At 57.5% G+C, this 56,241-nt stretch carries 54 protein-coding genes, 1 tRNA gene and 1 pseudogene (1 of these 56 only partly in view); 27 read left to right on the forward strand and 29 right to left on the reverse strand.

Annotated features, from left to right (window positions below; genetic code table 11):
- The 3 genes from NLX68_RS04055 to NLX68_RS04065 all read right to left on the reverse strand — a co-directional run.
- Nucleotides 1–87: the beginning of a copper chaperone PCu(A)C gene (locus tag NLX68_RS04055; RefSeq protein ID WP_010222377.1), read on the reverse strand. It extends 387 nt beyond the left edge of the window; the window shows 87 of its 474 coding nt (coding positions 1–87); the start codon lies at nt 85–87; its stop codon lies off the left edge, out of view.
- Nucleotides 87–698 carry an SCO family protein gene (locus NLX68_RS04060; protein ID WP_036996237.1) on the reverse strand — a complete coding sequence of 204 codons (612 nt, stop codon included), beginning with the start codon at nt 696–698 and terminating at the stop codon, nt 87–89. The genes NLX68_RS04055 and NLX68_RS04060 overlap by 1 nt, the downstream gene beginning before the upstream one ends.
- A 199-nt stretch (nt 699–897) precedes the next feature.
- Nucleotides 898–1,353, reverse strand: a complete 456-nt coding sequence (locus NLX68_RS04065) for a GNAT family N-acetyltransferase (protein ID WP_254282795.1) — start codon at nt 1,351–1,353, stop codon at nt 898–900.
- A 105-nt stretch (nt 1,354–1,458) separates the two neighbouring features.
- On the opposite strand from NLX68_RS04065, the gene NLX68_RS04070 reads away from it, so the two are divergent.
- From NLX68_RS04070 to NLX68_RS04085, 4 genes are all read left to right on the forward strand, one after another.
- Nucleotides 1,459–3,402: an autotransporter domain-containing protein gene (locus NLX68_RS04070; protein ID WP_254282797.1), complete on the forward strand. Its 1,944-nt coding sequence runs from the start codon at nt 1,459–1,461 to the stop codon at nt 3,400–3,402.
- A 195-nt stretch (nt 3,403–3,597) separates the two neighbouring features.
- Nucleotides 3,598–4,578 carry an aliphatic sulfonate ABC transporter substrate-binding protein gene (locus NLX68_RS04075; RefSeq protein WP_254282799.1) on the forward strand — a complete coding sequence of 327 codons (981 nt, stop codon included), beginning with the start codon at nt 3,598–3,600 and terminating at the stop codon, nt 4,576–4,578.
- 9 nt (nt 4,579–4,587) lie between these two features.
- Nucleotides 4,588–5,949, forward strand: coding sequence for an LLM class flavin-dependent oxidoreductase (locus NLX68_RS04080; protein WP_254282801.1), 1,362 nt, complete (start codon nt 4,588–4,590; stop codon nt 5,947–5,949).
- 48 nt (nt 5,950–5,997) lie between these two features.
- Nucleotides 5,998–6,612, forward strand: coding sequence for an START domain-containing protein (locus tag NLX68_RS04085; protein WP_010222383.1), 615 nt, complete (start codon nt 5,998–6,000; stop codon nt 6,610–6,612).
- A gap of 137 nt (nt 6,613–6,749) precedes the next feature.
- Here NLX68_RS04085 and NLX68_RS04090 read toward each other — a convergent pair whose 3' ends face one another.
- The gene (locus NLX68_RS04090; protein ID WP_026001269.1) at nt 6,750–8,168 is read right to left on the reverse strand and encodes an amino acid permease; all 1,419 of its coding nucleotides are present in this window, start codon (nt 8,166–8,168) and stop codon (nt 6,750–6,752) included.
- Between the two features lie 446 nt (nt 8,169–8,614).
- Here NLX68_RS04090 and NLX68_RS04095 point away from each other — a divergent pair, with 446 nt between their 5' ends.
- Nucleotides 8,615–10,036: a PLP-dependent aminotransferase family protein gene (locus NLX68_RS04095; protein ID WP_254282803.1), complete on the forward strand. Its 1,422-nt coding sequence runs from the start codon at nt 8,615–8,617 to the stop codon at nt 10,034–10,036.
- Between the two features lie 233 nt (nt 10,037–10,269).
- Here the strand turns inward: NLX68_RS04095 and NLX68_RS04100 are convergent, their stop codons facing one another.
- Nucleotides 10,270–10,602 carry a hypothetical protein gene (locus tag NLX68_RS04100; protein WP_254282805.1) on the reverse strand — a complete coding sequence of 111 codons (333 nt, stop codon included), beginning with the start codon at nt 10,600–10,602 and terminating at the stop codon, nt 10,270–10,272.
- A gap of 490 nt (nt 10,603–11,092) precedes the next feature.
- Between NLX68_RS04100 and NLX68_RS04105 the strand changes: the two genes are divergently transcribed.
- The 3 genes from NLX68_RS04105 to NLX68_RS04115 all read left to right on the forward strand — a co-directional run bounded on the left by NLX68_RS04105 (nt 11,093) and on the right by NLX68_RS04115 (nt 14,010).
- Entirely contained in the window at nt 11,093–11,782 is a 690-nt protein-coding gene (locus tag NLX68_RS04105) for a class I SAM-dependent methyltransferase (RefSeq protein ID WP_254282807.1), read from the forward strand.
- The gene (locus NLX68_RS04110; RefSeq protein WP_254282809.1) at nt 11,734–12,399 is read left to right on the forward strand and encodes a LysE family translocator; all 666 of its coding nucleotides are present in this window, start codon (nt 11,734–11,736) and stop codon (nt 12,397–12,399) included. The genes NLX68_RS04105 and NLX68_RS04110 overlap by 49 nt, the downstream gene beginning before the upstream one ends.
- A gap of 273 nt (nt 12,400–12,672) precedes the next feature.
- Nucleotides 12,673–14,010, forward strand: coding sequence for a ferric reductase-like transmembrane domain-containing protein (locus NLX68_RS04115; protein ID WP_254282811.1), 1,338 nt, complete (start codon nt 12,673–12,675; stop codon nt 14,008–14,010).
- A gap of 24 nt (nt 14,011–14,034) precedes the next feature.
- Here NLX68_RS04115 and NLX68_RS04120 read toward each other — a convergent pair whose 3' ends face one another.
- From NLX68_RS04120 to NLX68_RS04145, 6 genes are all read right to left on the reverse strand, one after another.
- A complete protein-coding gene (locus NLX68_RS04120) occupies nt 14,035–14,907 on the reverse strand; it encodes a hypothetical protein (protein ID WP_254282813.1) in 873 nt (290 codons plus the stop codon).
- 28 nt (nt 14,908–14,935) lie between these two features.
- Nucleotides 14,936–15,373: a hypothetical protein gene (locus NLX68_RS04125; RefSeq protein WP_254282815.1), complete on the reverse strand. Its 438-nt coding sequence runs from the start codon at nt 15,371–15,373 to the stop codon at nt 14,936–14,938.
- Between the two features lie 43 nt (nt 15,374–15,416).
- Nucleotides 15,417–15,827: a hypothetical protein gene (locus NLX68_RS04130; RefSeq protein WP_254282817.1), complete on the reverse strand. Its 411-nt coding sequence runs from the start codon at nt 15,825–15,827 to the stop codon at nt 15,417–15,419.
- Nucleotide 15,828: 1 nt separating this feature from the next.
- The gene (locus tag NLX68_RS04135; RefSeq protein ID WP_254282819.1) at nt 15,829–16,248 is read right to left on the reverse strand and encodes a hypothetical protein; all 420 of its coding nucleotides are present in this window, start codon (nt 16,246–16,248) and stop codon (nt 15,829–15,831) included.
- Nucleotides 16,245–17,153 carry an NAD synthetase gene (locus NLX68_RS04140; RefSeq protein WP_254282821.1) on the reverse strand — a complete coding sequence of 303 codons (909 nt, stop codon included), beginning with the start codon at nt 17,151–17,153 and terminating at the stop codon, nt 16,245–16,247. Before NLX68_RS04140 ends, NLX68_RS04135 begins: the two co-directional genes overlap by 4 nt.
- A gap of 187 nt (nt 17,154–17,340) precedes the next feature.
- On the reverse strand, nt 17,341–18,606 hold the full coding sequence (locus NLX68_RS04145) for a phosphatidylserine/phosphatidylglycerophosphate/cardiolipin synthase family protein (protein WP_254282823.1): 1,266 nt from the start codon (nt 18,604–18,606) through the stop codon (nt 17,341–17,343).
- 112 nt (nt 18,607–18,718) lie between these two features.
- On the opposite strand from NLX68_RS04145, the gene NLX68_RS04150 reads away from it, so the two are divergent.
- Both NLX68_RS04150 and NLX68_RS04155 read left to right on the forward strand, forming a co-directional pair.
- Nucleotides 18,719–20,059: a hypothetical protein gene (locus NLX68_RS04150; RefSeq protein WP_254282825.1), complete on the forward strand. Its 1,341-nt coding sequence runs from the start codon at nt 18,719–18,721 to the stop codon at nt 20,057–20,059.
- 219 nt (nt 20,060–20,278) lie between these two features.
- Nucleotides 20,279–21,019 (forward strand): hypothetical protein, encoded by a 741-nt coding sequence (locus NLX68_RS04155; protein WP_254282827.1) that lies wholly within the window; start codon nt 20,279–20,281, stop codon nt 21,017–21,019.
- A 66-nt stretch (nt 21,020–21,085) separates the two neighbouring features.
- On the opposite strand, the gene NLX68_RS04160 is transcribed toward NLX68_RS04155, so the two are convergent.
- Nucleotides 21,086–21,367, reverse strand: a complete 282-nt coding sequence (locus NLX68_RS04160) for a DUF3077 domain-containing protein (RefSeq protein WP_233673790.1) — start codon at nt 21,365–21,367, stop codon at nt 21,086–21,088.
- Nucleotides 21,368–21,448: 81 nt separating this feature from the next.
- On the reverse strand, nt 21,449–21,676 hold the full coding sequence (locus NLX68_RS04165) for a hypothetical protein (RefSeq protein ID WP_254282829.1): 228 nt from the start codon (nt 21,674–21,676) through the stop codon (nt 21,449–21,451).
- A gap of 149 nt (nt 21,677–21,825) precedes the next feature.
- Between NLX68_RS04165 and NLX68_RS04170 the strand changes: the two genes are divergently transcribed.
- The 6 genes from NLX68_RS04170 (at nt 21,826) to NLX68_RS04195 (ending at nt 28,059) form a co-directional block, all read left to right on the forward strand.
- Nucleotides 21,826–22,110: a hypothetical protein gene (locus tag NLX68_RS04170; protein WP_254282831.1), complete on the forward strand. Its 285-nt coding sequence runs from the start codon at nt 21,826–21,828 to the stop codon at nt 22,108–22,110.
- A gap of 26 nt (nt 22,111–22,136) precedes the next feature.
- Nucleotides 22,137–23,099, forward strand: coding sequence for a bifunctional GNAT family N-acetyltransferase/nucleoside diphosphate kinase regulator (locus NLX68_RS04175; protein ID WP_080764711.1), 963 nt, complete (start codon nt 22,137–22,139; stop codon nt 23,097–23,099).
- Nucleotides 23,100–23,306: 207 nt separating this feature from the next.
- Nucleotides 23,307–24,209: an HNH endonuclease gene (locus NLX68_RS04180; RefSeq protein ID WP_254282834.1), complete on the forward strand. Its 903-nt coding sequence runs from the start codon at nt 23,307–23,309 to the stop codon at nt 24,207–24,209.
- A gap of 98 nt (nt 24,210–24,307) precedes the next feature.
- Complete coding sequence (locus NLX68_RS04185) at nt 24,308–25,300, forward strand: restriction endonuclease (protein WP_254282836.1); 993 nt, start codon at nt 24,308–24,310, stop codon at nt 25,298–25,300.
- A 267-nt stretch (nt 25,301–25,567) separates the two neighbouring features.
- Nucleotides 25,568–26,824 (forward strand): integrase domain-containing protein, encoded by a 1,257-nt coding sequence (locus NLX68_RS04190; RefSeq protein WP_254282838.1) that lies wholly within the window; start codon nt 25,568–25,570, stop codon nt 26,822–26,824.
- A 584-nt stretch (nt 26,825–27,408) separates the two neighbouring features.
- On the forward strand, nt 27,409–28,059 hold the full coding sequence (locus NLX68_RS04195; RefSeq protein WP_254282840.1) for a hypothetical protein: 651 nt from the start codon (nt 27,409–27,411) through the stop codon (nt 28,057–28,059).
- A gap of 253 nt (nt 28,060–28,312) precedes the next feature.
- Here the strand turns inward: NLX68_RS04195 and NLX68_RS04200 are convergent.
- Both NLX68_RS04200 and NLX68_RS04205 read right to left on the reverse strand, forming a co-directional pair.
- Nucleotides 28,313–28,501: pseudogene (locus NLX68_RS04200) on the reverse strand (hypothetical protein); the annotation flags it as partial.
- An 11-nt stretch (nt 28,502–28,512) separates the two neighbouring features.
- A complete protein-coding gene (locus NLX68_RS04205) occupies nt 28,513–29,106 on the reverse strand; it encodes a GNAT family N-acetyltransferase (protein ID WP_254282842.1) in 594 nt (197 codons plus the stop codon).
- Nucleotides 29,107–29,749: 643 nt separating this feature from the next.
- Here NLX68_RS04205 and NLX68_RS04210 point away from each other — a divergent pair.
- The 6 genes from NLX68_RS04210 (at nt 29,750) to NLX68_RS04235 (ending at nt 36,578) form a co-directional block, all read left to right on the forward strand.
- Entirely contained in the window at nt 29,750–31,276 is a 1,527-nt protein-coding gene (locus NLX68_RS04210; RefSeq protein ID WP_254282844.1) for an AAA family ATPase, read from the forward strand.
- Entirely contained in the window at nt 31,269–32,144 is an 876-nt protein-coding gene (locus NLX68_RS04215; RefSeq protein ID WP_254282846.1) for an HNH endonuclease, read from the forward strand. The genes NLX68_RS04210 and NLX68_RS04215 overlap by 8 nt, the downstream gene beginning before the upstream one ends.
- 1,457 nt (nt 32,145–33,601) lie before the next feature.
- Complete coding sequence (locus NLX68_RS04220) at nt 33,602–35,002, forward strand: YfjI family protein (protein ID WP_254283312.1); 1,401 nt, start codon at nt 33,602–33,604, stop codon at nt 35,000–35,002.
- The gene (locus NLX68_RS04225; protein WP_131699379.1) at nt 34,986–35,345 is read left to right on the forward strand and encodes a hypothetical protein; all 360 of its coding nucleotides are present in this window, start codon (nt 34,986–34,988) and stop codon (nt 35,343–35,345) included. Before NLX68_RS04220 ends, NLX68_RS04225 begins: the two co-directional genes overlap by 17 nt.
- Nucleotides 35,323–36,303, forward strand: coding sequence for an integrase domain-containing protein (locus NLX68_RS04230; RefSeq protein ID WP_254283313.1), 981 nt, complete (start codon nt 35,323–35,325; stop codon nt 36,301–36,303). The genes NLX68_RS04225 and NLX68_RS04230 overlap by 23 nt, the downstream gene beginning before the upstream one ends.
- The gene (locus NLX68_RS04235) at nt 36,300–36,578 is read left to right on the forward strand and encodes a hypothetical protein (RefSeq protein WP_254282848.1); all 279 of its coding nucleotides are present in this window, start codon (nt 36,300–36,302) and stop codon (nt 36,576–36,578) included. Before NLX68_RS04230 ends, NLX68_RS04235 begins: the two co-directional genes overlap by 4 nt.
- Before the next feature lie 23 nt (nt 36,579–36,601).
- On the opposite strand, the gene NLX68_RS04240 is transcribed toward NLX68_RS04235, so the two are convergent.
- The 3 genes from NLX68_RS04240 to NLX68_RS04250 all read right to left on the reverse strand — a co-directional run bounded on the left by NLX68_RS04240 (nt 36,602) and on the right by NLX68_RS04250 (nt 39,822).
- On the reverse strand, nt 36,602–37,543 hold the full coding sequence (locus NLX68_RS04240; RefSeq protein ID WP_254282850.1) for an Abi family protein: 942 nt from the start codon (nt 37,541–37,543) through the stop codon (nt 36,602–36,604).
- A gap of 124 nt (nt 37,544–37,667) precedes the next feature.
- The gene (locus tag NLX68_RS04245; protein WP_254282852.1) at nt 37,668–39,140 is read right to left on the reverse strand and encodes a class I SAM-dependent DNA methyltransferase; all 1,473 of its coding nucleotides are present in this window, start codon (nt 39,138–39,140) and stop codon (nt 37,668–37,670) included.
- Nucleotides 39,133–39,822, reverse strand: coding sequence for a hypothetical protein (locus NLX68_RS04250; protein ID WP_254282854.1), 690 nt, complete (start codon nt 39,820–39,822; stop codon nt 39,133–39,135). The genes NLX68_RS04245 and NLX68_RS04250 overlap by 8 nt, the downstream gene beginning before the upstream one ends.
- A gap of 294 nt (nt 39,823–40,116) precedes the next feature.
- Between NLX68_RS04250 and hsdR the strand changes: the two genes are divergently transcribed.
- The 3 genes from hsdR (at nt 40,117) to NLX68_RS04265 (ending at nt 46,383) form a co-directional block, all read left to right on the forward strand.
- Nucleotides 40,117–42,483 carry an EcoAI/FtnUII family type I restriction enzme subunit R gene (hsdR, locus tag NLX68_RS04255; protein WP_254282856.1) on the forward strand — a complete coding sequence of 789 codons (2,367 nt, stop codon included), beginning with the start codon at nt 40,117–40,119 and terminating at the stop codon, nt 42,481–42,483.
- Nucleotides 42,484–42,571: 88 nt separating this feature from the next.
- A complete protein-coding gene (locus NLX68_RS04260) occupies nt 42,572–44,041 on the forward strand; it encodes a class I SAM-dependent DNA methyltransferase (RefSeq protein WP_254282859.1) in 1,470 nt (489 codons plus the stop codon).
- A complete protein-coding gene (locus NLX68_RS04265; RefSeq protein ID WP_254282860.1) occupies nt 44,038–46,383 on the forward strand; it encodes a restriction endonuclease subunit S in 2,346 nt (781 codons plus the stop codon). Before NLX68_RS04260 ends, NLX68_RS04265 begins: the two co-directional genes overlap by 4 nt.
- Before the next feature lie 415 nt (nt 46,384–46,798).
- On the opposite strand, the gene NLX68_RS04270 is transcribed toward NLX68_RS04265, so the two are convergent.
- The 9 genes from NLX68_RS04270 to thrS all read right to left on the reverse strand — a co-directional run bounded on the left by NLX68_RS04270 (nt 46,799) and on the right by thrS (nt 54,272).
- Nucleotides 46,799–46,875 (reverse strand) — tRNA-Pro (locus tag NLX68_RS04270).
- A gap of 106 nt (nt 46,876–46,981) precedes the next feature.
- The gene (locus tag NLX68_RS04275; protein ID WP_010222411.1) at nt 46,982–47,338 is read right to left on the reverse strand and encodes a MerR family transcriptional regulator; all 357 of its coding nucleotides are present in this window, start codon (nt 47,336–47,338) and stop codon (nt 46,982–46,984) included.
- Nucleotides 47,319–47,621, reverse strand: coding sequence for an integration host factor subunit alpha (ihfA, locus tag NLX68_RS04280; RefSeq protein ID WP_002553164.1), 303 nt, complete (start codon nt 47,619–47,621; stop codon nt 47,319–47,321). The genes NLX68_RS04275 and ihfA overlap by 20 nt, the downstream gene beginning before the upstream one ends.
- Before the next feature lie 3 nt (nt 47,622–47,624).
- A complete protein-coding gene (gene pheT / locus NLX68_RS04285; protein ID WP_254282863.1) occupies nt 47,625–50,000 on the reverse strand; it encodes a phenylalanine--tRNA ligase subunit beta in 2,376 nt (791 codons plus the stop codon).
- Nucleotides 50,001–50,036: 36 nt separating this feature from the next.
- On the reverse strand, nt 50,037–51,053 hold the full coding sequence (gene pheS / locus NLX68_RS04290) for a phenylalanine--tRNA ligase subunit alpha (RefSeq protein ID WP_010222413.1): 1,017 nt from the start codon (nt 51,051–51,053) through the stop codon (nt 50,037–50,039).
- A gap of 104 nt (nt 51,054–51,157) precedes the next feature.
- A complete protein-coding gene (rplT, locus tag NLX68_RS04295) occupies nt 51,158–51,514 on the reverse strand; it encodes a 50S ribosomal protein L20 (RefSeq protein WP_010222414.1) in 357 nt (118 codons plus the stop codon).
- Between the two features lie 29 nt (nt 51,515–51,543).
- Entirely contained in the window at nt 51,544–51,738 is a 195-nt protein-coding gene (gene rpmI, locus NLX68_RS04300) for a 50S ribosomal protein L35 (protein ID WP_045194535.1), read from the reverse strand.
- Nucleotides 51,739–51,798: 60 nt separating this feature from the next.
- On the reverse strand, nt 51,799–52,350 hold the full coding sequence (infC, locus tag NLX68_RS04305; RefSeq protein WP_174242331.1) for a translation initiation factor IF-3: 552 nt from the start codon (nt 52,348–52,350) through the stop codon (nt 51,799–51,801).
- Nucleotides 52,350–54,272: a threonine--tRNA ligase gene (thrS, locus tag NLX68_RS04310; protein ID WP_010222416.1), complete on the reverse strand. Its 1,923-nt coding sequence runs from the start codon at nt 54,270–54,272 to the stop codon at nt 52,350–52,352. The genes infC and thrS overlap by 1 nt, the downstream gene beginning before the upstream one ends.
- Nucleotides 54,273–54,655: 383 nt before the next feature.
- On the opposite strand from thrS, the gene NLX68_RS04315 reads away from it, so the two are divergent.
- On the forward strand, nt 54,656–54,955 hold the full coding sequence (locus tag NLX68_RS04315) for a hypothetical protein (protein WP_254283314.1): 300 nt from the start codon (nt 54,656–54,658) through the stop codon (nt 54,953–54,955).
- A 160-nt stretch (nt 54,956–55,115) separates the two neighbouring features.
- On the forward strand, nt 55,116–55,328 hold the full coding sequence (locus tag NLX68_RS04320) for a cold-shock protein (protein ID WP_007956027.1): 213 nt from the start codon (nt 55,116–55,118) through the stop codon (nt 55,326–55,328).
- 156 nt (nt 55,329–55,484) lie between these two features.
- On the opposite strand, the gene NLX68_RS04325 is transcribed toward NLX68_RS04320, so the two are convergent.
- Together NLX68_RS04325 and NLX68_RS04330 are read right to left on the reverse strand one after the other, a co-directional pair.
- The gene (locus NLX68_RS04325; RefSeq protein WP_254282865.1) at nt 55,485–55,805 is read right to left on the reverse strand and encodes an I78 family peptidase inhibitor; all 321 of its coding nucleotides are present in this window, start codon (nt 55,803–55,805) and stop codon (nt 55,485–55,487) included.
- 130 nt (nt 55,806–55,935) lie between these two features.
- Nucleotides 55,936–56,238: a hypothetical protein gene (locus NLX68_RS04330; protein WP_254282867.1), complete on the reverse strand. Its 303-nt coding sequence runs from the start codon at nt 56,236–56,238 to the stop codon at nt 55,936–55,938.
- Between the last annotated feature and the right edge of the window lie 3 nt (nt 56,239–56,241).

Genomic DNA, 56,241 nt, shown 5'->3' on the forward strand with positions numbered 1-56,241 from the left:
GCTGACGGTGGTTTGCGCCACGGCCGGCAAGGCCAGGCCAATCAGGGCCAGCGCGGCCAGGGTACGTTTGACAGGGTTACGAAGCATTAGCACACCTCCATGACAGTGAGCAGGTCTTCTGCGCACTCTTTTGCATTGAGCGAATGGGACAGCCCCAGGCGCAACTGGCCGCGGGAATCGAAGACGTAGCTGGTCGAGGTGTGCGAGATGGTATAGGTATCGCCGGCTGGCACCTTCTCATAGAACACACCGAACTCCCGGGCTGCCGCCGCGGTTTCTTCGAGGGTACCGGACAGCGCCACGAACGACGGATCGAAGGCCTTGACGTAGGCGTCGAGCACTTCGGGGGTATCGCGCTCGGGGTCGAGGCTGATGAACACCACCTGCAAGAAGCCTGCGTCGCGGCCCATCAGCTTCTTGATCTGCGCTGCGCGCGCCAGGGTGGTCGGGCACACCGCCGGGCACTGGGTGAACCCGAAGAACACCATCGGCATCGAACCCCAGAAACTCGACAGGGTACGGACGTTGCCTTGGGTATCCTTGAGCTTGAACGAACGGCCGAGGATCTTGTTGCTCATGTCCTTGCCGTATTTGAAGTCCAGCGCGCCACCGGAACGGGGGTCGCAACCTGCAAGGGCGCCGAGGCCCAGCAGGCTGATCCCGGCAACAACCTGGCGCCGGGTCAGTAAATCAGTCATGTAACCATCCTTTTGGGAAGGTGCCAGCCCCTGGATAGAGGGCATGTCGAGAAACCTTCGCATTTTGTCATGGCGGTGGACGCAGGTTCCAGCGCGCAGCGCCCCGTACGTCTGTATCCCAGTATTTACGGGGTGCGGCCTGTTGTCGCAGGCAGTGGCAGGAACACTCGGCAACGCCTACCAGGTGACGATCGCCGCGTTACTGGCGACCCTGGACACTGACAAACTCGAACTGGATGTATCGCACCCCTTCGGGCGTTTCAATGGTTTGCGCCTGTGCCCCCGCCGGCAGAACCTTTGGCCAGAAGCGCAGGCCGGCGAGGTTATCCGCCAATACCGATAGCTCCCATCGGCCGCTGTGCAACGCGAACAAAGCCTGCGCGGCGGCATGGCCAACCCCCGCCAAGCGATAGTCACTGGCGACATAGAACTCGGCCAGTTCGTACACCGTGAGCTCTTGCTGCTGGCGAACCAGGGCGAACCCTGCGATGTCGTCCTCAACCAGCAGCAGGTAGGCAAAACGCCCTGGCTCCTGCCAGTAGAGCGGTAAATAAGGGTACTCCCCTTCGACACCGAGTTCGCGTAAATACCCCGGAAGCATCGCCTCAAAGTGGGCTTTTTCATTCTCAAGTGCGGGCTTTATCTGAACTTTCATGCGGCTAATTTCCTACATCAGTCACAAAACGGTACACATCCTGCTTACTGCGAGGCGGCGCATCCTATGATGCGCCTATCGTAACGACACATAAGGAAAAGTGCCGTGTTCAAACCGTTAGCAGTCGCTGTAAGCCTGGGTTGCGCAATGTTGTCATCAGGCGCCAGCGCCTATGAGTATGGGGAGTTTGCCGGGCAGACCCTGGACCGTCTGATCAACGACTACCCCGGGCGTTACCGTGGTACCGCCAGTTTCGAAGGTGCTACCGCACTGATGCAATCGCAACTGGGCTTTGGCTACCAGACCCGCCGCCAGGACTTCACCTGGGCCGGCAACCGCAGCTCGCAGAACGTCATCGCTTCGGCCGCGGGCCAGAACAGCACCTACGTGGTGCTCGGCGCCCACTACGACACCTATTTCGGCCGCCCCACCCTGCAAGGCCTGGACGACAATGCCTCGGGCGCCGCGGTGCTCACCGAAATCGCCCGCAACCTCGGCGGCGTGGCCCTGGAGAACGGCCTGGAAGTGGTCGGTTTTGGTGCCGAGGAAGAAGGCCTGCGCGGTTCGCGTGCTTATGTCGCATCATTGAGCGACAGCCAGCGCGCCAACCTGCTGGGCATGATCAACCTCGACAGCCTGATCACCGGCGACAAGATGTACGCCCACGCCGCCAGCAACAGCGTCGCCAACCCGGCCCTGGGTGCCTACCGCGACCAGTTGCTGCGCATCGCCCAGGAGATGAACATCCCGCTGTTCACCAACCCTGGCCTCAACCCCGAGTACCCGGCCGGCACCGGCTGCTGCAGCGACGGCGAAAGCTTCAAGGGCCTCAACGTACCGGTGCTGTTCATCGAGGCGACCAACTGGGAGCTGGGTGAGCTGGACGGCTACGAGCAGACCGACAACCCGGCGATCCCCGGCGGCTCGACCTGGCACGACCCGGCCGAGGACAACCAGCAGGTGCTGACCCATGCTTTCGGCCAGGAGCGCATCGACCAGCGTCTGCGCGACTTCTCGCGGCTGCTGACCCGCCTGGTGCTGGAACTGACCAACGCCGACCTGCTCGCCTCCACGGCGTCCGGCGGGGCCATGGCGCGGCAGATGGAAGACCAGTTGCAACGCCAGCACCAGGCCCTGACCCGCCTGCATGACCGCCGATGGCTGAGCCTGCTGGATGCGTCACGGGCGGTCGGCAGTGTTGACGGTGAAGTGGGTGTGGAAGGCGAAGTCTCGCCCGACAGCGGTTTTGATGCGCCGGGCAACCCGGAGTCGAAACGGGTGGGGGTCTATGGCGTCGCTGACTACCGCCTCAACGAAGCCCTGAGCGTCGGTGCCAGCCTGAGCTTTCAGCGTAGCCGCGATTCGCTCGAGCATGGCGGACGCATCGAAGGCGATGCCTGGCAAGCCGGGCTGTTCGCCCTGCTCAACGACGGCGGCCCGCAATGGCTGGCCGGCGAGCTGAGCGCCGGGCACACCCGCTTCGATAGCAAGCGTTCGGTGTACATCCAGGCCAACAATGGCCCAGTGTTGCTCGACCAGCGCCTGAGCGGCGACACCTCGGCGTGGTTCTGGGGCGCACGGGTGGACGGCGGCTATGACTTCAGCTTCGGCGCCTTGAAAACCGGCCCGGTCGCCGGCCTGGACTACATGCATTACCGCATCGACGACTTCAGCGAAGACGACAACCTGCGCACCGCCCTGGGCTACGAGCAGCAGAACTACGACGCCCTCGAAGCCAGCCTCGGCTGGCGCCTGCATGGCAGCGTCGGCCTGGGCGCGAACATGGCCCTGCAACCCTACGCCAGCGTGCGCTGGGTGCGCGAGCTGGCCGATGGCCGCCTGGATGAAATCGACCTGACCAGCCATGCCGACGGCCGCGTGCGGGTGGCCGACATGGGCAGCGTCGACAAGGACTTTGGCCGTGCGCAATTGGGTGCGCAGTTGATGTTCACCGAGCAGTTGGGCGTGTTTGCCGAAGTGAACAGCCGCTTTGCCCATAGCGAGGGTAATCAGGCCGGCTACTCGCTGGGCGTGCAATGGCAGTTTTAACCCTGTAGGAGCGGGCTTGCCCCGCGATTGCGGTGTGACTGACAGACCACTATCGCGGGGCAAGCCCGCTCCCACAACAAAAGGATATAAAAATAACAAAACAATCTAACAATTTGGAATAAACAAATTGAAGGGCCTGCGCGGGCTCCTTATATTTTCGGGCATGCCTTGCCCTTGAATCCCAGGAGTCCGCCCATGTCGCACACGCCCCATTCCCCTTTGCGCCGCCTGCTCACCGGCGGCCTGTTTGCCACCTTTGCCGCGCTGCTACTGCCCGGCTCGCTGGCCCATGCCGAACCGAGCAAGACCCTGCGCATCGGCTACCAGAAGTTCAACAGCATCAACATCCTCAAAGGCAGCGGCGCCCTGGAAAAAGCCCTGGCACCGCAAGGAGTGAACGTCAGCTGGTACGAATTTGCCGCCGGCCCACAACTGCTCGAAGCCTTGAGCACCGGCGCCATCGACCTTGGCCACGCCGCCGACGCACCCTCGGTGTTCGCCCAGGCCGCCGGCAAACCGGTGGTCTACCTGGCCGCCGAACAGCCCTACCCCAAAGGCATCGGCCTGGTGGTGCGCGAGCAGGACAAGATCGCCAGCGTCGCCGCCCTCAAGGGCCAGCGCGTGGCCACCGGCCGCGGCTGGAACGCCCAGTACCTGCTGGCCGTGGCCCTGCAGGACGCAGGCCTGAGCTACAAGGACATCACCCCGGCCTACGTCAACAACGCCGCCGACGCCGTGGCCGCACTGCAGTCGGGTAGCGTCCAGGCCGTGACCCTGTGGGACCCCTTCCTCGCCGCCGCGGAAAAACAACCGGGCCTGAAGAACCTGCGTGACGGCAGCGGGCTGTCCAACAACCGCACCTTCTACCTGTCGTCGGCGGCCTTTGCCGACAACAACCGCGCGCTGCTGAAAACCTTCTTCAGCGAACTGGCCAAGGTCAGCACCTGGGCCAACCAGCAGCCCGACGAAGTCGCCGCCCTGCTGGCGCCGCAACTGGGTATCGGCGCCGACGTGCTGCAGGTGGCCAGCGAGCGGCGCAACTACAACGCCGTGGCCATCGACGCGCAGATCACCGCCGAGCAGCAGAAGCTTGCCGACACCTTCCAGGGCCTGGGCCTGATCCCCAAGCCGCTGAAGGTGGCCGACGCGGTCTACCCGGTGTCGGTCCTGCCCTGAGTACAGCCCATGTCCAAGACCATCCGCTTCAACGCCTTCAGCATGAACGCCGCCACCCACCAGTCCCCCGGGCTGTGGCGCCATCCGCGCAACACCAGCGTCGATTTCAATCGCCTGGACTACTGGACCGACCTTGCCCGCCTGCTCGAACGCGGGCTGTTCGATGCGCTGTTCATCGCCGATGTGCTGGGCATCTATGACGTGTACCAGGGCAGCGCCGACGGTGCCCTGCGCGGCGGCGTGCAGGTGCCGGTCAACGACCCGCTGCTGATCGTCCCGGCCATGGCCGGGGTCACCGAGCACCTGGGTTTTGGCGTGACCTTTTCACTGACCTACGAGCACCCCTATCCCTTCGCCCGGCGCATGTCCACGCTCGATCACCTGAGCGCCGGCCGGGTGGGCTGGAACATCGTCACCGGCTACCTCGACAGCGCCGCGCGCAACCTCGGCCTGGCCCGGCAACTGGGCCACGACGAGCGCTATGAGCTGGCCGAAGAATACCTGCAGGTGCTGTACAAGCTCTGGGAAAAAAGCTGGGACGACGATGCGCTGGTGCAGGATCGCGCCAGCGGCCAGTTCCTCGACCCGGCCCGGGTGCACCCGATCAACCACCAGGGCGAGCACTTCCAGGTGCCCGGCATTCACCTCAGCCAGCCCTCGCCGCAGCGCACGCCGGTACTGTTCCAGGCCGGCGCTTCGCCACGGGGCCTGCGCTTTGCCGCCGATCATGCCGAATGCGTGTTCATCAGCGCCCCCACGCAAACGGCGCTGAGCGGCTACGTCGAGGCGATTCGCAAGGCCAGCCGTGAAGCCGGGCGGCCTGAGCAGGAGGTGCTGATCTACGCCCAGGCCCTGTTGATTGTTGGCGAAGATCGCCAGGCTGCCGAAGCCAAACTGCAGGAGTACCGCCAGTACGTGGACGTCGAGGCGGCGCTGACCCTGCTGTCGGGCTGGACCGGCATCGACTTCGCAGGCGTCGACCCCGATTCGTTGATCGAGTACATCGACAACGACGCCGGCCGCACCGCCCTGGCGGTGTTCACCAAGGCCGACCCGAAGCGGCGCTGGACCGTGCGCGAAGCCGCCGAGTTCGTCAGCCTCGGCGGCCGTGGCCCGGTCTTGCTCGGCTCGCCCGCGCACATTGCCGACCAGTTGGAAGACTGGCTCGACAGCACCGGTATCGACGGTTTCAACCTCACCTATGCAGTGGTACCGGACGACCTGCAAGCGGTGGTCGAGCAGGTGGTGCCCGAGCTGCAGCGCCGTGGCCGCTACCGCACCGCGTATGAGGACGGCACCTTGCGCCACAAGCTGTTTGGCCGCGGTGACCGCTTGGCGCCCGAGCACAAGGGCCGGCTCGTCCAGATTTGATGCCAGGCACTATGCTCTGAACAGTCGCCCAGCCGCTGGAGCCTGTTCATGAGCCGTCGCCTTGTTCTGTGCCTGCTGCTGACCCTCAGCACCTGGGCCGGTGCCGCTGAACGCTGGCATCTGGCCCAGGACGAAGACGGTATCAAGGTCTACCTCAGCGAGGTGCCAGGTTCGCAATACCAGCAGTTTCGCGGCGTTGCCCTGATCAAAGCCAGCGTGCGCACCCTGAGCGATTTGCAGGAAAACCTGCGGGTCGCCTGCAAATGGCTGTATGGCTGCGCCGACATGCGCCTGCTCAAGGTCGAGGGCGACCGCACCTGGGTCTACCTGACCACCGCCCTGCCCTGGCCGGCCAGCACCCGCGACATGGTGATCCTGGTGCACAGCGAGCGCCGCGACGACGGTAGCCTGGTGCGTCACCTCAAGGCGGTGCCCGGCATGGTCAAGCATGTGCCGGGGCAGATCCGCGTGCGCCAGCTCAAGGGGCTCTGGACCCTGGTGCCCAAAGGCGAACACCTCACCGAAGTGACCTATGAACTGCAGGCCGATCCGGCCGGGGACATCCCCTCGTGGCTGGCCAACCAGTTCGTCCTCGATGCACCGACCATCTCCTTGCGCACCTTGCGCGCAGTGGCCGAGCGCCAGGGCGGCGCAACGCCCTGAGCAGGCCTGCAGGCGGCGCACCTGGCCCTGCGCGGACAGGACCGGGGAGATTTTGCGGGTTGTTTGCGGGCCTCATCGCGGGTCAAGCCCGCTCCCACAGGTTTTGTGGGAGCGGGCTTGACCCGCGATCAGATGCTTCAGGACAGGGCTTTTTTCGCCGCCCGCACGTGCAACACCGCGCCCATCAAGGCCACGACAATCGCCGCCGCACCGGTGGAGAACACCAGCACCTGGTAGTCCGGCACAAAGGCCATGGTCACCAGGCAGCCGATGATGAACACGATCACCAGGTAGGTCAGCCACGGGAACAGCCACATTTTCAGGCGGATCGGCTTGCCTTCGGCTTCCAGCTTGCGGCGCATCTTCAGTTGCGAGAAGGCGATCACCAGGTACACCAGCAAGGCGATCATGCCGGTGGTGTTCATCAGCACATCGAGCACGTCTTTCGGGCGCAGGGTTTCGCTGAAGTTGATCAGCGCCACGAACACCGCCACCGAGCAGGAACCGATGATCGAGAACACCGGCACGCCGGTACCGGCACGGGTGATCTTGAAGAACGACGGCGCATCGCCACGGGTCGACAGCGAGAACAGCATGCGCGACGCGGTGTAGTGCGCGGAGATCAGGCAGCTGCTCACCGAGGTCAGGACCACGAAGTTCATCACCAATTCGGCACCCGGGATGCCCAGCAGCTCCAGGGTCCGGCGGTACGAGCCATAGCCCGAGGTGCCCATCAGCGGGTCATTCCATGGCACCAGGGCGACGATCAGGAAGATCGAGCCGACGTAGAACAGGCACACCCGCCAGACCACCGAGTTGGTCGCCTTGACGATCTGCTCGGACGGGTTCTTCGACTCGGCGGCGGCGATGGTGACGATTTCCGCGCCGAGGAAGGCGAACATCACCCCGAGCATGGCGACGACCACCGTCTCTATGCCATTGGGCATGAAGCCTTGCGCGGTGAGGTTGCTCAGGCCATGGACCTCGCCTGTGGGCCAGAGGTTGACCACCGCCAACCCGCACACCACAAGGAAACAGATAATCGCCACGACCTTTATCAAGGCGAACCAGAACTCGAACTCGCCGTAGTGCTTGACGTTGAAGAAGTTGACGCTGATCAGCACCAGGGTGGTGGCCAGGACGAAGACGTTGACGCTGACCGAGGGGAACCAGCCGTGCAGGATCTTGCCGGCGACGTAGGCTTCCCAGGCCATCAAAATGACCCAGAACCACCAGTACAACCAGCCGATGGTGAAGCCCGCCCAGCGGCCAATGGCGCGCTCGGCATAGGTGGAGAACGAGCCGGTGTCGGGCGACGAGGTCGCCATTTCACCGAGCATGCGCATGATCAGCACCACCAGGATGCCGCCGGCCAAGTAAGCCAAAATGGCCGCGGGGCCGGCGCTGTGAATCACACTGCCGGAGCCGACGAACAATGCGCCGCCGATGACCCCGGCGATCGACATCATGGTCAGGTGGCGAGACTTGAGCGAAGCGCTGAGCTTGCTCTCGTGCTCCACCTTCGCAGTGGAAGTGGAAGTGGATGTTGCGTCCATCAGTAGCTACCTCGTGTTCTTTTTATGCAAGGAAACTCGTGGGACCGCCTGCTACAGCGGTCTCACCCATTCAAACGTGTGAAAGTGCGGGCAGCCGACATCGCCCGGCCCAGGTGGCCGGGTCGGCGGCGGTGCTCACGGGGCCAGCGGAGTGCCTCTGGTCGGATTGAACGGTGCAATGGCGCGATGGCGGATCAGTGCCATCTGTGCGCAAGGAGCGGTTGGGCGGCGCCCAAGGGTGAAAGCATCAGTGTCATTGTGATTATTCATACTGCTTCAACGTGCTTTAGCTAGCGATAACAGACCCCTAATGTAAAAATGTCCGACACATAGAGCCATGCACAGCGCGATGAAAAATCCACTGCACTGTACAGGCCGCCGATGCAGTACACCGCGATTTCCTGCAGGCGCCCGGCGTTACGCACACCTGAAGGCACAGCTTCCCCATGCTTGAATTACGAGCCGACGCATCGCCCCCGCTGGTCAACCAGATCATCAACGGGCTGCGAGAGTTGATCGAGAACCAGACCCTCAAACCCGGCGCCAAGGTGCCGTCGATCCGCGCCTTCGCCGCCACCTACTCGGTCAGCACCTTCACCGTGGTCGAGGCCTACGACCGCCTGGTCGCCCAGGGTTTGCTGGTCAGCCGTGGCAATGCCGGGTTCTTCGTCAACCGTGCGGTCGTGGAGCTGATCGAAAACCAGACCCAGGAACCGGCGCCAGGCAAGCCGGAATTCAACTCCGAGTGGTACCTGCAGCAGATCTTCGAAAGCCGTCAGCTTGAGTTCAAGCCCGGTTGCGGCTGGCTGCCCAACGACTGGATGTTCGAAGACGGCCTGCGCCGGGGTATGCGCCAGGTCGCCAGCAGCGTGCTGGAACTGAGCGGTTACGGCGACCCCATGGGCCTGCTGGAACTGCGCACCCTGACCGCGCAGAACCTGCAACAGGACCTGCGCATCGTCGCCAACCCCAACCAGCTGATGCTCACCCACGGCGCCAGCCAGGCCCTGGACCTGGCCGTGCGCACCCTGGTGCGCCCCGGTGACGTGGTGCTGGTGGACGACCCCGGCTACCCCAACCTGATGAGCATCCTGCGCTTTCAGGGCGCCACCTTGCTGGGCGTGCCGCGTACCCCGAATGGCTACGATCTCGACCACCTGGAGCGCCTGCTTGAACACCACCGCCCGACGGTGTTCTTCACCCAGCCGCACCTGCACAGCCCGACCGCCTCGCGCACGCCGCTGGCGCAACTGCACCGCCTGCTGCAACTGGCGGCGCGCCACGGCTTTCGCCTGGTGGAGAACAACCTCTACGCCGACATGATCAACGAGCCGCTGCCGTGCCTGACCAGCCTCGATCATTTGCAGCAGGTGGTGTACGTCGGCAGCTACTCGAAGAGCATCTCGCCGAACGTGCGGGTCGGCTTCATGCTGGCCAACCCGGCATTGATGCAGCAACTGCTGCAACTGAAAATGCGCTCCGGCCTGACCACCTCGCAGGTGATGGAACGGGTGGTGTACGCCGCCATCACCGATGGGCGCTGGCGCAAGCACCTCAAGCGCCTGCGCCAGCGCCTGGCCGAGGCGCAGCAGCAGGTCAGCGAACACCTCACCCGGCTGGGTTTCGAGCGTTTTATCGAAGGCGACGAAGGCATGTACCTGTGGACCCGCCACCCGGCCATCGCCGACAGCGCGGCGCTGGTCGATGACGCCCTGGCGCAAGGCATCATGCTCGGCCCTGGGCAGTTGTTCATGGTCGACTCACAGGCGACCGGGTGGATGCGCTTCAACGTCGCGTTCAGTACCGAGGCGGCGTTGTGGGAGAAGCTGGAGAAGTTGCTGGTCAAGCATGGGCGGCGGGGGCAATAGCGCCTGCGACCGCTTTGCGCTCGATCGCTGGCAAGTCCAGCTCCCACCAGTACGCCGGCACTCTCACGGTTGACGCATGACCTGTGGGAGCTGGGCCAGTACAGCCAGCACATTTGGCGTTGCCTGAATCCCGCTCCCACAATTTTCAAGATTGGCATACGAACTGTGGGAGCGGGCTTGACCCGCGATGAGGCCGGTACAACCAGCTAAAATCCCGGCCTATTCAACCACCCTCACCGCCGCCGATAACTCTTCTTGCCACTGGGCGTCAGGCAATAAACCCCACCCCGCGGCCCGGTACAAAACGACCCAGAGCCACAACCACAGCCCTCGCTCGCCCCGCGCAGCGGCTGCAGCGCAGGCCGCGCAGCACTGCCACCCATATAAGCCGTGCAACTGCGTTTCGAACCACTGATCGACCCGTCATTACACAAAAACAGGTCGCCATCACAGCCGGCAATCCCACCCTTGCGCCCGGAGCAAGGCGTATTGGCCGCCAACGCCGTGGACGCCGCCAACACCAGTACCAGGGCCAACCCTACCCGCCCGGAAAAATAACGCGCCACAGTACTCCCTCCCTAGAATATGGCCGAATGCTATCAGCCTTGCCTTAGCACAGCAAAACAGGCTCGCCCCTGGTGAATATCAACCCAGTGGCGATCCGCGGAGGAAACTCCGAACACGTTGCTCAGCAAACGGCAGTGAGCGGTTTCCTGACACAGGCCAACTCGCTTTCGGGCTTCTCCAGATACAGGGTCACGGCAATTACCTTGCAAAACGCCGCGTTGCACTTATTCTGTGAATTCAGGTAAATTTATTTCCGTTTTCTCTATCGCCCCTAATGGCCTAACCCTTGTTTCTGTCAAGCGCTAAAAATGGAGGTATTTACCAGGGTAAGCCGGCGATATATCCCCGATGTTGCTCAATACAAGTGAAGGAACACTTATGTACATTGAGTCAGATGGTGCAGGGTACGAGTTTGCAAAGTCACGTTCCGATAATTATAGAGCGGCCGTTGGGTCGATAGGACGTGTGTGGGATGAGGATCTGGATGCCATGTATGCGTATCTCGATCCGGAACCTGGTGACAAAATTCTGGAGGTTGGAGCAGGCTCTGGATTCTTTAGCTTTCCCATCTCGCGTGTGATTGGGGAGCAAGGGCTGTTGTATGTAACAGACCCCTCCATTGAGCAACTTCAATCTGTGCTGGAACAACAATCGGCCAACATGATCATCCTGGCGCAGGGCGCGGAAGAGATTGCTCTGGGGGAAGGTGCGCCCGCCATCGACAAGATCTGGTCACGGGGTGCGTTTCATCACGTGCGTGACAAGACCGAAACATTCTCTCGCTGGAGGCGTTTGGTTCACGGAAACTCAAGGATGGCCATTTTCGACATCTTCAGCCATAACCGCACGGCCAGATTCTTCGATGGGTTCGTCGCGAGGTCTTGCGTGACGGGCCATGAAGTCTCTTACCTAAGCAAAGACTTCGCGACCAGCCTGTGTGCAAATACCGGCTGGCGTGAACCCGAGTTTCATGACATCGACTTGAGGTGGAGCTTTGAAAGCGAACAGCACCTGGGGCGTTTTCTCGGGCTGTTGTTGGCCAATAAAGCTTCCTTCTCCGAGGCAGACTCGGTCGCTGCGGCCAAGCACTATCTTGGCGTGCGTGATACCGATGACGGCTTGAGCCTGGATTGGCCGATGACGATGATGACCAGCTCTGCGCTGCCAGGTTACGAATGATGCTTGCGTCAACACTTCTGACCTACTTCCTGACCTGTGCGGTGGCGGCAGCCACCCCAGGCCCCGGGACAATCAGCGTGATTACCTACAGCGCCTTCCTCGGGTGGCGTAGAACCCTTCCGGTCATCCTCGGTATTCAGGTTGGCATGCTGGCCATGGCGGGATTGGCACTTTCCGGTGTTGCCGCTGTGTTGATTTCGTCTCCGCTGTTGTTCGTTACCCTGCAACTGGTGGGCGCCTTGTACATTGCTTATCTGGGCGTTTCCTCCATCCGCTATGCCCGGCAAGGTGTTGAAATCATTGCCCAGCATGACGACAGTGGTAACTGGCGAAATTTTAGGCACGGAGCGGTTGTAACCTTTGCCAGCCCGAAAACGCTGCTGTTCTTCACGTCGTTCTTCCCGGTGTTCATCGACCCGACAAAAAGTGCACTCTCGCAAATGCTGTTGCTGTTGGCGCTACTGCTGCTGATCACCTTGTTGGTTCATCTCGTTTATGCGTATTTCATGAAGTACCTGAAGGACATATTGGTACGTTACAGTTATACGTTTAACGTGGCGGTCGGCGTGACGTTCATTTCCCTGGCGGTATATATGGGCGTGCAGTCGTTGAAATGACGCTCCCTCGGAAGTGGGTCGAGCATTGCCAATGATCGCTTTTTGGCGGTGTCGGGGTCATGCAGCACAGGTCAGATGGCCTGTGCTGACTTGATCGGCGCATCCCTAAAGGCGTAATGAGTAACATTCACAGCAAAGTCCAGTGAAATATTCAACTTTATTCGCTAACCAATTGATCCACATCAATATTTAACTAGTTAGCCAGTTAGGGGGTGCCCGCAGGTGCCCACTTAATGCCGAGAATGTCTCCACCCTTTACGGCGGAGAGTAGAGTTGAAACGCATCAAGATAGTGTTGTGGTCGTTGTTCATCGGGTTAACCCTGCTATGGGCACTGGCAGATACCTTTCTGCCAACCCCACTGACCTATTTCTCACTACGTTCGGTGCTGGTGCAATACACCGGCATCATCGCCATCGCTGCCATGAGCGTGGCGATGATGCTGGCCGCGCGCCCGCGCCGCCCGGAACCGCTGCTAGGCGGGCTCGACAAGATGTACCGGCTGCACAAATGGCTCGGCATCAGCGCCCTGGTGTTCGGTAGCGTGCACTGGGTCTGGGCCAAGGGCACCAAGTGGGCCGTCGGCTGGGGCTGGCTGACCAAGCCGGCCAAGGGCGGCGGTGTGGCGCCAGAATTGGGCGCAATCGAGCAGGCGCTACGCAGCCAGCGCGGCCTGGCCGAAACCCTTGGGGAATGGACGTTCTACGTCATCGGGGTGCTGATCATTCTGGCCCTGATCAAGCGTTTCCCGTACCACTGGTTTGCCAAGACCCACACTGTTCTGGCGGCACTCTATCTGGTGCTGGTGTTCCACACCGTGGTGCTGCTCAAGTTCGACTACTGGCTGCAACCCATCGGTATCGTCACCGCCCTGCTGCTGATCGGCGGCACGCTGGCGGCGTTGCAGGCGTTGTTCAAGCGCATCGGCAAGCAGCGCAAGGTCCAGGGCCAAATCCAGACCCTGATCCGCTACCCAGAGGCGAACCTGCTGGAAACCCATATCGCCCTGCAAGCGGGCTGGCCCGGGCACCAGGCCGGACAGTTCGCCTTCGTGACCTCATCGGAGTCCGAGGGGCCGCACCCTTACACCATCGCCTCGGCCTGGGAGCCGCAGGCCGCGCAGCTGCGCTTTATCACCAAAGGCCTGGGCGATCACACCCGCCGACTGCCAACGCGCCTGAAAGAAGGCGACCGAGTGACGATAGAAGGCCCTTACGGTTGCTTCACCTTCGAAGACCAAAAGCCGCGGCAGATCTGGATCGGTGCCGGCATTGGCATCACGCCCTTTGTGGCCCGGTTAAAGCAGCTGGCGCTGGAGCCTGACCGGCAACACCGTATTGACCTGTTCCATCCCTGCAGCGTGTATTCGCCCGACGTCATCGATAACTTGCGGGCCGACGTGGCGGCTGCGGGTGTGCGCTTGCACCTATTGGTGTCTGGCCAGGATGGCCGGCTGAGCGGCGAACGCCTGCGCAAGGAAATTGCCGATTGGCAGGAAGCGAGTATTTGGTACTGCGGGCCTGTGGACCTGGGTCAGTCCCTGTGTGAAGACCTGGTGGCCCATGGGCTGAAGCCGAAAGATTTCCATCAGGAGCTGTTCCAGATGCGCTAGGCCACCAATCGCACACCGCCCTGATCACCTGCCAGCCTTACGCAACCGCAACCGACGAACCACCGCAAAGCGCTTACAAAACTGCCGATGGTGATGACTGTTCAGCAAAACCAGCGCCACCAACGGCAGCGCAATTGACGAAGCTGTAAACAACGGATGGATTCCGGCTGCAACACTTGCGATGGCCATGAGCAGACTCGTCACCGCAACCGCGACGAGACACCACACTCCCCAGGCAAAACCGTTGGCGATCAGGCCAGCGCCAACACTAGACACTGCCGCCCCGAGCAAAATCCCAATAACTACATACTCCATATTCGCGAGATGCTGGACAAAATAGGCGTATTCCACCTGCACCGATGCCAACACGACGGAGGCCATGGTCAAGAAAAAGGCAGCGAATGAGCGGCCCGCATAGCGCTTGATGAACGCCGCCATCCCCGGATACCGCAGCACATCCACAGGCTCACCCGGCAAGCGCTTGGCTCGGGGAGCTTTGCTGATCTCGACGAACCTTGCATATATCCGCCGATAACCCTGACTGTTGAGCACCAGCAGGCCAGCCAGGGGACAGAAAAGCGCCAGGTAATAAATCACGCCAGGTGGGCGCTGGGTATACAACCCCAAAGTGACCAGCAAGCAACACACCAGCAACGCCGCCAGCCACCAAATCAACCGAGTGCTCCCCCACACCAGCAAGAGGTGCAGCATGGTCGGGATAACCACACCGTTTTTCACGTTGCGCAGGATGTCGGATGAACTCATGGCGCTCAGTGAGTGTGTCCCGTTAATCACCAGCATCAGGCTCATGAGGGAGGCAACTGCCAGCAACCAGCTCAAGGTCAGGAGCGGGAAATTGCGGCGTAGACAGGCGTTGATTTGTTCTTGGTGATTCATCCGTGAACCTTTGTTGGTGGTGATCTTTTTATCGTTTGCCAGACACGGGCTTGAAGCGCTTGCGACGGATCTCCGACAGGATCTTGCTCATCTCCCGGTAGCGTCGGCTGTTATACGCCAGCAACGCCAACAAGGGAGCGATTACCGAAACCACTGCCAGGAGTGCATCGTGAGAAAAGGGATAGGTCACCACGCCGGCAATCAGACAAATGAGCAACAGCCCAACTACCGCCCGGTTTCCGGCTGAATAGCCACGGATTACGACGAATTGGCCGATGCCGAGGGTGAATGAACCCAGCATGATAAAAGCGACGATGTATCCCGGCTCGGCGGGGTTGCCTGCGAAGATGGTCTCACCTGCGTGAATGGATGCGCAGGTGAGGGATATAACTGCGAGGAAAAATCCGGTCCACAGCGTGAGGTAGTAGCGACGTATAAAAGCCGGCAATTGCGTTAGATCTAGCACTGGCTCGCTCTCCTTGCCGGACTTGCTAAGTGGCCCCGTCCCTTCATCGGTTTTCCCTCTGCCGCAACCTCATCAACCGCCGTCGCATCTCGCGGTGTCGTTCACTGTTGAACAAAAGCAGAGCCAGCAAGGGTGCTAACATCGCCAATGTAAAAAGTGGCATGGGCGTGCGTGGGCCATATGTGGAAAGGGTTAGCAGCATGCACGCGCCAAGCACCATGACGACAAGCCACATGCCAGAACGCCGCCCTCGAAGCTGAAGCATGTTGCCCACGCTCAGCAGCAAAGAGCAGACCACGATTGAAGAAATGATGTACTCGGGTAGGTCGGGATGGGTCTTGAAATGAAGCAGGCTCGCGAGTGCTATCGCCAGTGAGAAGGAAAAACAGCTCAGCATCAATGCTGCGGCGTACACGGGGAAGTAGCGCTGTGAAAACCGCGGAAGAATGCTCATCTCAGCGGACTCTCCACTTTTTACGCTGCTTACGTATCACCACCAGACGTTTGCACATCATCCGGTAGCGGCGGCTGTTGATCGTGAGCAGGGCAGACAAGGAGGTGGCCAACGACACTGCGAAAAACATCCGGTGGGTGGAGGGTCCGTATGTCGAGAGCGTTGCCAGCAGGCTAATTACAACAAATGTGACGCTGATCCAGACCGTGCTGGTAAAGCCGCGTAGCAACATGTAATGGCCCACGCACAACACGAATGTAGCCGCCAGTAATACAAGAAATAACCGTTCGATGTCATACACATAAACGCCAATGACGTGCACCACCGCAAATGTCATGGAAAAACCTATAAGAAAAAACCCGGTGACGAAACGGGGAAAATATCGTTTCATCCGTTCAACGACTGCAGGGACGAGGTTCATTCCTCTACTTCCTCATAAAGACCGAATGCAATTGTCTGGACGGAAGAACTGCTGCCAACTCCCAGTACCACTCCTAACGCGTCCTTAATCAACGTGATTGTTGAATGTTGGATTTCCGCGGGAGTAAATTGTTTGGGGAGCGTGCCCAATCGCTGCTGCAGTTTAATTTGCTTCGCTGTCAAAGAGGGATGTTTTATCGAGAGTAATTCTGCAGTCAGTCTCTTGCGTTGTTGGCGACTCAACCCCCTGAATAAGTCAAACCAACCTCTCCCTGTAGCCGCCTTACGAATCTGCAAAAACTTAACGATGTTCATCGAGGCGGTAGCTGCGCCCATTAACGAAACGGTTTCAAGCAGCGACTCAACAACACGCATGGCAACCAGATCATCCAAGAAATCATTCCATTCCGGATTAACAACCTCAATAGCGGTTCTGCCACCCGCAACAAAACATAATCCGGCACCAGCCCAAAGGGCAGTTATGCTCACAGCCCCGATAGCCATACCAACCGGCCCTCCGAAAGCCACTGCAATGGAACCGCTGTATAGCACCCGCCAACTGATGTATGTACTCACGCAGGTTGCAGCAGTACCCAATAGCCTCTCGAAAACTCTAGGCTCTCGTGGATCGCTGCTGAGCTGCTCCAGATACTGTGCAGGAGCCAAATACCTTTTTACCTCCCGCAACACCACCCGCTTAGTCAACACACTACAAATCGGCCGAAACTCCCGCAATGTCACCACGTTGTAGTCCGCATCGATGTACACCACCCCTGCCCCGACAATCCCGGGGTCGGCATCAATCGCTGCAAACAACCTCGGCACATTGACCAGGCTTTCAATCCGCTGGCGCGCAAAGTACTGCGACGGGCTCGCGCCAAGCCCGCTCATCCTTGAGTCGTTCATGGGGTCTCCTGAAACGTGAAAGCGCCCGCAAACCCGAAGGCTGCAGGCGCTTGAGCGGCCTAGTTTTAGCAGCTAAAAATCAACGTTTCAGAAGCGTATTTTTGCCGGGTATGTCGTCCTACACATTCAAAACAAGAATAAAAACAACGCCTTGTAGGAGGAAACCATTGAGGCTCTTGTAGACGTATTACCCAGCCGTTGTTTCCACCGGGTCAATTACCCGTAACGCAACGTTTGAGCTCAGCTCGACCAGGCAGAGCAGGTGCGAAGTTCCATCACCACCGAAGAACTTGTCCGCTCGATCACCGGTCAGTTTTTCCTGGAACTTGAACGGTGTAGTGATAATCCGCTTGATATCCTCCTTGAAGCTCTCAGTATTGGCGTTGATCCATTCGGCTGCCTTGCGTCGCTCGGCAATCGGCGCTTTGGGCGTGCCTGTGCTCCTGAGCAAGACGGCAGGATCGATATCAAGGTCTTCGGTGTTGTAGCGCATGAACACATGGCACAGCTCCTTACCCTGGTGGTCAGCAACCGCCACACGCAAGTTGTACCCGCCCCTCCTCGCCTTGCACGCCTGCTCGGTTGCATCAACGCCAACCTCCCAGTGCACCTGGCCTCTGATTTCGCCTCTTTCCATATCGATCTGGTTTTCGATGAACGAGTACACCGTTCTGTTCACCCTGACCCAGCCGAGCTTCCCGGCACCGGATATACACAAATAGCGGTGCTGAGGTTCGAGCTCGTGGGGGGCCTTGCCGATGGACCAGCTCAACAGCTCTTCGCCTTTCAACGAATGTTGAAGCTTGGCGTTTTTTTCATCGTAGCGAGAAACGATGGTGCACTTTCTGGGATTGGACTGCGGCCGCTTGGCCAGTTCCGAGCGAACCTCGGCATCGATTGCCCGCTCGCCGCGTTGCGCACTCGCGCGCGATTTTTCGGTAGCAATCAAGTCGCGATCCAGTTCTTCGGCCTGCTTGCGCAGCGCATCGTATTTGCCAACCAGCGCCTGCGCAGCATTGTTAACCGACTCCAGAAAGCCCGGTGTCAACAAGGTTGCCTTACGCTCCATCTTCGCCACCAGCGCCTCAACGCCCTTGCTGACCCCGCGAACGCGAACGTTGGTTTCAAAATTCGCACTCGCACCCCGCTCGGTAAAGTTCTGGCTGCCCAAGGTCACAAAGCGGTCCTTGGCAACAACCATCTTCGCGTGAAGATTGGGCAGGTAGTAAACCGGGATCTTTTTCTTCAGAAGGGCTTTGATGGCACTATAACTGGAGGCGCCAGACGCAAGCACCTGCACATTGACCAGCGTATAAACCTTGGCGCTTTTACCCAGTTGGGCAATCTCCAGCGCTGCCGAACCGGTCAGGTACGGCGAGAAAATCTTCAGATCTACCTTGTCGTTTTGCAGCTGCGTTTTTATCAGCGGCACGATATTGCTAGTGAACTTCAATCGTCGGCTTCCTTGTACGAACCTCTGCCGATAATACTACATTGCCACTACTGGACGATTAGCCCAAAATCCCGCCCCCAGCAAACCCAAGCTGCCCTACAAGGAAACCGCCATGGCCCAGCCCCTGCTCGATGCCTTCATTGCATGGATGAGCGCCAACCTGGACAACGCCACCTTCACTCATCAGTACCAGAACCGCATGAGTGACAAGCCCTGGCACTGCAGCAGCCTGTTCAATGCGTATGAAAAGTACCACTGGCCGCACCCGGCAATAGAGCACCTGGACGTCGACAAGGGCAGCAACATCACCAGCAACACCCGCGCACTGACGGCGCTCCAGCAGCAACTGCAACGCGCCCTCGCGCCCGCGCCCGAAGACCAGGCCGCCAGCCGCGCAGCCATCGATGTGATGATCTGGGGTGGCGTACAGAACGGTAACGTCAGCTGGCTGACCAACAACTGTGACGGCCTGGCCAACCTACTGATCAGCACCCGCGACGCGATCGACAGCGGTGAATTGAACCACTCGGTACTGGTTGACCCCGAGCTGCGCTTCAATGCCGGCATGACCAAGGTCTACTCGCTGATCTGCAAGCAATTGGTGATCTACGACAGCCGCGTTGCAGCCGCGCTGGGTTGGGCAGTGGTGAAGTTCTGCCAGCAGGCGAACCCCAAACTTACCCAGGTGCCGCCTGAGCTGGCCTTCCCCTGGGCTGCGGCCAGGCCGACCAAGGGCATATCCAAACAGCGCGATCCGTCCCAAGGCAACTTGCGGTTCCCATCGTTGCAGCCCGGTACGGTGCATGCGCAGTGGAACATTCAGGCCAGCCGGATACTGGCCGCCGTACTCGCCCACGCCAATGCCAAGGACAGCGGCTTCAACAAGCACGACGATTCGGGTAGCAGCCCGTTGCGGCGTTTGGAAGCGGCATTGTTCATGATTGGCTATGACCTGGGCGGCGGCGCTGCGACCGCTATGGAGACAGAGGTCAGCCAAAGCGCGATGCCCGCGCCAACAGCGGGATGGGTCGAATGCTGGACGCCCAGCCATCGCAAGCCTTTTCACTACCGCGTGACCGGTCAGGGCTTCGAGACCCACGGCAAGAGCATCACCCGCTACCCGCTGCAAGTGGTCAACAATACCCTCAACTACCTGTGGCGCCAGTTTGGGCGCGCAAAGTTCCCCCTGGCCAACAGTGCCGACGGTGTGCCGGCCGGCACCAGCGAAGAAGGCATCGGTACCGCTTATTACCAGGCCATCAACCGGCAACAGCGGGTTCCGGAGTCGAGCCGCCTGGCGGCCATCCTTGAGGACCTCGGGGTGATTCAGCTAGTCAGCCGTGGGAAAAAGCACTGGGTGTTGAACCTGGCGTTGCTGAACGCTACCGACAAAGGCACCCTGGATATCGAGCCGCTGTTGCTGCGCCTGCTTGAAGACGAGGCACAGGACTAACCTCTCGCAGGCCTTTGTGGGAGCGGGCTTGCCCCGCGATGGAGGTTAGAACCAAAGCACATTGCCATCCCCCACTGATTCACTCACACTCGCCTTCGCTCGCTGCTCAAGGATGATCGCGACGCATGGAAGCCAACCCGACGCGGCACCCGGTGCCCATGCCTGCACACCCTCGACCGGGCTTACCCACCTGTCGACTACCGCACCTAAGGTTCAAGAATGGAAGCTGCCCTCCCACCCAAGAAGATCTCTGGCCTGATTACCCGCATCATGGGTGGCATCAGCGCCTTGCTGGCCACCATGTGGGGCCTGATCACCTATGTGTTCCCCGACCCGACCGTGTTCGGCCTGAGCTTTTTGAACTGGAAGAACCTCATCCTGTTCATGAGCGCCTTCGTGTTCTTGTTCGTGATTTTGCTCGGCTGGTACGCCAACCGCCTGCCGCAGATGCTCAAAGGCGCGATGCTGGTGATCCTGGCTGCAGGCCTGGCAGTCATCTTCTTCGCCCTGGGCGGGGAATACGCCAAGCCCAGCTTCGACTTCGCCCGAGATCAACAGAAGTTCATCGAAAACGGCGGTGCCAACCTGCTGGGCAAACGTCTGGAAGTGATCGATGGCGTGCGCATCGAACTGCTGGGCTGTGAAAAAATCGGCCGTCAGCCCAACTGCGCCTTCGAGCTGACCAACACCCGGCTGGACAGCGAGTTCCGCTTCGAATCGCAAACCACCCTGTTCGAAGAAAGCGGCGGCGCCCTGAGCATCGACAAGATGCAGGTCGGCTCATCCAAATTCACCTACCGCGACGCCTTCCCCCTGGTACGTGGCGTACCCACCCGCGTGACCCTGGCCTTCGAACAAGGCCGCGGCGACCTGCAGCAGGCGCCGGCGCTCAAACTCAAAGTGCGCGTAGGCCGTGGTGAAGAAAGCGTGGTGAAATTCAACGAAGTCGACATCAAGTAAGCAACAACGCCCCACGCCGGCCTTCGCCTGCGTGGGGCGCTTTCCTACCGTCCAGCTCAAAACGCCTTACCCGCGCACGCCATGCGCCACATCCTCCACCAGCGCCTTGGCCATGCCGCTGAGGTAATGCGCCGCCCAGACCAACGCCGCGTCATGCTCGATCCCGGCTTGCAAGGTCAGCCGATGCACGCAGCCCATCAGCACGGCCGATTGCTCCAACGCGAACGCCGCACTGTGGCCGGGCTCGACGCGGAACAGCCTTTGTGTGGAATGCCCGCTTTCGCCTTCGCCGAAGGCGGCGATGCCGGCTGTCTCAAAGGTGCTGGCTGCATTCAAATCCTCATCCATTGATAGGTCTCCCTGCTGAAATCGCTAGCCCGCATTGCTGAGCGGTTTCGTCAGCAACGCGGGCGTCTGCTTATTGGCAACTCAGTGGCGTGACTGAACCTTGCTCAAGGCCACTTCGACCAGAACACGGGCGTGTTCGATTTCATGCATGGTCGCCAAGGTGAGGACCTGGCCAGGAGGTTTGGGGTGGAGCAGGACGGATTGTCGGGCGATGGTCAGGGCGCGGACCAGGTATTCGGAGGTCCGGACCAGGAGGTCTTCGAGGGATTGGTTGGGGTTGAGGGGTGGGTCGGGGACGATTTTTAGCATCAGGTATTGCTCCGTTTAGATGGAGCTGCCACACCCAAGCTGTCAAACAAAGAGGTGGCAGCTATACGCGGGTTGACAGACCGGTAAACGAAGAAACCCGGCGCACACGAAGGTGCCCCACGCACAGCCGCCATTACGCAGGTGCACAGATGGTTTCATTTGTTGCGGTCTGTCAAAACCGGTCGTTGAATTGGCAACGACTGGCGGAGACTAGAGCGCTGAAGGAACCGCTGCAATGGCTTAAAGGCGGTGGGAGTATGATTGGGAAATGGACTACAGGGAATCAGGAAATTCTGAAGATTTTGATGCTACGGATTGTAAATCCGCCGGTACTGGGGCTGGGGCGGATGTTCATCGGCAAGGTCATCGAAAAGAACGGCAAGAGCCTGCCAGAGTGCGCAGGCTGTTCGCCATTTACTAGCGTTTTGCCATAAAATGGCCGGTTGCCGAAAGAACCGTCATGGCCATAGCCATGAAGGGCTTTCATTCTTTACAAATAACTGTGGTGAAGATGAACAAGCCTTTCATTTCGCTGTGCCCGGAAATTACTCGGGCACACGCACTGACGCTCATGGATTGGTTGGAAGATGAGCGCGTTACCTGCTACTTGAGCGATTCGCGTCATGTCTCCCGCTCCATCGAGCAAGTCATCGATCGGACTCAATTGCCAATCCTGACCCATCTATTCAACCGGGGCGGTCGATTCTTCATGGCCTACGACCGGCATGACGCCCCGGTGGGCTTTGTCCGCCTGATCAAGACCGGCTCCAATTGCGAGATCGTCCTGGTTATTGGAGACAGCGACAAATGGGGCCGAAACCTTGGCGCGCGCACGATCCGTGAAGGTATGAAACTGGCCTTCCTCGACATGCGCGCCGAGAAACTCATCGCCAAGATCCACCCGGATAACACCCGCTCGCTGAAAGCCTTTGTGCGCAGCGGTTTTCTGCTTGAAAGCGAAACGCCGACATTGAAGTCATTTTCCATGACGGCGGCGCGCTATCTACAGTTCTTGCGCGAAGGTGCCGTGGCCGACTCCACTGAGATCTACATCACCGAAATCGACAAGGCCAGGCTCGAGAGCCTGATCGCGCTCGAGCAAGGCCCGGCGGTTGTTGAACTCGAACATGAGCTTGAGCGCGCCATTGTCGTCACTCCGCAGCAGGTGGCGCGCAATGTCGTCACGATGAACTCCAGGGCCTTGCTGCAGCTGGACGACGAAGAGATCGAAGTAGCCCTGGTCTACCCTGAAGACGCGGACAGCAGCGCCGGAAAGTACTCCGTGTGCTCCGACATCGGCGCCGCCATCCTGGGCTATCAGGAGGGGGACGCCATCGACTGGCGAGTTTCTGACCGCACCCGCCGGATCGGGATCAGGAAAGTGCTGTACCAGCCGGAGGCCGCGGGCGATTTCCACCTGTAATTGCGCCTTTAGCTAAGTGCTCCATCAGGCACGAAGATCCCCAACTATTTCCGTGCCTGATGCAGACATGGTGGACAAGGTCAGGACTTGGCCAGAGGACCTCCTTCCTGCGCTCAATTTGATAACAGCAAGTAGGACCAATCCTTCATTTTCGTAGGATCTCGCGGTATGGTTGCTGGCGATATGCCAGACCTGTAAGGACGCGAGATGCAATTTTTCTGGGTGAACCTAGGTACAACGCACAAGGAGGCCAGGGCCGGCAATTTTCTCTGGGCACCGCTGAGTTCGCGTACACAATCCGGCAAAGTACAAACTCGTCGCCACTGGGACAACGTCGGTAAAGTCAAAGCCGGAGACTTGATCTTCTGTTACCACGACAACTACCTACGTGCGATTGCTAAAGCCGAAGGCGATGCCTATCAAGCCGAACGCCCTCCAACTCGCTCATTCAACGAGTGGAGCAACCAAGGGCACCGAGTCGATATCACCCTCACCGACCTCAAGCACCTCTTACGCAGCGACGACATTGCACCCACCTACCAGGCGCAATTCGATGCCCGCACAGAGCCATCGTTGTTCAACAACAAAGGCAGTGTGAATCAGATCTACATGGCGCAGTTGCCTGCCGATGCTGCGCTGTATTTGTTGGAGCAAGCCGAGGTTGTTGCTGACTACGAAGACCAGCTCGTTGATGCCGGATCGCCAGGAAAAAGCCCTTCCGTTACGACTCGAGAAGCGCTCGTAAAGGCTCGTGTTGGCCAAGGCGCGTTTCGAACAGAGCTGCTCAAACGCTGGGAGAAAAAGTGTGCGTTGACCGGGCTAAAAAATCCCAACCTCCTAGTCGCCTCGCACATTCAAGCTTGGGCCTTAGCCGACAACAAAGCCCGACTGGATACAGACAACGGATTGCTGCTGGCCACCCACATTGATCGACTCTTCGATTGTGGATTGATTTCTTTTGGTGAGGATGGGCAACTGCTGATCAGCGACGAGTTGGCAGTGGAGGAACACAAAATTCTAGGGCTGGACCAGTACACATCGATTCCCACCTTGAGTGAGGGCAATCGCCACTACCTTGAGAAGCACCGCAAGCGATTTAGTTTTGCGTAGGGGGCGTTTTCCAAATCGAGTAAACTCCGCACTATAGACTTTTTGACCTGCACGGCCCCAGTGGCCCGACATCAAAATCAACTGACAAGGCAAATGATATGACACGGATGTGGATGGTTCGCGGCGAAGGGGGAAGCTTGTACGACGCTTTTCGCGAAAGAGAAGTAGCGGCCATCGGATGGGTCCAGTTAGCGCCACATGCCAAACCAGGCGTCGGACGCAAACAGTTGATGTCCTTGTATCAGTCAATCGAACCTCAGATGAAGCAAGGCACCATCGTCTCAGGTGCATCTCAGGTTTGGCGTTTCGTGAACGAAATCCAGAGTGGAGATTGGGTCATCACCTACTCTCCTGCAAACCGGCTCTACCAGGTGGGCACATTCACCGGCGCGGCAGAACACCACCCAGAGTGGGCAGAACAAGGCATGGCGCTGGCTCGAAAAGTACACTGGCAACCGCTAGAACTGTCACGCGAGAAACTGGGTGTAACCACCAAAAACAGCCTGGGTTCTACCCTGACCGTTTTCGAAGTGCCAGCCCGAGCTGCAGCAGAAGTCTTGGCTGCGTTAAAAGGTGGCCCAGCCCCAGAGCCCGATGACGTCACCGATGAAGCCATTGCCGACCCACTCGCTGACATCGAATCTCAAGCAGTCGAGCGCATCAAAGACCGGGTGAGCGAGATTGATTGGGACGAAATGCAGCATCTGGTTGCGGGGATTCTACGTGCGATGGGCTACAAAACTCAGGTTTCACCACCGGGGTCAGACCGTGGGAAAGACATCGTTGCTTCCCCAGACGGATTTGGCTTTGAGAACCCTCGCATAGTTGTCGAGGTGAAACACCGCAAGGGACAGATGGGTAGCCAGGATATTCGTAGTTTCCTCGGTGGCCGGCATAAAGACGATCGTGGCTTGTACGTCAGTACGGGCGGTTTCAGTAAGGACGCACTTTACGAAGCGGATCGCGCCTCTATTCCGTTATCGCTGTGGACGCTGGACCATGTAGTTAGAGCGTTGATTGAGCATTACGATGCCACGGATGCTGAGACTAAGAGGATTGTCCCCCTGAAGAGACTCTATTGGCCTGCTTAGCTCTGTGCGAGAAGTGGTTTGCTTGGGCTCTCGTAGAGTAATTAGCTGAAGACGGGGGTTCAAATCCCCCCGGCTCCACCACTTCATCATCTAAAGACGTCCACGGACGTCTTTTTTTGTGCCTGAAATCCAGTGAAATCAAGGTTTTAAGCGCTATTGGGGGCCAACGAAGTTTTTGGAGTTCCAGACAGTTTGGTATCCCAGGTGGTATCCCGGGCTACCCGGTGCTATTTTTAGGATACCAAAACGGTGCCCGAGGTAGTTCCCATGCCTACTCAAGCAATCCGTCTCTCCGATCGCCAGCTCAAGGCGGTCAAAGCAACTGGTAAAGACTTCGTCCTTAGCGACGGCGACGGCCTACAGCTTCGAGTACGCGCCAGCGGCTCGATGATGTGGAATTTCAATTACCGCGAACCGTTGACCAGAAGCCGTATCAATATGGCACTCGGTCCATACCCCGACCTCTCGTTAGCCAACGCCCGGAAGAAAGCCGCAGAAGCGCGTGAGTTGCTCGCTCTGGGCATTGATCCCAAAGCTCAACGCGATGAGGTAAGGCAAGCCAAACTCGCTGAGACCGAGCACACCTTCGAGAAGGTGGCCACCGCTTGGTTCGAGCTAAAGAAGGACTCCGTGACGCCAGCATATGCCGAAGATATATGGCGCTCGCTAACGCTGCATGTTTTTCCCGACTTGAAAACAACGCCCCTCTCGCAGATCAGCGCCCCGATGGTCATCAAGCTCCTTCGTCCCATCGAAGCCAAAGGCAGTCTCGAGACAGTGAAGCGACTGAGCCAACGGCTCAACGAGATCATGACCTACGGGGTAAACTCCGGGCTGATTTTCTCTAACCCCCTCAGTGGTATTCGAGCGGTATTCAAGAAGCCCAAGAAAGAGAATATGGCCGCGCTACGACCCGATGAGCTTTCCGAGCTCATGATCGAAATCGCGAACGCCAGCATCAAGCGGATCACCCGCTGCCTGATCGAATGGCAACTGCACACCATGACCCGTCCTGCCGAAGCGGCTACCACCCGATGGGCAGATATCGACTTCGACAAACGCATCTGGACCATCCCGCCGGAGCGCATGAAAAAGCGGCGTCCGCATACCATCCCGCTGACCGAACAGGCACTCGCGTTACTGGAGGCGCTCAAGTCCCTCAGCGGCCATAGGGAATACGTGTTCCCGGCAGATAGAAATCCGCGCACCCACGCCAACAGCCAGACCGCCAACATGGCGTTGAAACGCATGGGCTTCCAGGACCGCTTGGTCAGCCACGGCATGCGCTCCATGGCCAGCACTATCCTGAACGAGCATGGGTGGGATCCGGAGCTCATCGAAGTCGCGCTGGCGCATGTCGACAAGGACGAAGTCCGAAGCGCTTACAACCGAGCTGACTACATCGAGCGCCGGCGTCCGATGATGGCTTGGTGGAGTGAGCACATCCAGAAAGCGGCCACTGGCAACCTGTCGGCATCTGCGATCAATCAAACCAGGGACCACAATGTCGTGCCGATACGGTGAGCGCTCACCGGACGCCGCCGGTAACCGAGAATGACTCCCTAGATGGAGTGATGGTTGATTTGGCGACAGCGGCGACACCGGCGACAACCCGCGCAATACCTGCGCCTGCAGCATGGCGACAGAAGTGGCGACTGTCGCCGTTGCAAGCCTCACTCTTGGGGCTTTCTCGGCCAAGCCCACGCGAGCGGGAAGGCTCCGCATTCCCACTCGCATGGGCTCTGCGTAATTACATTTCATTTGACCACCTAAATGCATTGCCACTGACCAGTCATTCGCATTCGCGCTGACCAACCGTTTGCAGTTGATGGATGTCAGCGGATGCCACTCAGCTGTGACGGTCCAGATTATCGGTCGCGCAGGTGGTGCAGAAGTAGCGCTTATCGAAAGCAGTCATGATCGGCATGACGAATCGCTTACGTGGGGCCATAAAAGCATCCTGTCTAAAAGTGGTGATAACGAATTCTATCGTTAGTTTTAAGAGGTTTACCAATTCGATTCAGAATCAGGTTTTATTTTAGAGCTCTTGTTGATTCATATAATGAATCACTATATGGTGCATCTACTTAACCAAAGGAGATTCACCAATGACAAGCATCCTCTCTCTGATCGAAAACTCCAAAAAAGCCAAAAAAGAGTCGATCGCTTCCACCGTCAGAATGCCCGAGTCGCTGCATACCTTCATCGAAACGCTGGCCAATGATTTAGAGCTGTCGAAGCAAGAGATCATGCTCAAATTGCTTGAACAGGGTGCCGAGGCTGCCCAAACGGCTTTAGACGAGGTAGAAAAGGCCGAGTTAGCTCAGTTAGCTCTGGCGGAGCAAGCCGAGCCACAACCAGCCGCCGGCTTCCACATTTTGAACACCAACAAGGCCCATACCGATGATGACCATGAATGGATGTTGGCTCACAGAGCAGCTGCGGCGTTCTACTCGCCCTGGAAGCTGAACATCAACCGTATCAAGAAGGATGAGGTGGTGTTTCTGTACGAGAACGGCAAAGGCATCGTGGCCTTTGGTCGAGGGACCGGTGAGGTGCAAATGCGCGAGCATGAGGGTGAAAAGGACGAGTGCCATTACCAGACACTGGAGGGGTTCACGATTCTTGAGCAACCTCTTTCCGCTGCCGCGATCAAGAAAGCGCTGGATCGTAATGTGGTGTTCCTGAAGACCATGTCGGGCATGCCGGACGGGCAAAAGGTGCTTGATCTGATTGAGTCGAAAAAAGCGAAGTCTTGAAAAAAGTAACGTACCGCGACTAACTGCCTTTACGCTCACTGCTCCAAAAATGGCCCGCTCTTGCGGGCTTTTTTGCGTCCGCCAGGCGACGCACCAGGGGGCAAACCCGTCCAGGAAGGGTGTTTTTTGGGGGCCACAATGGGGTTTATCCAATGACGAGGTAAATGCTATGAAAATTGTGGTTCGTGAAGAAGGAAAGACGACCATGAAATCGCCTTGAGTCACTGGCCCTTAACCGAGATCCATCAACCCCAAGCCGAGCCAGATCCTGTTTGATATGGCTAGCATTTTCACCAATGGTATCCAGTGCGCCGCGAACATTTACTCCAACTTCTGCTGGACCTCATCGCGCCACCCAAAACGTCAGCTCCATCACGGCTGCCTCTAGGGCTAGTTGCTTGTGGTGAACCCTATCCAGCATCCAGCATCCAGCATCCAGCATCCGGCTACGTCTCAGATGTTAAGAAGCTGTTTGATGTCATCATCGTTCAACATGAATACCGGAGACGAGCCTTCAATCCCAGGGCTCCCCATGATGGCGAGGGCAACGTACATATCCCTCGTGAGGGCAAAGCCTTGTTGAGCGGAGGGGGGAGTAAAGTCACCTTTGAACTCTAAGCCCGCACGTTCATAGAAGGGGATCAAATCGTGATTGCAAAGCAGGCAAGTGCCTTGCGAATAGTCCAATACGCCATTCAGCAACTGAGTGCCAATGCCATGTCCCCTATAGGGCTCGAACACGAAGATTTTGTGGCAGTAACGTGAGATGGAGGGATCTGGGTGTACAAAGAATATGGCATAACCGTACAGCCGACCGTTTTCATGACTCACTGCAACCTTAAGGTGACCTGCGCGGTAGCACTCTTCAAGGATCCCAACAACGTGTCGAATGGCTTTCATTGTTTCGGCTTTTGAGAAGACCATGAAATGCATGGCGAGCCCAGGTTGAGCCAACAAATCAGCCAAAATACCCTTGGCATCATTCTCAAAGATCGTCGGCAGAAAAGTATCAACGATGTCCTGTGGAGTTTCTTGCAGCTGAGTCATACCGATTTCCTTGTCAGTTTTCACGTGTGCGAAATTCACATTCAGGTGCTGTCAAAGCCCACACGAGGCGGGCTATAGATTTTCCTGGAGAGCCTACTGGCCCCAGGAATGTTCCCAATCAGATACAGACCCTTTGGGCAGCCACCTCGATAAGTGTTGGAACAGTATACGGGGGCTTGGGTAAGCCTCGCGATTGCCAATATGCACTGTCTAGATAGACCGCTTTTGGCCGCTCTCTGCCCGATGGCTCAGGCGGGAGTAGGCCTACAGCAGACGGTCATCCTCAATCGGCCCCGGACTAAAGCTGATGTTCGGTTCTCCCTGGAAAATCCGGGGCGATTCAGTAATCATGCTTGATGGGCGCCGCTGGAGCGAGCAATCCTGGGCAAGTAGAGCTCGCGCCGTTCCGGTGGGAGGAAGAGTTTTTGCATGATACGCACGGATGTTGCTGTAGCTCATAAAGAAACCGTCAAAGTTTCTCTAACCAGTGCTCCGAGTCATCGTTGTTCACTGCGTCTCTGCCGAGTGAGTAGCTGAAGTCATGGCGTAGGCGGAGAGTTTGTTGGTGGGCTTAGGTTTGCGGCGCAACTGTTGATTTTTTGAAAATACAACTGTATTGACTGGACATGGAAGATAATACGGCATGTTGCGATCCTTTAAAATAACCACTAGCAATTTAGATGCTCAAGTAAATCTTTACGAAGGTGAAGACTCAACGTACGACACTTGGATTTCTGTTCTGATTGGTCAGAACGGGAGCAGGAAAAGCTTCATATTGAGGCAAATCCTCGATGCGGCGACAGGTGAGACAAATAAAATTGGGGCGAAAGCAGCAAACTTTGAAAGCCAAGGCACCAACTGGGATGACGGATTTTTTCCTGACTCTATAACGTGTATATCGGGAACGCCGCTCGATCGATTTCCACGGATGCGGAATTACTCATTAGGCATATCTATTTCAAAAGCGAAGCAAGGGCTTCGTAATGAGTTTTTATATCTAGGGCCAAGGGCCTCAAACGGCATGACGGGAACTGCCCCCAGCGAAAGGGCGTTGATGACCGCCTTGTTTTTAAACGCTGACAAGCTGGCTGGGCGAGCTCACCTATTTAACGCCATTTTCAGTGAGGTTGGCTTTAGGCCTAAAATAAGAATCTTGTTGCGTTTGGAAAGAGAGCTGTCAATGCATGGACGAAGATACAATGCAAAGGAGCCAGCCCTCACTCCTAGCCTTCCTGAACGGGCAATGGAGCGCATTTTCAAATACTCACTTCGCCCATTTTTAGATTCTGGTCATGTTCACAATCTCGGGGGTAGACTAGAGGCAGCACTCGGGAGAATTTTGAATCTTGATTATTATGGCTTTTTTGAGCTGGTTAAAATTTTTCATTCTGATGAGCCTCCTGTATTTGTCTTTAGGGATGGTAGACTCGAGCTGGAAAGTCCATCTTTGGATGGGCATGGAATCGGAGGTGATGAACTTGAGGTCTATATACGGGCGGGTGTTATTTTAGTTGGCAATACCACATTTTATAAAGTTCAAGGTGATGTTGTCCATGACGCTGCAAGTGCTGCGAGTGATGTAGAACTTAACGGAGAGGATCTAAGCTCGGGGCAATGGAGCTGGCTTGCGGGTTTTGCTGGCCTATGTGCAGGAATAACACAAGAAAGCCTAATTCTCGTCGATGAACCTGAGAACAGCCTGCATCCGATCTGGCAGCAGACCTATGTACCAACACTGAATAAGATCCTTCGGGAATTTAAAGGCTCTCAGGCAGTCATCGTTACACACTCCCCTCTGATCGCATCAGGGGTGGACCCTGAGTGGGGCCGAGTAGAAGCGTTGGTGAATCACGGCGTTGATGAGGGCGGGCGCCAGGTCGTCAGGTCAAAAACCGTCAACAATACGTTCGGCTGGCGAGCTTCTGACGTTTACGAAGAAGTATTCCAAGTGCCCTCTTCTCGAGCTCCAGCTTTTACGAAAACCGCTGATATTGCATTAGGGCTACTCAGGAGTGGTGAACCAGTCAGTCCATACGAGTACAGATTTTTTAAATACGAATTATCTCGGGACTTGAAGACATTGCCGCTCACCGACCCATTGAGAAATGTGCTAGCCAGTATCATCAAAGATCTTGAAGCCAGGTTGGCTCAGGAGAACATTGATGTTTGAAATCATCGATTTTTCGGATGATGACGATGCGCTGCTTGAAGCAGTCCGTGGCCACAAAGGAAAAGCGTGGTCTGCGAATGCTGACATCATACGATATCGCAAAAGATTGCTTGAGTTGCAGAATTATCGATGCGCTTACTGTCAGGGTGCAATCGCTCTTGACGAGGTTGGTCATCGTGAGTTAGATCATATTTTCCCTAAGTCTACCACTAAAGACTGCGGTGTGGATAAGGGGCGGAGCAATGATGATAATCATCGTCAGCACACATTTGGGTATCCACAGTTCACATTTGAGCCGCTTAATCTAATTGTGACCTGCAAGATATGTAATGCATTTAAAAAGAGCCATGATCCATTACTTGATCGTTCGATGGCTTATGAGAGCGACGACTACCCTGTTCTCGGCTCCATCCTGTGGTATTATCCCTATTCGCATCGTTACAGTGATCATATTGGTCGCACGGAAAATTGGACATATACGCGATTGAGTGCCCAGGGGGAGGCGGTGATAAGGGTTTGTAAGCTGGATAAGGCTGAAGTCCTTGCATCTCGTTTTTCTATCCGTGCATTAATACAAGCTAAACGATCGGAAAATGTAAGGACTGCTTTTACAAGCTTGGCAGGCCACGTTGATGATAAAGTGTGCAGCTTGGAGCAAGCGGTTGATGCTCTGGCAGGAACTCTTGGTATCAGCGAAGAGATTTGCGAGCAATTGATTGAGTTGTGGCTTTGCTATTTGCGCGGAGGTGGTGTTCGGCATGTAGAAAAGTTTGAATCTATTTTGGCCGCGATTGTTTTTGATGAATCTCTCGACGTTGAAAATGCAGCAGAGCCATTGGCGCGTGAAGTTGAAGCGCAACCAGCTTAGTGGGGATTCGAGCTGAAGCAATGGGATGGGGTGGACTATGTGAGCACTGTCGAGCGCTGCTCTCTGAAAAATCCCACCTTCCTCTTCAGGGGCGCTCTTTGCAGAGCTTCCCTTTAACGTTAGCTCTCCGCGACGGATACCAGTCTCCAGCAGCAATTCGATCATAAACCAGTTGCGCAACTGCAATCGCTCCGGGAACGGATTCTCGGCAGCGCCTGGGCGAATCTTCGACAAACTCAAGTATCGGGAACGCAATGTCATCGAGCGGCTGTTTGGCTGACTGAAGGAGCATCGCCGCCTGGCGACCCGTTACTGCAAGCTCGCAACAAGTTATGCGACAAACTTGGTGATCCACCACGAAATAGCACCTGGGCAAATTGTGGCGCGGTAACAGCGTCAGATTTCGTTCAGGCAACTTGAATCACTGTGACGGTCGGCATAGTCATGGATCTTGCTCAGTTCTGCCGATCGTCCGATTTGGGTCGCGAAAAGCCAGTCGTGAGTGGCTGCTATTGGCCGTTCTCCGCCGGTTGTCACTATGGCGTTTGCTGGTCAAGTCGAATGCAAACGGTTGATCAGCACGAATGCAATTGACTGGTCAGTGATGATGCAAATGGGCGGTCATGTCCATGCAATTACGCAGGCTCACATTAAAAACCGACAAACGACCACCCGGCTATGGAAAACCACTGGACTCCAAGGTCTTCTAGCACTACCGATTGGCGCAAGAGTCGCCTCCAAAATATGGTTGACCGTGAGTAGAACGAGCGCTAAACCAGAACCGTACCAGCGCTGTCCTCGACAGCACCCAGGTAGCCAGAACCTTTGAGGCTACGCCACATCGTGGTGGTTCACCCCAAGTGCGATTAGCGTCCGGCGGCTCGCACAGTCACAGCGATGTGATGGATGCCACTTCTTCCAGAATGCCCACTGCGGCAACTCATGCCCCCTCCTGGCTGCTCTGCAGCAACTTATCCGCTTGGCTATTTCTTGCGCCAACCTTTTGCCCGTCTCTTTGCCCTCTAAAGAGACGGGCGCATATCACACTGCTGCAGCCCTGCTCGCACGGGCCTTTGCGGCTTTCCCCCTCGTGACAATCGGCGTGACAAACACCGAATGCTCACTCGCCACAGCGATGCCGATGATGGTGCCGCAGCCCATGAAATGGACTGCACCTGACTGACAGTCAGGCATGCCCCAGTCATCGCATCACTGCCTTCACCCGACTCAGGATCTCGCGACACCGGCCTCGTCAGCCAGTGCAGCCTCCACCCGCCCACCGCTATTGGTGTTCAGGAGGCCAGATCATGAGATGCCCAAGCTCCCGGCCGTAAGGAGCCGCCAGTCCCGCGTTAGTGGACAAACCTCACAGGTCGCAGGGGCCTTGATCCCTGATAACACTCAACAACCGTGGCGGGATGAGTGAGGACGAAGTCGATAATCTCAGGAGAATTTCGATGCAACTGTGCGAAGCGTTCGAACCCCCACAACCATTGCTGGAGTACCAGCAGGCGCCACTGCCCTACCCGGTCGAAGCACTCGGGGATCTGTTGGGCCCTGCGGTCGAGCGACTGGCCGAGGTGATCGGCGTGCCCTGCGCCATGGCTGCACAGTCGGTGCTGGCTACCACTGCCTTGGTGAGTCAGGGCCACGCCAATGCCCAACTCGACGGTCGAACCTATCCGCTGTCCCTCTACCTACTGACGGTGGCGTCCTCGGGGGATCGCAAAAGCGCGGTGGATCACCTGGCATTAAGGGCCGCGCGCGACTGGGAGCGGCAAAAGTGGACCCTGTATGCGGAAAAGCTCAAAGCCTATCGCGCCGCTACCAGCATCATGGCCAAACCCAAAACCTCAAAGAAGCACGCGGAGGCGGAAGGCGGTGAACTATCCGAGCCGGTACCGCCGAGACTGATCATTGCCGAGCCCACCATTGAGGCCCTAGTCAAAAGTCTGTGCCATGGCTTGCCCAGCATGGGCTTGTTCAATGATGAAGGTGGCCAGTTCTTGGGCAGCAGCACCATGAGCAAAGAGAATCTGCTTAAGGCGATCACCACCTTGTCGACACTGTGGGATGGTAGCCCGATCGACCGGGCGCGTTCCATGGCCGGAGAAAGCCTGCGCGCCTATGACCGGCGCCTCAGTCTGCATCTGATGCTGCAACCCTACCTCGCCAACCAACTGTTCAAAAACCCGGTGATCAATGGCCAAGGCATCCTCGGCCGTTGCCTGATCAGTTGGCCCGAGCGCCTGGCTGGCCAGCGACTCTACAAGGCAATCGACCTGACCCGAGATGGCAAAGTCCAGAGCTACCAACAGCGGATCACCGCCCTGCTGCAAAAGCCCTGGTCGCTTCACAAGGATGGCTCACTCAATCCCGCCACGCTCGAGCTGACTGCCCGTGCCCGTCGTGCCTGGATTGATATTCACGACACCATCGAGTGCCAGTCTGGCGAGTTCGGCGAGCTAGCCGGCGTCCAGCCTTTCGCGGGCAAAGCCCCGGCGAATGTGCTGCGCATCGCAGGCGTGCTGGCCATGGTTGAAGAGGCCAGTCAGTTGGATGAAGCACACATCCAGCGCGCCTCCACGCTGATGGATTACTACCTGGCCGAGATCCAGCGCCTGACCGAACAGGAGCCAGTCAATAGCCGACGCGAAGAGGCGGATCGGCTGTTGCGCTGGCTGGTGCAGAAAGGCTGGACCCACTTCAGCATCCGAGACGTCAATCGCAACGGCCCTCGTTTTGCCCGCAAGAGCGCTGACCATACCGCCTCTTTACTGGTCGTACTGATCACTCATCGCTGGCTGAGCAGTCGCGATGGAAGAACCTTCGAGGTACGCCATGTTCCGCCTCAATGACGCGGTGCGCCGCTACCAAGCGCAACATCAACCGCAGCCAGAATCGCGGCGTGTCGCCACCTCTGTCGCCACCCTGTCGCCGCGCCCCGGGCCAGAAACGACTCGGGTTGTCGCCACTGTCGCCGCTGTCGCCATAACACCACTTGATCCTGCCTACCTCGTCCTGCTGATTGAGCAACTGCGTGAGGAAGGGGCACTGCTGCAACACCACGAGAACACCCTCCTGTTCCGCCCAACACACTGGCAGCAGGTAGACAGGCTCAGCCTCCACTGGAAAGCCTTACTGCTCTTTTTGCAAAAAAACGAAGACGGTGATGATGATGGCCTTGGTCGGTCGGCGTGATGGTCGCAACTTCGGCTACGGCCGCCAGCTGAGCTACGCCGGCCCGCAAGCGCTCAAGGACCTGTTTGCCGGTGGCCACTTCGCCACGGTCAAAGCGCATAGCGATCGCTGGCAAGCGTTCGTGCGTTGGTGTCGATCAGAGGACGGCCCCGGTTACAACGATGCGCGTCAGATCGATCGACGGACGCTGCAGGACTACGCCGCTTACCTGCGCCAGCAGATCCAGCACGGTGAACTCTGCATCGCGACCGCGCAGAACCGCCTTAGCAGCGTCAATCGCACCCTCGCTGCGCTGCGCGGTGATCAGAACGTGAGGGTCGCCAGTCCGAGCCAGGCGCTGGGACAGCAGCGCTCGAGCGTACGCACCCGCGCGCCGGATGGCCAAAACTACCAACAGGTGCGGCGAGTGCTTGAGGTACTGGGCGAACAGCAACACGAGCGGGTGGCCGCGATTGTCCTGTTGGCCCGAGCAACCGGCATGCGCCTGCGCGAAGCGATTCTGGCCGACCTGCCACGCTTGCACCGCGAAGCCGAACACTTAGGGCGTATCAACATCCAGGACGGCACCAAAGGTGGCCGCTCAGGGGCCTCAGCGCCGCGATGGGTCGTGGCCAATGCAGTGGTGAAGGCGGCATTGCAGTTGGCCTGTGATGCGTCGCCGACTGGCAGCCGCAACTTGCTGGCCCGAGACGAAAGCTACGCAGTGTTCCTGCAACAGACCGTGCTTCCCGCCCGCGAAGCGCTGCATGCACACGGGCTGAAGGGTTTCCATGAACTGCGCGCGGCCTACGCCTGCGAGCGTTACGAACAGCTCACGGGCCACGCCGCACCAGTCAATGGTGGTCACTGCTATCGCCTTGAACGCGACCTGGATCAACAGGCGCGGCAACAAATCAGCCTTGAGCTCGGGCATAACCGGATCGATGTGATGTCGGCCTACATTGGAGGTCGAGTGTGACCAAGCCCATCGATATGGCGCTGTTCCTGAGCGGCGTACTGACTGGTTCGAATGCCACCCAGCAACGCCACCTACGCCAAGCCCGAATCATGCAAGCGGCCATTCAACAGCGATGGCAGCGCGACAATCCCTGGACCTGGCAGCTCAAGCATGTGCGCTGGTTTCTCACTCAGCATCTGCAAGACCATTCCGACACCACCCGGTATTACTATCGACTCACCGTCGTCTTGATCTGGAAGCGAATGGGTAAGTCGGCTTTACGCACCACTAAGTGATGCGTATAGACTGAAAGCCTTGCTCAGTAAAACATGCCCCGCAACAGTCGACGCCTACTGATACCAAGCGCTTTGGGATGGCTATTCTGCTTGCGCTTTGAAGCTTTCTTGGCCTTGTAGACTGGCGTTCGAAGCATGGTCTTCTCATAGTTGACAGCTTTGCCACCGTTTTCCCTATATGAGAACAGCGCATCTCTAGTCAACAACCATTGTAGATGACGCCAATGGGGCGTCGCCTTAATGTACAAGCTAATCTGCGGGTCGATCCATCCTGCAAACCAAGCAATTTGATCGGCTAGCAAGCGCATGCTGGTAACGGTATGCCGAGGCCGACGGGGAACGAAGCCTCGACGCCCATAGGCATCGAATTCTGCTGTTTTCCACAGTGAATCGTGATGGCCAATCCGATTTCGGACATCACGCATCTGGTAAAGCAGGCTAGCTATTCGGTCAACAAGCGCCGGATCACCGAAGACGCCTTTATGCAGATCAGGAATATTGGGGAATGCAACGGCCAAAACGCGTGCTTGCATATCTTTAGGGTGAGACTTATGTTTCAACCCGTTAACGATTACCTCCCAGAAGCCAAAGGCGACTTTCGCGACAATATCGTCCACGGTTACCCTGCAGCCGTTTCCCTTGCTCTTTTTGACTTTTTCGACCGCGCCGAGCACATCGTCGTAGGTACGGGGATTCAGCTTGTGCCAGGAAGTTAGGCCACCTGGGCTAGAATGGTTGGGCCGCGTCTTGAGCATCCATTCGAAGCTGTCTGTCTTCCCGTAGAACTGCGACAGCCCTCGGTGCAACGCGTTACGCAAGCTCACCTCAAGGTCACCGAGAATCGGCAACAGCGCCGCACCTACCGCCTGGGTCCACGCATAACAACCATAAAGGTCGCTTTCGCTGGTGGTTTTAAAGAATTTTTCGAGGGTATTGAGCCGGGCAGCGGTCAGATGGACGAGCATAAGGCACCTTGTCAGCAGATCTATTTTCTACTATCTTGTTATTCGACACGCGGGTTTTCCGGCTTTCCGGTCGTGCCCGTGTACCCAGAGTAAGAACCCCGCCGAGCTGCGGGGTTTTTGCTTTTTATGGGTTGGGTACACCTCGGTAGTCATATCCGATCCGCGCGAGCAAACCTTCCAGCTTTTCTTCAAGGCTCGCCAGCTCACATTCGAGCTGCAGCCGCTCAGCCCGTAGCACACCTACATCAACCGGTTCCTCCATTTCGATGTGCTCGACATAGCGCGCAACCGAGAGGTTGTAATCGTGCTGCGCAATCTCAGCCTGTGACACCACTCGCGCAAGCTGAGGCACGTCGCTCCTCGCCTGGTAGGCGGCGTCAATGAAACTCAAGTCCCTCTCGCTCAAGCGATTGCGAATCTTTCCAGGCTCAAACGTGCGGCTAGCATCAATGAACAGCACGTCATCTGCTTTTCTGTCTTTACGCAGCAGCAAAATAGCCGTCGGGATCCCCGTGTGAGTGAAAAGCTTGGGAGGAAGTGCTATCACCGCATCAATCAACTTGTCGCGAACCAAGTGCATGCGAATCTGGCCTTCCACCCCACTGCGGAACAGTACGCCGAGCGACACCACCACTGCCATACGGCCATTGGGCTTCAGGCTTTTGAGCATGTGGCTAATGAATGCGAAGTCTGCCGAGCTGCGAGGCGGGATTCCGCGCAGATAACGTCCGAACGAATCATGGGCTGCATCTTCATGCCCCCACTCCCGCATTGAAAAGGGAGGCTGTGACACTACGATATCGAACGTCATCAGGTCACCAACCGGACTTAGCAGCGTAGGGCTTCGCAGGCTGTCACCCCATTCAAGGCAGTAGTTATCCTCGCCATGCAAAACCATATTCATCCGAGCAAATGCCAAAGCGTCTGCATTTACTTCCTGGCCATACAGACTTGCGCCCTGCCCTACATTGGAAAGGCGAGCCTGTTTGCCGCATTCGATCAAGGAACCGCCCACGCCGAGGCACGAGTCATAAACGGATTCACCCGCTGCAGGGCGCACCAGTCGGGTCAGCATTCGCGAGACGTCTGGGGGAGTCACGGCCTCCCCATCGCGCTTGCCACTAGCCTCATCTACAAAGGCCCACAGCGCATCACATACCTCCGCAGCGGCACCTGGCACCTCACGATGCCCCACAGCGAAATTCAGGACGGGAACGTCGAATGCTTCCAATAACCGGCTAAGCAAGATGTCTGCCCGCTCCGTCGCGCCGAGCTTGGCTGAACAGAAATCGACACTGTCGAACATGCCGTAGAGATCGTCGTTCGCCTGCTCGATCAAGCGCAGTGCGCTATTGATGCGCTCACCGTTATTAGGTCCAAAGCGGGCGCGCTTGAGCTCCTGGAAATGCGCCTGCCTTGGTACCCGATAGCTCAAGCGAACGCCGCAATCGGAGTCAGAGACGTCAGAGAGGTATTTCAGTACCAGCATGGGCAGGACAAAGTGTTTGCTTTCTTCGCAAGGACTGCCCCCTCGGAAGACGTCAAAGATTTTAGCGATAGCCATGCGAATCGTAGCGTCCCTGTTATGATCAGCCATGACTGCTGTCCTCTGCGTGCAGGAAAGTCGACGTCAGGTACGCCATCTCTTCTTTATCCAACTCATTCAAACGATGGCGTATGGCGCCAATCCGCTGGGTGGTGCGATCCAAATCGGCGATCAGCAGCTGCTTGGCAAAGTCTGGCAGCTCTACCTGCAAGCTAAGCAGCGCAATTTTAGTGAGCGCTTTGATGCTCGTCCCGGTCAACATTGAGCCCAGCTTTGCCTGAGTCGATTTTTTATTCAGGTACCATGCGAGATAGCGCGCATCCAGCCTGGCATCAGGTGTGATGATATTCAGCTGACCCAGCGGGAATACCGGCGCATTCGAACCTTCGTAGACCCACGATCTGTAATAGTCGCCCCTGGAAGGGATGACAACATCGCCAGGCTGTAAGCACTGGCCGAGCAGGCTTTCGTCAATGGAAATGCGCGGAAGCTCATCCCATTGAAGTGGTTTGGCCGATACCAAATCCCTGATGGCCAAAGCCCGCACGTTTCCGTCCGGCGACTCTTGAGGAGCCTGAGTCCTGAAGACCATGGCCGTGCGAATTTGGGCGTGATTGCTGAGCTCAATGGCTTCCACTGCAAATAACTCTACTTCATCAAGTTGAAGAGATAGTAGTTCTCCCTTGATCATGCCGCAAGTAGAATTATTTGCTGAGTAAAAAATCTTCTGCACAGACTTGCCGATTGCATGCACGACACTGGCGAAGTGAGTCTGACTTAGCCGCGGCAACTCCAGCGCTGTTATATGCACTGCATGAAGCGATGCTGAGCCAAGGCGTTATCCACACTGACGAACCAACGATGCAAACGCTTGCATCATGCATGAAGAAAACCCATAGAGTCTCAGCCGTTACCAGGCATACGCTAGCCTGATAGCCGAATCCTGAGAACCCCGCTGTTGATACTGGCAGCATGCCTCTAGCCCTTCTGATAAAGTCCGCTGGACGTCATAGGGACATAGCCAGTCATGGACAAGAAATCACTTTCCGAGCGGGACATCTGCAGCAAGTACATAGCCCCAGCCGTTCAACAAGCTGGATGGGACATGCACAAGCAGGTGCGCGAGGAAGTTAGCTTTACCAAAGGCCGCATTATCGTCCGGGGTAAACTTCACAGCCGTGGCGAAGCCCGCCGTGCAGATTTCATCCTCTACCACCAAGCCAACCTGCCTATCGCTGTAATCGAAGCGAAGGACAACAAACACTCCGTTGGCTCCGGCATGCAGCAAGCCCTGGGCTATGCAGAGGCGCTGGACGTACCGTTCGTGTTCTCCAGCAATGGCGATGGTTTCCTGTTTCACGACCGCAGTGGCACAGGCAGCCAGGTAGAAACCGAACTCACCCTTGATCAATTCCCCAGCCCTGCCGAACTTTGGCAGCGCTACTGCCAGTGGAAGGGGCTGGATAATACTTCCCAGCACAAGATCGAAGCGCCCTACTACGACGACGGCTCCGGACGTATGCCGCGTTATTACCAAATGAATGCTATCAACCGTACCGTCGAAGCCGTAGCGCGTGGCCAAGACCGTATCCTACTGGTGATGGCCACGGGTACCGGTAAGACCTACACCGCTTTCCAAATCATCTGGCGATTGTGGAAATCGAAACAGAAGAAACGCATCCTGTTTCTGGCCGACCGCAACATCTTGGTCGACCAGACCAAAAACAACGACTTCAAGCCCTTCGGCCAGGCGATGACCAAAATCGCCAAACGCCAGATCGATACCTCCTACGAAATCTACCTGTCGCTCTATCAGGCCGTCACTGGTACTGATGAAGAGATGAACATCTACAAGCAGTTCTCCCGCGACTTCTTCGACCTGATCGTGATCGACGAATGCCACCGTGGCAGCGCCTCCGAGGATTCCGCCTGGCGTGAAATCCTAGACTACTTCTCCAGCGCCACCCATGTCGGCCTTACCGCCACACCGAAGGAGACCAAAGAGGTATCCAGCATCACCTACTTCGGTGAGCCTATTTACAGCTACACCTTGAAGCAAGGCATCGAAGACGGCTTTCTCGCCCCCTACAAAGTGGTGCGCATCGACTTCGACAAAGACCTGCAAGGCTGGCGGCCACCCAAAGGCATGCTCGATAAAAATGGCGAGCTGATCGAAGACCGCATCTACAACCTCAAGGACATGGACCGCACCCTGGTTATCGAGGCGCGCACCCAACTGGTTGCGCAGAAGGTCACCGAACTCCTCAAGGCTACCGATCCGTTTCAGAAAACCATCGTCTTCTGCGACGACATCAACCACGCCGAGCGCATGCGCCAGGCACTAGTCAACCTAAACCCCGAGCGAGTGGCCGAGAATCGCAAATACGTCATGCGTATCACCGGCGATGATCAGGAAGGCAAGGCTGAGCTGGATAACTTCATCAACCCGGAAGAACGCTACCCGGTGATTGCCACCACCAGCAAGCTGATGACCACCGGCGTCGATGCTCAGACCTGCAAGCTGATCGTGCTCGACCAGCACATCAAATCGATGACCGAGTTCAAGCAAATCATCGGTCGTGGCACTCGCATCAACGAGGACTACGGCAAGTACTGGTTCACCATCATGGACTTCAAAAAGGCTACCGAGCTATTTGCGGACCCAGCCTTCGACGGCGACCCGGTGGTGATCTACGCCCCCGACAGTGATGACTCGCCCGTACCGCCGGACGATCCGCTTGCCGATGAAGACGGCATCAGCGCAGGCAACGATAACGAGAGCGATGACCTGGAATTTACCGGCGAAGATGAGGGCAAAAAACGCATAAAATACGTCATCGACAACGTCCCGATTTACGTCATCGCCGAGCGTGTGCAGTACTACGGCCCAGATGGCCGACTGATCACCGAATCGCTGCACGACTACACCCGCACCTGCGTGCAAAAGCAATTCGCCTCTCTGGATGACTTCCTTCGGCGTTGGAGTGATTCCGACCAAAAGAAAGTCATCATTGAGGAGATGGCAGTCCAGGGTGTGATGTGGGAAGCCTTGGCCGAAGAAGTGGAAAAGAAACAGGGCAAGCCGCTCGATCCGTTCGATCTTATTTGCCATGTCGCATTCGATCAGCCCGCCCTATCACGGCGCGAGCGAGCCGAGCAGGTGAAAAAACGCAACTATTTCGCCAAGTACTCTGGCGCAGCCCGCCAAGTACTGGAGGCCTTGCTGGATAAATACGCCGATACCGGCATCGAGCATATTGAGGACATCAAGATCCTGCAGCTCGACCCTTTCAGCCAGTTCGGTGCGCCCATCGAGCTGGTCAAAGCCTTTGGCGGCAAGGCTGGCTACAACAAGGCTATCCACGAACTGGAAGACGAACTTTACGCAAGCTAACGGCCAACAGCCGACGACCTGCCAAAGCAGCCGTCCACACTATCCTGTAGAATTTCGCCCCCCTTGCGGTACGCGTTGAGAGAACTTCATGTCCATTAGCTCCACCATCAAGTCCATCCAGGACATCATGCGCAAAGACGTTGGCGTAGACGGCGACGCCCAGCGTATCGGCCAGTTGGTTTGGCTGCTGTTCCTGAAAATCTTCGATGACCGCGAGCTGGAATGGGAGTTAATGGATGACAACTACCGTTCGCCCATTCCCGATAGTTGCCGCTGGCGTACCTGGGCTGCCGATCCGGAAGGTATGACCGGCGATGCGCTCAAAGACTTTCTCGACAACAACCTATTCCCCCAGTTGCAGAATCTGAATGAGTACAGCAACACGCCTTCGGCCTTTGTGGTACGTAGCGTGTTTGAAGACGCCTACAACTACATGAAGTCAGGCCAGTTGCTGCGCCAGGTGATCAACAAAATTCAGGAAGGTGTGGACTTCAACAAGGCTCAGGAACGCCACGAGTTCGGCAACCTCTACGAGCAACTGCTGCGCGACCTGCAGAACGCGGGCAACGCCGGCGAGTTCTACACCCCGCGCCCGGTCACCGAATTTATGGTACGCATGGTCGACCCCAAGCTGGACGAAAAGGTTATGGACCCGGCCTGCGGCACGGGTGGCTTCCTCACCTGCGCCATCGAACACAAGCGCAGCCGCTATGTAAAAACCGCCGAGGACGAACGCACCCTGCAGGCCAGCATCTTCGGCGTGGAGAAAAAGCCGCTGCCGCACCTGTTAGCCACCACCAATATGATCCTGCACGGCATTGAGGTGCCCAGTCAGATACGCCATGACAACACCCTGAGCAAACCGTTGATCAGTTGGGGCCCGAGCGAGCGTGTACATTGCATCGTCGCCAACCCACCGTTCGGAGGCATGGAAGAAGACGGCATTGAAACCAACTTCCCCGCCGCCTTTCGCACCCGTGAAACTGCCGACCTGTTTCTGGTTTTGATCATGCAGTTGCTCAAAGATGGTGGCCGCGCCGCCGTGGTGCTACCCGATGGCTTCCTGTTCGGCGAAGGCATCAAAAGCCGCATTAAGGAAAAGCTGCTCACTGAGTGCAACCTGCACACCATCGTTCGTCTGCCCAACGGCGTGTTTAATCCCTACACCGGAATCAAGACCAACCTGCTGTTCTTCACCAAAGGCACACCGACCAAACAGGTGTGGTTCTACGAACACCAGTACCCGACAGGCGTAAAGAACTACTCCAAGACCCGTCCCATGCGTATCGAAGAGTTCGCCGTCGAGGAAGCCTGGTGGGGCAGCGAGGCCGACGGCTTTGCCGCACGAGTGAAGAACGAATTCGCCTGGAAGGTCAGTGTCGAAGATCTGCAAGCGCGCAACTGGAACCTGGACTGCAAAAACCCGCATATCGGCGAACAGATCAGCCACGACCCGCTCGAGCTGCTACACAACTACGTTGCTCTGCAAGGCGAAATCAGCGACCTGCGCGATCAGCTCAAAGTGGTACTGGCCGAAGCGCTGGGGCGTCAGGCATGACCGCGTTGCTCACGGACAACCTCCCACTGCTTGCCGGCGCTCCGAATGGCATTAAGAAGCTGCGCGAGCTGATTCTGGAACTGGCAGTGCGCGGCAAGTTGGTGCCGCAAGATCCAAGTGATGAGCCGGCCAGTGAAATACTGAAGCGGATTGCGGCGGAGAAGGAGCAGTTGGTGGCTGAGGGGAAGCTCAAGAAGCAGAAGCCGCTGGCTGAGATTGCAAATGAGGAAAGGCCGTTTGAGCTACCGGCAGGATGGGAGTGGTCCCAGCTTGGGCGGATTTCTAGTGATGTTCAATATGGCTTCACTGCATCCGCTAATCACCAAGGCGGAGAGCCCTTACTTCTCAGGATCACTGACATCCAAAATGATGGAGTCAACTGGGATAACGTTCCTGGATGTGACATTTCCCCGAGCGAAATTACCGGTTATGAGCTGAAAGATGGCGATATCGTTATTGCTCGAACAGGAGGGACCATTGGAAAGTCGTATCTTGTTTCAGGGCTTATCCATTCAGCTGTGTTTGCCTCATATCTGATACGAATTGGCCGCCTTGACTCTATATACCCTGACTTCACGAAGGTGTTTTTGGGGTCTCAGTTTTATTGGAAGCAGCTTTATGCCAACTCAATGGGCACCGGGCAACCAAATGTAAACGGAACTGCGCTAAAAGGGCTGTTAATCCCGCTCGCCCCCATGGAGGAACAACACCGCATCGTCGCCAAAGTCGATGAATTAATGGCTCTGTGCGACTGCCTGGAAGCCCAGCAGGCCGACGCCGGAAACGCCCACGCCCAACTAGTGCAAGCGCTGCTCGGCAGTCTGACCCAAGCTAGCGACGCCGCCGGGTTCGCCACCAACTGGCAGCGCCTGGTGGAACACTTCCAAACCCTGTTCATAACCGAACACAGCATTGATGCCCTCAAGCAAACAATTCTGCAACTAGCCGTGATGGGCAAACTGGTTCCACAAGAGCCCTGCGATGAGCCGGCCAGCGAGTTACTGAAGCGGGTTTCAGAAGAGAAGGCGCGGCTGGTAGCGGAAGGCAAGCTCAAGAAACAGAGGCCGCCAGCGCAGATCACTGAGACTGAAAAATCGTTTGAGTTACCGGAAAACTGGGAGTGGGTCCGCTTAGAAGAAATTGCGCAAGTAGGAACGGGGGCAACCCCACTCAGAACAAATCCTAAGTATTTTGCGCCGGCAACGATTAACTGGGTGACGAGCGGCGAGACATCACAAGACTATATCCATGAGTCAGAGCAGAAGGTTTCGCCCCTTGCACTAACGGAGACAAACCTAACCGTTTACCCACCACATACGCTGATCATCGCCATGTACGGTCAAGGAAAAACACGAGGCCAGATTTCCGAGTTATTGATAGATGCTTGTACGAATCAAGCATGTGCCGCAATTCAACTCCTTGATCAAGACGAGTCGCACCGGCGGTTTGTGAAATATTTCTTCGTTAAGAGCTATGACGATATTCGTTTGCTCGCGGCTGGAGGCGCGCAGCCGAATCTGAACCTGGGGAAAATTAAAGACACTGTTCTACCTCTACCGCCAGTTATTGAACAGCACCGCATCGTCGCCAAAGTCGATCGACTGATGATCCTCTGCGACCAACTCAAAACCCGACTAACCCAGGCCCGGCAGCTCAACGAACAGTTGGCCAGCACTCTAGTCGAACGAGCCCTTACCGAAGATGGCCAGCAGGCTCCAATTGCCACAGATCGGCAAGTAGCTCGCACCCTACTCGCAGCAGAAATCACTCACCGGCTACATAGCCAACGTACCTTCGGCCAACGCAAGCTGCAGAAAGTGATTTACCTGGCCGAGCATGCAGTCAAGCTTGCCGCTATCCAGGGCGCTTACCTGCGCGATGCCGCGGGTCCCCACGATCGCCAGTTGATGAATCAGATCGAAGGTGAGTTGCAAAACCGACAGTGGTACGAGCGCATCGAGCGCGAGACTGTTGGCCATGCTTACCGCCCGCTTTCCCAAGCAGGGAAACATCGGCAGGCGTATAGCAGCGCCTGGTCGGCCGTTGAGCGCGTCACCATTGAGCAGGTGATCGAGCTAATGCGGGACTGGGATACGGATCGTTGCGAAATGACTGTGACGCTCTATGCCGCCTGGAACGACTTTATCCTCGAAGGCCGCCCGGTTTCCGATGAAGCCATCGTGGACGAAGTCATGCATAGCTGGAACGACACCAAGCTGCGCTTTGGCAAAACCGAATGGTTGGCGGTACTCGAAGAGATGAAGAAGCACAAAATCCTCATGCCCAGCGGCTTTGGCAAACGCACCTCAGGAGGCATGCTCAGCTTGCCCGGTTTCGAGTAAACAGAGATTGCTTTTGGCCGTCCTCGGAAAGATACGGATACGAAGCATATTGCTCAATCCAACTCCTCGCGGTATTCCAGTTGGTATTCCAAAGAAACTTACAAACTCACATTAGTCAATTAAATCAAATATCTAAGAATCCAATTCAAATTACCCCGGCACATTGATGCCCAAGCACCTCAGGCCTTTCATTAAGGTTAATCTCAAGAACGGGAGCACCAGCAGCCACAACTCGGAAGCCGGGCTTACCAGTTGATAGAGGCGACAAATACGATGTGAGCCACTGCTTCACGAGGACCAGCACTGACTATTCTGAGGAGAAGATCGGGATATTGGACAAGGCCAATTCAACCAAAAAGTGCCCTATCCCAGAAACAACAAAGCCACCCGAAGGTGGCTAAGTCGTTGAATTATATGGTCGGGACGGAGTGATTCGAACACTCGACCCCTTGCACCCCATGCAAGTGCGCTACCGGGCTGCGCTACGCCCCGACTGGGCTTGAAGCATGTTCCCCTTGTTGCTGAGAACGTTGAAGAATGTACCCTAACCTTTTGAATTATGGAAGCATTTTTTCCAAAATTCCGGGCCCGATAAGGGTTACTTCTTCAGCACCACCAACACGTCTTCCAACTCGACAATCATCTGCCGGATCAGTTGCTTGTACTGGGTGGTGTCGTCCTTGGCTTCATCGCCAGAGAGGCGCAGGCGCGCCCCGCCGATGGTGAAGCCTTGGTCGTACAGCAGCGCGCGGATCTGGCGGATCATCAGCACGTCCTGGCGCTGATAGTACCGCCGGTTACCGCGGCGCTTTACCGGGTTGAGTTGCGGGAATTCCTGCTCCCAGTAGCGGAGCACGTGCGGTTTTACCGCGCAAAGCTCGCTCACTTCACCAATGGTGAAGTAGCGTTTGCCTGGAATCGGCGGAAGCTCGTCGTTATGACTTGGTTCCAGCATAGGCCTCAACTCGGGCTTTCAACTTCTGCCCTGGACGAAAGGTGACAACCCGACGCGCCGTGATCGGGATTTCTTCCCCAGTCTTGGGGTTACGGCCCGGCCGCTGGCGCTTGTCGCGCAGGTCGAAATTGCCGAATCCGGACAATTTGACCTGCTCGTTGTCTTCAAGAGCGTGCCTGATTTCCTCAAAGAACAGCTCGACCAATTCCTTGGCCTCGCGCTTGTTCAGGCCCAGCTCCTCGTACAGCCGTTCGGCCATCTCAGCTTTCGTCAGAGCACCCATACGCTATTTCCTTAACGTGGTGTTCAACCTTTGTTCGAGCGAGGTGAGGATGTTCTGGGTTGCAGTATTCACCTCTTCATCATTAAGAGTGCGCGATGGATGCTGCCAGGTCAAGCCGACGGCCAGGCTTTTTCTATCAGGATCAATACCTTTACCCTGATAAACATCAAACAGCCTGAGGTCCGTGAGCCATTCGCCTGCATTGTCACGAATTACTTCAAGCACCGAACTCGAAGCAACATCACGTCCTGCCACCAAGGCCAGGTCACGACGCACTTCCGGGAATTTCGACAGCTCGCTGAACTTCGGCAGGCGGCCTTCGGCCACTTCACCCAGGACCAGCTCGAAGACGTACACCGGACGATCCAGGCCCAAGGTCTTGGCCAGCTCCGGGTGGATGGCACCCAGGTAGCCGACTTCGCGACCGTCACGCTCGATGCGTGCCGTCTGGCCCGGGTGCAGCGCCGGGTGTTTGCCTGGCACGAAGCTGAACTCGGCCAGCGAGCCGGAGAAGCCCAGCAGCGCCTCGACATCAGCCTTGACGTCGAAGAAGTCGATGCTGTCGCGACCGTTAGCCCAGCCTTCCGGCAGGCGGCTGCCGCAGACGACACCGGCGAGCATTGGCTGCTGCTCGAGGTCGCCCAGCTGGCCGACGAAGCGCAAGCCGCTTTCGAACAGGCGCACGCGGTCTTGCTGACGGTTGAGGTTGTGCTGCAGCGACTTGACCAGGCCCGGCCACAGGGAGGCACGCATGGCCGCCATATCGCTGGAAATCGGGTTGGCCAGCAGCAGCGGCTCGACGCCCGGGCTGAACAGTTCGAACAGTTTCGGGTCGATGAAGCTGTAGGTGATGGCTTCCTGGTAACCACGGGCCACCAGCAGGCGACGCAGCGCTGGCAGGTCGCCACGCGCTTCGGCTTTGGCCTGCGGGGCCAGGCGCGCTTGCGGGTAACGTACCGGCAGGCGGTTGTAGCCGTACAGGCGCGCCAGTTCTTCGATCAGGTCGACTTCCAGGCTGATGTCGAAGCGATGGCTAGGTACTTCGACCTGCCACTGCCCTTCCCCAGCGGTGGTTTTCAGGCCCAGGCCGTTGAGCAGTTGCTCGACGTCGGCGCTGGCCATTTCCATGCCCAGCATCTGGCTCAGGCGCTCGGCGCGCAGGGTGATCGGTGCAACCTTGGGCAGGTGCGCTTCGCTGGTCACGTCGATCACAGGACCCGCTTCGCCGCCAACGATCTCCAGCAGCAGGCCAGTCGCGCGCTCGATGGCTTCGCGCGCCAGTTGCGAGTCGACGCCACGCTCGTAGCGGTGCGAGGCATCGGTGTGCAGGCCGTAGGAACGTGCCTTGCCAGCGACGGAGATCGGCTCGAAGAAGGCGCTCTCGAGGAAGATGTCACGGGTGCCAGCGGCAACGCCACTGTGCTCACCACCCATCACGCCGGCAATGGCCAGGGCGCGGCTGTGGTCGGCGATCACCAGGGTGTCGGGACGCAGGGTAACTTCCTGGCCGTCCAGCAATACCAGTTTCTCGCCCTCTTCAGCCATGCGCACGCGGATGCCGCCATTGATCTCGGCGAGATCGAAGGCGTGCATCGGCTGGCCGAGTTCGAGCATCACGTAGTTGGTGATGTCGACGGCAGCGTCGATGCTGCGCACGTCGGAGCGACGCAGACGCTCGACCATCCACAGCGGGGTCGGCTTGGACAGGTCGACGTTACGGATAACGCGGCCCAGGTAGCGTGGGCAGGCAGCGGGCGCCAGCACTTCAACCGGACGCACTTCGTCGTGAGCGGCGGCAACAGCCGGCACTTGCAGACGGGTAACCGGTACGTCGTACAAGGCACCCACGTCACGGGCCAGGCCAGCTACAGACAGGCAGTCGCCACGGTTCGGGGTCAGGCCGATCTCGATGCTGGCGTCGTCCAGGTCCAGGTACACGCGAATGTCTTCGCCAACCGGGGCGTCGGCAGCCAGCTCCAGCAGGCCGTCGTTTTCTTCGCTGATCTGCAGCTCGGCCGCCGAGCAGAGCATGCCGTTGGATTCAACGCCACGCAGCTTGGCTTTCTTGATCTTGAAGTCGCCCGGCAGTTCGGCGCCGATCATGGCGAACGGGATCTTCAGGCCAGGGCGCACGTTAGGCGCGCCGCACACTACCTGGAAGGTCTCGCTGCCACTGCTGACCTGGCACACGCGCAGCTTGTCGGCATCGGGGTGCTGTTCGGTGCTCAGCACCTCACCGACGATGATGCCGCTGAACTGGCCGGCGGCCGGGGTGACGCTGTCGACCTCAAGGCCTGCCATCGACAGACGGGCGACCAGATCGTCACGGGATACCTGCGGGTTGACCCAACCGCGCAGCCACTTTTCACTGAATTTCATCCTGCTCTCCTGAAAGATTCGTTACGGGTGCGCGACCTAGCGAAATTGCGCAAGGAACCGCAAGTCGTTGTCGAAGAACAGGCGCAAATCGTTGACGCCGTAACGCAGCATGGCCAGGCGCTCGGCACCCATGCCAAAGGCAAAGCCCTGGAACTCTTCGGGGTCGATGCCCGACATGCGCAGCACGTTGGGGTGAACCATGCCGCAGCCCATGACTTCCAGCCAGCCAGTCTGCTTGCACACACGGCAGCCTTTGCCGCTGCACATCACGCACTGGATATCGACTTCAGCCGAAGGCTCGGTGAAGGGGAAGAACGACGGACGGAAACGCACCGCCAGCTCTTTTTCGAAGAACACCCGCAGGAATTCTTCGATGGTGCCTTTGAGGTCGGCGAAATTGATGTCGCGATCGATCAACAGGCCTTCGACCTGGTGGAACATCGGCGAGTGGGTCAGGTCCGAGTCGCAGCGGTAAACGCGGCCCGGGCAGACAATGCGGATGGGCGGCTGGGTGGACTCCATGGTCCGCACCTGCACCGGCGAGGTGTGGGTACGCAGCAGCATGTTGGCATTGAAATAGAAGGTGTCGTGCATTGCCCGGGCCGGGTGGTGGCCGGGAATGTTGAGCGCTTCGAAGTTGTGGTAGTCGTCTTCGACCTCAGGGCCTTCGGCGATGCCGTAGCCGATGTGGGTGAAGAACTGCTCGATGCGTTCCAGGGTACGGGTGATCGGATGCAGACCACCGGAGGTCTGGCCACGGCCCGGCAGGGTTACATCAATGCACTCGGCAGCCAGACGGGCGCTGAGCTCGGCCTCTTCAAACGCCGCCTTGCGCGCGTTGAGGACCTCGGTGACGCGTTCCTTGGCGTCGTTGATCAGCGCGCCAACCTTTGGCCGCTCTTCGGCAGGCAGATTGCCCAGGGTCTTCATCACCTGGGTCAGTTCGCCTTTCTTGCCAAGGAAGTGCACCCGGATCTGTTCCAGGGCATTGATGTCTTCAGCGCGTTCCACGGCCTCCAGGGCTTGGGAGACCAGCGCGTCCAGGTTTTCCATGTACAGACTCCAGATACGAAATAGGGGAAGAGCGCAGGCTCTTCCCCTATTAAGACGTTTAACACCAGGTGCCGGAAATGACACCTGGTGATTGTCGGGGGTACTTAAGCCAGCGAGGCTTTAGCTTTCTCGACAATCGCAGCAAACGCCGCTTTTTCGTTCACTGCCAGATCGGCCAGAACCTTGCGGTCGATTTCGATCGACGCTTTTTTCAGGCCAGCGATCAGGCGGCTGTAGGACAGACCGTTGATACGCGCACCAGCGTTGATACGAGCGATCCACAGAGCGCGGAACTGACGTTTTTTCTGACGACGGTCGCGGTAGGCGTATTGGCCTGCCTTGATGACCGCTTGCTTGGCAACACGGAATACGCGCGAGCGAGCGCCGTAGTAGCCTTTAGCCAGTTTCAGAATTTTCTTGTGACGCTTACGAGCGATGACGCCACGCTTTACACGAGCCATGAGTAACTTCCTCTATCTAGAACCAAAAATTAACGAAGGCGCAGCATGCGCTCGACTTTTGCCACGTCCGACGGGTTCAGCAAGCTGCTACCACGAAGTTGACGCTTACGCTTGGTCGACATTTTGGTCAGGATGTGGCTCTTGAAAGCGTGTTTGTGCTTGATGCCGTTAGCCGTTTTCAAGAAACGCTTGGCTGCACCGCTTTTGGTTTTCATTTTTGGCATGTTCGGATACTCCGCATTCAGTTGATAAACATAACCGCAAGGCCTGCCGTGCCCTGGTGGTTATTTCTTTTTCTTGGGTGCGATGACCATGATCAGCTGGCGTCCTTCCATCTTAGGATGCTGTTCGACGGAACCGTATTCCAAAAGGTCAGTTTCGACCCGCTTCAACAGTTCCATACCCAGCTCCTGGTGGGCCATCTCACGACCACGAAATCTCAAGGAAATCTTGGCCCTGTCCCCATCACTCAGGAAACGTACCAGGTTGCGTAGTTTTACCTGGTAATCCCCCTCCTCCGTCCCTGGACGAAACTTGATTTCTTTAATCTGGACCTGCTTCTGATTCTTCTTGGCCTCGTTAGCTTGCTTCTTCTTTTCGAAGAGGTGCTTGCCGTAGTCCATGACTTTGCAGACAGGCGGTACTGCGTCGGCAGAGATCTCTACCAGGTCCAGCTTCGCTTCTTCAGCGATACGAAGCGCTTCATCAATCGAGACGATGCCAATCTGCTCGCCGTCAGCGCCAATTAACCGAACCTCGCGTGCCGAGATATTCTCGTTGATCGGGGCCTTCGGTGCAGCTCGTTTATCGTTTCTCATTTCACGCTTAATAGTAATTACTCCGATTCTTGGCGACCACGCCGGGAAACCGCTTGAGCGAGGAATTCAGCGAATTGAGCGACGGGCATCGAGCCCAGGTCAGCGCCTTCACGAGTACGCACAGCGACGGTTTGCGTTTCGACTTCGCGATCCCCTATAACCAAAAGGTAAGGGACCTTGAGCAAAGTATGCTCGCGGATTTTAAAGCCGATTTTCTCATTTCTCAAGTCGGACTTGGCACGGAACCCGCTTTCATTGAGAGTTTTTTCAACATTCTGGGCGAATTCGGCCTGCTTGTCGGTGATATTCATGATCACCGCCTGGGTTGGCGCGAGCCAGGCCGGGAATGCACCTTCGTAATGCTCGATGAGAATTCCGACGAAACGCTCGAACGAACCGAGGATTGCACGGTGCAGCATCACCGGATGCTTGCGGCCGTTGTCTTCGGAGACGAATTCGGCGCCCAGACGAATCGGCAGGTTGAAGTCGAGCTGCAGGGTACCACACTGCCAGACGCGACCCAGGCAATCCTTCAGCGAGAACTCGATCTTCGGCCCGTAGAAGGCACCTTCGCCCGGCTGCAGGTCGTACGGCAGGCCAGCGCTGTCGAGGGCGGCGGCCAGTGCGGCTTCGGCGCGATCCCACAGCTCATCGGAACCGACGCGCTTTTCAGGGCGGGTCGAGAGCTTCATTTCGATGTCCTTGAAGCCGAAGTCGGCGTAGACATCCATGGTCAGCTTGATGAACGCGGCGGATTCGGACTGCATCTGCTCTTCGGTGCAGAAGATGTGCGCGTCGTCCTGGGTGAAGCCACGTACACGCATGATGCCGTGCAGCGCACCCGACGGCTCGTTACGGTGGCAGGCACCGAACTCGGCCAGACGCAGCGGCAGCTCGCGGTAGCTCTTCAGGCCCTGGTTGAACACCTGCACGTGGCATGGGCAGTTCATCGGCTTGATGGCGTAGTCGCGGTTTTCCGACTGGGTGGTGAACATGTTGTCGGCATAGTTGGCCCAGTGGCCAGACTTTTCCCACAGCGAACGGTCAACAACCTGCGGAGTCTTGATCTCCAGGTAGCCGTTCTCGCGCTGCACCTTGCGCATGTACTGTTCCAGTACCTGGTACAGGGTCCAGCCGTTCGGGTGCCAGAACACCATGCCCGGCGCTTCTTCCTGGAGGTGGAACAGGCCCAGGCGCTTGCCGATCTTGCGGTGGTCGCGTTTTTCGGCTTCTTCGATGCGCTGAATGTAAGCAGCCAGCTGCTTCTTGTCGGCCCAGGCGGTGCCGTACACGCGCTGCAGCTGCTCGTTTTTAGCGTCGCCGCGCCAGTAGGCGCCGGACAGCTTGGTCAGCTTGAAGGATTTCAGGAAACGGGTGTTCGGCACGTGCGGGCCGCGGCACATGTCGACGTATTCTTCGTGGTAGTACAGGCCCATGGCCTGTTCATCCGGCATGTCCTCGACCAGGCGCAGCTTGTAGTCTTCGCCGCGGGCCTTGAACACGTCGATCACTTCGGCGCGCGGAGTGACCTTCTTGATGACGTCGTATTCGGTGTCGATCAGTTGCTGCATGCGCTGTTCGATCGCCGCCATGTCTTCGGGCGTGAAAGGACGCTCGTAGGCGATGTCGTAATAGAAGCCTTCGTCGATGACCGGACCGATGACCATGCGCGCAGTCGGGTACAGCTGCTTGACCGCGTGGCCGACCAGGTGGGCGCACGAGTGACGGATGATCTCCAGCCCCTCTTCGTCCTTGGGCGTGATGATTTGCAGGCTGGCATCGTTTTCGATCAGGTCGCAGGCGTCGACCAGCTTGCCGTCGACCTTGCCGGCGACGGTGGCTTTAGCGAGGCCCGCACCAATGGATGCGGCGACTTCGGCAACCGAAACTGCCTTGTCGAATGAACGTTGACTGCCATCGGGAAGAGTAATAATGGGCATGGCGCCTCCTCTCCTAGTGGTGACCCCTACCAAAGGTCACGTGGGTTGGGATGAGCCAGTACGCGATCCGCCCCTGTCTTTGCACAAGCAAAGCCTGCCTCACAGTGGCAGAAGCCCGAAGGCCTGCCAGGGAACGAACCAGAGTGACTGGAATAGTAAAAAAACAGTTGGGAGCTGCAAGCCGCAAGCTGCAAGAAAAAGCCGGCGGCGAGCTCAAGCCACGCATGCTAGCACAAAGCTTTCGGGCGATTGCGGGCAGATTGACCGGCTGGGCAGAAATATTCGGAAAATATGCCTTGGCGGTGAACTTGCGCGGATTTTTTCCGCTCAGAGTTGGTGAAGCGTCCTACTCTTGTGAGACTCGACCCCAAGGAGTGTTGGTTATGCGACTTCTTCAGTCTCTTCTGGCCCTGGCGGCTGCATCTGCCCTGCTGCTGCCGCTGGGAGCCCATGCCGGCAAGCTACCCGCCAACTACCAGACGTCCTGCGTAGCTCAGGCGCAGAAGCAAGGCCTGGCAATGGATAAAGCCGAACAGCACTGCAAATGCGCCGGAGACGTGCTCGAAAAAAACCTCAGCGACAAGGAGATCAAGGACCTGGATACCCTGCAAGATGGCGTAGATGCAGCTGTAATGGAGCGCGCGCAAAAAAAGGTCGCAGCGGTCTGCGGCCCGAAAAAATAGGCCTTTGGGCCAGTTATCCATCGCTAATTTGCTCCAGATCAGCAATCTGCGAAGGTAAAAGGGGCTACAAGCCCATAATTAGACTATGATGGTCGGCGTGCACCCTGTTGGCCTCGGCAACACCGCACTACTGAAAATCATGTTTCCTGGAGATACACCCATGTCTAATCGCCAAACCGGCACCGTAAAATGGTTCAACGATGAGAAAGGCTTCGGCTTCATCACTCCACAAGGTGGCGGCGACGACCTGTTCGTTCACTTCAAGGCTATCGAAACCGACGGTTTCAAAAGCCTGAAGGAAGGCCAGACTGTCTCCTTCGTTGCCGAAAAAGGCCAGAAGGGCATGCAGGCTGCACAAGTTCGTCCAGAGTAAGATCTGACCGAATAAAAAAACCCGTCCTTGTGGCGGGTTTTTTTGTGCCTGTATTTTGGGGCTGCTTTGCAGCCCATCGCTGGCAAGGCCAGCTCCCACAGGGACTGCATGCACCGCCCTTGTGGGAGCTGGCTTGCCAGCGATGAGGCCCCGGGCTTAGCCGCAGTTCACGCGGGTAACCACACCTTTTTCGTCGGCGTTGAGGTTCAGGCGCTCGGAGCGGTATTCCAGGGTCATGACGTCGTGAGGCTTGAGCACACGGGCCAGCTGCGAGCCGCTGGCTTTACGCGCCTGCTCGAGCAACTCGGGGGTGGCCGGCTTGCCGATGGCGAACTCGGCGCCGCTGGCCTGGCAACGGCCATCGGTATTGGCGGCAACGTCTTCCGGGACCTTCGACGAAGAGCCACCCGTGCTGCTGCAACCTGCCAGTACGGCGATGGCCAACAGGCTTGCCAATGATGCACGCGTGCGGAACATGAATCCTCCTTAAATACTTGAATGCTGCCTATGTGACAGCACTCCTGGTTTTTCGTTGCAAAACCGGGCCATTGTGCCCGAGCCAGAGCGCTCAGGGCCAAGGGCAATCGTGACCGGATTTTGCACGATCTCAATACAGGTCGATGTAGTCGCTGGCAGGTTTCGGCCAGTTATTCTTCAGGGCGTTGTACACCTGCCGTATCCAGCGCTCGTCGTCGGCCACTTGCGGGCCGACACAACCGGAGCCCGCAGCCCAGGTTTCCAGACGAAAGGCCAGGCCGTCCAGCTCACGGCCACCGGTGACCTGGGACAACCAGGCAATGCCGGCGCGACTGACCCGCAGCTGATTGTGTACCGCGCTATTTCCGGCCACCAGCAGAGCCCGCACGTTGTCGAGGGTAAAGTCGTTGGGGTTGGTCAAATCGATCTGCACTGC

This window comes from Pseudomonas sp. SBB6, assembly GCF_024213215.1.
Lineage (GTDB): Bacteria > Pseudomonadota > Gammaproteobacteria > Pseudomonadales > Pseudomonadaceae > Aquipseudomonas > Aquipseudomonas donghuensis.

What these genes read in the sequence shown, in the direction of transcription:
- NLX68_RS04060 (WP_036996237.1), bottom strand. Translation starts at nt 698, where the DNA reads ATGACTGATTTACTGACCCGGCGCCAGGTTGTTGCCGGGATCAGCCTG.
- NLX68_RS04065 (WP_254282795.1), bottom strand. Translation starts at nt 1,353, where the DNA reads ATGAAAGTTCAGATAAAGCCCGCACTTGAGAATGAAAAAGCCCACTTT.
- NLX68_RS04075 (WP_254282799.1), top strand. Translation starts at nt 3,598, where the DNA reads ATGTCGCACACGCCCCATTCCCCTTTGCGCCGCCTGCTCACCGGCGGC.
- NLX68_RS04080 (WP_254282801.1), top strand. Translation starts at nt 4,588, where the DNA reads ATGTCCAAGACCATCCGCTTCAACGCCTTCAGCATGAACGCCGCCACC.
- NLX68_RS04085 (WP_010222383.1), top strand. Translation starts at nt 5,998, where the DNA reads ATGAGCCGTCGCCTTGTTCTGTGCCTGCTGCTGACCCTCAGCACCTGG.
- NLX68_RS04090 (WP_026001269.1), bottom strand. Translation starts at nt 8,168, where the DNA reads ATGGACGCAACATCCACTTCCACTTCCACTGCGAAGGTGGAGCACGAG.
- NLX68_RS04095 (WP_254282803.1), top strand. Translation starts at nt 8,615, where the DNA reads ATGCTTGAATTACGAGCCGACGCATCGCCCCCGCTGGTCAACCAGATC.
- NLX68_RS04105 (WP_254282807.1), top strand. Translation starts at nt 11,093, where the DNA reads ATGTATGCGTATCTCGATCCGGAACCTGGTGACAAAATTCTGGAGGTT.
- NLX68_RS04120 (WP_254282813.1), bottom strand. Translation starts at nt 14,907, where the DNA reads ATGAATCACCAAGAACAAATCAACGCCTGTCTACGCCGCAATTTCCCG.
- NLX68_RS04130 (WP_254282817.1), bottom strand. Translation starts at nt 15,827, where the DNA reads ATGAGCATTCTTCCGCGGTTTTCACAGCGCTACTTCCCCGTGTACGCC.
- NLX68_RS04135 (WP_254282819.1), bottom strand. Translation starts at nt 16,248, where the DNA reads ATGAACCTCGTCCCTGCAGTCGTTGAACGGATGAAACGATATTTTCCC.
- NLX68_RS04140 (WP_254282821.1), bottom strand. Translation starts at nt 17,153, where the DNA reads ATGAACGACTCAAGGATGAGCGGGCTTGGCGCGAGCCCGTCGCAGTAC.
- NLX68_RS04150 (WP_254282825.1), top strand. Translation starts at nt 18,719, where the DNA reads ATGGCCCAGCCCCTGCTCGATGCCTTCATTGCATGGATGAGCGCCAAC.
- NLX68_RS04155 (WP_254282827.1), top strand. Translation starts at nt 20,279, where the DNA reads ATGGAAGCTGCCCTCCCACCCAAGAAGATCTCTGGCCTGATTACCCGC.
- NLX68_RS04160 (WP_233673790.1), bottom strand. Translation starts at nt 21,367, where the DNA reads ATGGATGAGGATTTGAATGCAGCCAGCACCTTTGAGACAGCCGGCATC.
- NLX68_RS04165 (WP_254282829.1), bottom strand. Translation starts at nt 21,676, where the DNA reads ATGCTAAAAATCGTCCCCGACCCACCCCTCAACCCCAACCAATCCCTC.
- NLX68_RS04170 (WP_254282831.1), top strand. Translation starts at nt 21,826, where the DNA reads ATGGTTTCATTTGTTGCGGTCTGTCAAAACCGGTCGTTGAATTGGCAA.
- NLX68_RS04175 (WP_080764711.1), top strand. Translation starts at nt 22,137, where the DNA reads ATGGCCATAGCCATGAAGGGCTTTCATTCTTTACAAATAACTGTGGTG.
- NLX68_RS04180 (WP_254282834.1), top strand. Translation starts at nt 23,307, where the DNA reads ATGCAATTTTTCTGGGTGAACCTAGGTACAACGCACAAGGAGGCCAGG.
- NLX68_RS04185 (WP_254282836.1), top strand. Translation starts at nt 24,308, where the DNA reads ATGACACGGATGTGGATGGTTCGCGGCGAAGGGGGAAGCTTGTACGAC.
- NLX68_RS04190 (WP_254282838.1), top strand. Translation starts at nt 25,568, where the DNA reads ATGCCTACTCAAGCAATCCGTCTCTCCGATCGCCAGCTCAAGGCGGTC.
- NLX68_RS04195 (WP_254282840.1), top strand. Translation starts at nt 27,409, where the DNA reads ATGACAAGCATCCTCTCTCTGATCGAAAACTCCAAAAAAGCCAAAAAA.
- NLX68_RS04205 (WP_254282842.1), bottom strand. Translation starts at nt 29,106, where the DNA reads ATGACTCAGCTGCAAGAAACTCCACAGGACATCGTTGATACTTTTCTG.
- NLX68_RS04210 (WP_254282844.1), top strand. Translation starts at nt 29,750, where the DNA reads ATGTTGCGATCCTTTAAAATAACCACTAGCAATTTAGATGCTCAAGTA.
- NLX68_RS04215 (WP_254282846.1), top strand. Translation starts at nt 31,269, where the DNA reads ATGTTTGAAATCATCGATTTTTCGGATGATGACGATGCGCTGCTTGAA.
- NLX68_RS04220 (WP_254283312.1), top strand. Translation starts at nt 33,602, where the DNA reads ATGCAACTGTGCGAAGCGTTCGAACCCCCACAACCATTGCTGGAGTAC.
- NLX68_RS04225 (WP_131699379.1), top strand. Translation starts at nt 34,986, where the DNA reads ATGTTCCGCCTCAATGACGCGGTGCGCCGCTACCAAGCGCAACATCAA.
- NLX68_RS04230 (WP_254283313.1), top strand. Translation starts at nt 35,323, where the DNA reads ATGGCCTTGGTCGGTCGGCGTGATGGTCGCAACTTCGGCTACGGCCGC.
- NLX68_RS04240 (WP_254282850.1), bottom strand. Translation starts at nt 37,543, where the DNA reads ATGCTCGTCCATCTGACCGCTGCCCGGCTCAATACCCTCGAAAAATTC.
- NLX68_RS04245 (WP_254282852.1), bottom strand. Translation starts at nt 39,140, where the DNA reads ATGGCTGATCATAACAGGGACGCTACGATTCGCATGGCTATCGCTAAA.
- hsdR (WP_254282856.1), top strand. Translation starts at nt 40,117, where the DNA reads ATGGACAAGAAATCACTTTCCGAGCGGGACATCTGCAGCAAGTACATA.
- NLX68_RS04260 (WP_254282859.1), top strand. Translation starts at nt 42,572, where the DNA reads ATGTCCATTAGCTCCACCATCAAGTCCATCCAGGACATCATGCGCAAA.
- NLX68_RS04265 (WP_254282860.1), top strand. Translation starts at nt 44,038, where the DNA reads ATGACCGCGTTGCTCACGGACAACCTCCCACTGCTTGCCGGCGCTCCG.
- NLX68_RS04275 (WP_010222411.1), bottom strand. Translation starts at nt 47,338, where the DNA reads ATGCTGGAACCAAGTCATAACGACGAGCTTCCGCCGATTCCAGGCAAA.
- ihfA (WP_002553164.1), bottom strand. Translation starts at nt 47,621, where the DNA reads ATGGGTGCTCTGACGAAAGCTGAGATGGCCGAACGGCTGTACGAGGAG.
- pheT (WP_254282863.1), bottom strand. Translation starts at nt 50,000, where the DNA reads ATGAAATTCAGTGAAAAGTGGCTGCGCGGTTGGGTCAACCCGCAGGTA.
- pheS (WP_010222413.1), bottom strand. Translation starts at nt 51,053, where the DNA reads ATGGAAAACCTGGACGCGCTGGTCTCCCAAGCCCTGGAGGCCGTGGAA.
- rplT (WP_010222414.1), bottom strand. Translation starts at nt 51,514, where the DNA reads ATGGCTCGTGTAAAGCGTGGCGTCATCGCTCGTAAGCGTCACAAGAAA.
- rpmI (WP_045194535.1), bottom strand. Translation starts at nt 51,738, where the DNA reads ATGCCAAAAATGAAAACCAAAAGCGGTGCAGCCAAGCGTTTCTTGAAA.
- thrS (WP_010222416.1), bottom strand. Translation starts at nt 54,272, where the DNA reads ATGCCCATTATTACTCTTCCCGATGGCAGTCAACGTTCATTCGACAAG.
- NLX68_RS04315 (WP_254283314.1), top strand. Translation starts at nt 54,656, where the DNA reads ATGCGACTTCTTCAGTCTCTTCTGGCCCTGGCGGCTGCATCTGCCCTG.
- NLX68_RS04320 (WP_007956027.1), top strand. Translation starts at nt 55,116, where the DNA reads ATGTCTAATCGCCAAACCGGCACCGTAAAATGGTTCAACGATGAGAAA.
- NLX68_RS04325 (WP_254282865.1), bottom strand. Translation starts at nt 55,805, where the DNA reads ATGTTCCGCACGCGTGCATCATTGGCAAGCCTGTTGGCCATCGCCGTA.